Source organism: Coleofasciculus sp. FACHB-1120 (assembly GCF_014698845.1).
GTDB lineage: Bacteria > Cyanobacteriota > Cyanobacteriia > Cyanobacteriales > FACHB-T130 > FACHB-T130.
In genome coordinates this window covers 115,344-173,014 of the sequence record NZ_JACJTV010000009.1, presented here as the reverse complement: position 1 = coordinate 173,014, position 57,671 = coordinate 115,344, and the positions used below count along the sequence as shown (strand labels likewise).

General features: G+C 46.2%; 33 protein-coding genes, 1 tRNA gene and 2 pseudogenes (2 of these 36 cut by a window edge). 19 read left to right on the top strand and 17 right to left on the bottom strand.

The annotated features are described in order from the left end of the window. The 3 genes from H6H02_RS11435 to H6H02_RS11425 all read left to right on the top strand — a co-directional run. Positions 1–1,816 carry the 3' portion of a glycosyltransferase family 39 protein gene (locus tag H6H02_RS11435; RefSeq protein WP_190817650.1) on the top strand. 92 nt of this gene lie to the left of the window's left edge, so 1,816 of the gene's 1,908 nt are visible here — the last part of the coding sequence; its start codon lies off the left edge, out of view; it ends in the stop codon at positions 1,814–1,816. A 307-nt stretch (positions 1,817–2,123) separates the two neighbouring features. Continuing rightward, positions 2,124–3,269, top strand: a complete 1,146-nt coding sequence (locus H6H02_RS11430) for a peptidoglycan DD-metalloendopeptidase family protein (protein ID WP_347342604.1) — start codon at positions 2,124–2,126, stop codon at positions 3,267–3,269. Between the two features lie 127 nt (positions 3,270–3,396). Then, entirely contained in the window at positions 3,397–4,323 is a 927-nt protein-coding gene (locus H6H02_RS11425) for an acyl-CoA desaturase (protein WP_190817646.1), read from the top strand. A 172-nt stretch (positions 4,324–4,495) separates the two neighbouring features. On the opposite strand, the gene H6H02_RS26865 is transcribed toward H6H02_RS11425, so the two are convergent. Further along, entirely contained in the window at positions 4,496–4,717 is a 222-nt protein-coding gene (locus H6H02_RS26865) for a hypothetical protein (RefSeq protein ID WP_206757272.1), read from the bottom strand. A 218-nt stretch (positions 4,718–4,935) separates the two neighbouring features. On the opposite strand from H6H02_RS26865, the gene H6H02_RS11415 reads away from it, so the two are divergent. The 3 genes from H6H02_RS11415 to H6H02_RS11405 all read left to right on the top strand — a co-directional run bounded on the left by H6H02_RS11415 (position 4,936) and on the right by H6H02_RS11405 (position 13,904). Next, positions 4,936–6,216, top strand: a complete 1,281-nt coding sequence (locus tag H6H02_RS11415) for a class I SAM-dependent methyltransferase (protein WP_190817643.1) — start codon at positions 4,936–4,938, stop codon at positions 6,214–6,216. Between the two features lie 393 nt (positions 6,217–6,609). Further along, positions 6,610–13,665 carry an ATP-binding protein gene (locus H6H02_RS11410; RefSeq protein WP_190817641.1) on the top strand — a complete coding sequence of 2,352 codons (7,056 nt, stop codon included), beginning with the start codon at positions 6,610–6,612 and terminating at the stop codon, positions 13,663–13,665. A gap of 166 nt (positions 13,666–13,831) precedes the next feature. Continuing rightward, positions 13,832–13,904 (top strand) — tRNA-Arg (locus tag H6H02_RS11405). A 54-nt stretch (positions 13,905–13,958) separates the two neighbouring features. Here H6H02_RS11405 and H6H02_RS11400 read toward each other — a convergent pair. From H6H02_RS11400 to H6H02_RS11385, 4 genes are all read right to left on the bottom strand, one after another. Continuing rightward, a complete protein-coding gene (locus H6H02_RS11400; RefSeq protein ID WP_190817639.1) occupies positions 13,959–14,804 on the bottom strand; it encodes a class I SAM-dependent methyltransferase in 846 nt (281 codons plus the stop codon). A gap of 424 nt (positions 14,805–15,228) precedes the next feature. After that, positions 15,229–16,794, bottom strand: coding sequence for a circadian clock protein KaiC (kaiC, locus tag H6H02_RS11395; protein ID WP_190817637.1), 1,566 nt, complete (start codon positions 16,792–16,794; stop codon positions 15,229–15,231). Between the two features lie 93 nt (positions 16,795–16,887). After that, positions 16,888–17,202 (bottom strand): circadian clock protein KaiB, encoded by a 315-nt coding sequence (gene kaiB / locus H6H02_RS11390; RefSeq protein ID WP_190817635.1) that lies wholly within the window; start codon positions 17,200–17,202, stop codon positions 16,888–16,890. Positions 17,203–17,307: 105 nt separating this feature from the next. Further along, entirely contained in the window at positions 17,308–18,255 is a 948-nt protein-coding gene (locus tag H6H02_RS11385) for a circadian clock protein KaiA (RefSeq protein WP_190817633.1), read from the bottom strand. A 371-nt stretch (positions 18,256–18,626) separates the two neighbouring features. Here H6H02_RS11385 and H6H02_RS11380 point away from each other — a divergent pair, with 371 nt between their 5' ends. The 3 genes from H6H02_RS11380 to H6H02_RS11370 all read left to right on the top strand — a co-directional run bounded on the left by H6H02_RS11380 (position 18,627) and on the right by H6H02_RS11370 (position 24,597). Continuing rightward, positions 18,627–22,028: an ATP-binding protein gene (locus H6H02_RS11380; RefSeq protein ID WP_190817631.1), complete on the top strand. Its 3,402-nt coding sequence runs from the start codon at positions 18,627–18,629 to the stop codon at positions 22,026–22,028. Positions 22,029–22,453: 425 nt separating this feature from the next. Next, complete coding sequence (locus H6H02_RS11375) at positions 22,454–23,461, top strand: hypothetical protein (RefSeq protein WP_190817628.1); 1,008 nt, start codon at positions 22,454–22,456, stop codon at positions 23,459–23,461. 59 nt (positions 23,462–23,520) lie between these two features. After that, positions 23,521–24,597, top strand: a complete 1,077-nt coding sequence (locus H6H02_RS11370) for a hypothetical protein (RefSeq protein WP_190817626.1) — start codon at positions 23,521–23,523, stop codon at positions 24,595–24,597. Between the two features lie 42 nt (positions 24,598–24,639). Here H6H02_RS11370 and H6H02_RS11365 read toward each other — a convergent pair whose 3' ends face one another. The 3 genes from H6H02_RS11365 to H6H02_RS27625 all read right to left on the bottom strand — a co-directional run bounded on the left by H6H02_RS11365 (position 24,640) and on the right by H6H02_RS27625 (position 27,086). After that, positions 24,640–25,812, bottom strand: a complete 1,173-nt coding sequence (locus H6H02_RS11365; RefSeq protein ID WP_190817624.1) for an RNA-guided endonuclease TnpB family protein — start codon at positions 25,810–25,812, stop codon at positions 24,640–24,642. A 354-nt stretch (positions 25,813–26,166) separates the two neighbouring features. After that, entirely contained in the window at positions 26,167–26,697 is a 531-nt protein-coding gene (locus H6H02_RS11360; protein ID WP_190817622.1) for a cysteine hydrolase, read from the bottom strand. 266 nt (positions 26,698–26,963) lie between these two features. After that, positions 26,964–27,086: a hypothetical protein gene (locus H6H02_RS27625; protein WP_277922548.1), complete on the bottom strand. Its 123-nt coding sequence runs from the start codon at positions 27,084–27,086 to the stop codon at positions 26,964–26,966. On the opposite strand from H6H02_RS27625, the gene H6H02_RS11355 reads away from it, so the two are divergent. Next, positions 27,085–27,675 (top strand): Crp/Fnr family transcriptional regulator, encoded by a 591-nt coding sequence (locus H6H02_RS11355; RefSeq protein ID WP_190817620.1) that lies wholly within the window; start codon positions 27,085–27,087, stop codon positions 27,673–27,675. The genes H6H02_RS27625 and H6H02_RS11355 overlap by 2 nt on opposite strands. A gap of 50 nt (positions 27,676–27,725) precedes the next feature. Here H6H02_RS11355 and H6H02_RS11350 read toward each other — a convergent pair whose 3' ends face one another. Next, a complete protein-coding gene (locus H6H02_RS11350) occupies positions 27,726–28,415 on the bottom strand; it encodes an IS1 family transposase (RefSeq protein ID WP_190817618.1) in 690 nt (229 codons plus the stop codon). A 76-nt stretch (positions 28,416–28,491) separates the two neighbouring features. Between H6H02_RS11350 and H6H02_RS11345 the strand changes: the two genes are divergently transcribed. Beyond that, complete coding sequence (locus H6H02_RS11345) at positions 28,492–28,875, top strand: sulfite exporter TauE/SafE family protein (protein ID WP_190817616.1); 384 nt, start codon at positions 28,492–28,494, stop codon at positions 28,873–28,875. A gap of 29 nt (positions 28,876–28,904) precedes the next feature. Continuing rightward, positions 28,905–29,303 (top strand): DUF202 domain-containing protein, encoded by a 399-nt coding sequence (locus H6H02_RS11340; protein WP_190817614.1) that lies wholly within the window; start codon positions 28,905–28,907, stop codon positions 29,301–29,303. Between the two features lie 39 nt (positions 29,304–29,342). On the opposite strand, the gene H6H02_RS11335 is transcribed toward H6H02_RS11340, so the two are convergent. Then, positions 29,343–30,359 (bottom strand): sulfate/molybdate ABC transporter ATP-binding protein, encoded by a 1,017-nt coding sequence (locus H6H02_RS11335; protein ID WP_190817612.1) that lies wholly within the window; start codon positions 30,357–30,359, stop codon positions 29,343–29,345. 368 nt (positions 30,360–30,727) lie between these two features. Here H6H02_RS11335 and cysE point away from each other — a divergent pair, with 368 nt between their 5' ends. Next, complete coding sequence (gene cysE, locus H6H02_RS11330) at positions 30,728–31,462, top strand: serine O-acetyltransferase (protein ID WP_190817610.1); 735 nt, start codon at positions 30,728–30,730, stop codon at positions 31,460–31,462. An 81-nt stretch (positions 31,463–31,543) separates the two neighbouring features. On the opposite strand, the gene H6H02_RS11325 is transcribed toward cysE, so the two are convergent. From H6H02_RS11325 to H6H02_RS11315, 3 genes and pseudogenes are all read right to left on the bottom strand, one after another. Continuing rightward, positions 31,544–35,029, bottom strand: coding sequence for a GAF domain-containing protein (locus H6H02_RS11325; protein ID WP_190817608.1), 3,486 nt, complete (start codon positions 35,027–35,029; stop codon positions 31,544–31,546). A 138-nt stretch (positions 35,030–35,167) separates the two neighbouring features. Then, positions 35,168–35,347: pseudogene (locus tag H6H02_RS11320) on the bottom strand (DUF4058 family protein); the annotation flags it as partial. A 44-nt stretch (positions 35,348–35,391) separates the two neighbouring features. Continuing rightward, complete coding sequence (locus H6H02_RS11315; RefSeq protein WP_190817604.1) at positions 35,392–37,398, bottom strand: AAA-like domain-containing protein; 2,007 nt, start codon at positions 37,396–37,398, stop codon at positions 35,392–35,394. An 825-nt stretch (positions 37,399–38,223) separates the two neighbouring features. On the opposite strand from H6H02_RS11315, the gene H6H02_RS11310 reads away from it, so the two are divergent. From H6H02_RS11310 to H6H02_RS11290, 5 genes are all read left to right on the top strand, one after another. Next, on the top strand, positions 38,224–39,054 hold the full coding sequence (locus tag H6H02_RS11310; RefSeq protein ID WP_190817602.1) for an Npun_R2479 family HD domain-containing metalloprotein: 831 nt from the start codon (positions 38,224–38,226) through the stop codon (positions 39,052–39,054). A 483-nt stretch (positions 39,055–39,537) separates the two neighbouring features. Next, entirely contained in the window at positions 39,538–46,287 is a 6,750-nt protein-coding gene (locus H6H02_RS11305) for a HAMP domain-containing protein (protein WP_190817601.1), read from the top strand. Positions 46,288–46,380: 93 nt separating this feature from the next. Next, entirely contained in the window at positions 46,381–47,217 is an 837-nt protein-coding gene (locus H6H02_RS11300) for a protein-glutamate O-methyltransferase CheR (RefSeq protein WP_190817599.1), read from the top strand. A 163-nt stretch (positions 47,218–47,380) separates the two neighbouring features. Next, a complete protein-coding gene (locus H6H02_RS11295) occupies positions 47,381–47,995 on the top strand; it encodes a chemotaxis protein CheB (protein WP_190817597.1) in 615 nt (204 codons plus the stop codon). A 178-nt stretch (positions 47,996–48,173) separates the two neighbouring features. Continuing rightward, positions 48,174–50,222 (top strand): response regulator, encoded by a 2,049-nt coding sequence (locus tag H6H02_RS11290; RefSeq protein WP_190817689.1) that lies wholly within the window; start codon positions 48,174–48,176, stop codon positions 50,220–50,222. A 570-nt stretch (positions 50,223–50,792) separates the two neighbouring features. On the opposite strand, the gene gatB is transcribed toward H6H02_RS11290, so the two are convergent. The 4 genes and pseudogenes from gatB to H6H02_RS11270 all read right to left on the bottom strand — a co-directional run. Next, entirely contained in the window at positions 50,793–52,277 is a 1,485-nt protein-coding gene (gene gatB, locus H6H02_RS11285; RefSeq protein ID WP_190817595.1) for an Asp-tRNA(Asn)/Glu-tRNA(Gln) amidotransferase subunit GatB, read from the bottom strand. Positions 52,278–52,349: 72 nt separating this feature from the next. Then, positions 52,350–52,757, bottom strand: coding sequence for a hypothetical protein (locus tag H6H02_RS11280; RefSeq protein WP_190817593.1), 408 nt, complete (start codon positions 52,755–52,757; stop codon positions 52,350–52,352). A gap of 713 nt (positions 52,758–53,470) precedes the next feature. After that, positions 53,471–56,134: a M48 family metalloprotease gene (locus H6H02_RS11275; protein ID WP_190817591.1), complete on the bottom strand. Its 2,664-nt coding sequence runs from the start codon at positions 56,132–56,134 to the stop codon at positions 53,471–53,473. Between the two features lie 102 nt (positions 56,135–56,236). After that, positions 56,237–56,683, bottom strand: a pseudogene (locus H6H02_RS11270) (CHAT domain-containing protein); the annotation flags it as partial. Positions 56,684–56,997: 314 nt separating this feature from the next. Between H6H02_RS11270 and H6H02_RS11265 the strand changes: the two are divergent. After that, on the top strand, positions 56,998–57,671 hold the 5' portion of the coding sequence (locus tag H6H02_RS11265; RefSeq protein ID WP_190817589.1) for a prolyl oligopeptidase family serine peptidase. It continues 1,411 nt past the right edge of the window; the window shows 674 of its 2,085 coding nt (coding positions 1–674); it begins with the start codon at positions 56,998–57,000; its stop codon lies off the right edge, out of view.

Below are 57,671 nucleotides of genomic sequence, written 5' to 3'. Positions count from 1 at the left end.
GCTGGTGGTTTGCTTGGTGGCTTTTGTGTGGAATTTAGGGAATATCGGTCTGGTTGATGAAACTGAGCCGCTGTTTGCTGAAGCTGCCCGCCAGATGACGGTGACGGGAGATTGGATTACACCGTATTTTAATGGAGAGACGCGCTTTGATAAGCCGCCGTTAGTTTACTGGCTGATGGCGATCGCTTATAAACTGATTGGCGTCAATGAATGGGCGGTGCGATTGCCTTCGGCGCTGTCTGCGATCGCGGTGACAGGATTAGGCTTCTATACGTTGCGCTACTATGGGCTTCCTTCTCCTAGTGCGGTGACGGGGCAAGCCAGGGAGGGGACGCGGCGGCGTCAGTTGTGGCTATCGGCTTTGCTGGGTGCGGCTGCGATCGCGCTGAATCCAGAAATGATTGTCTGGGGACGCACAGGCGTCTCAGATATGCTGCTAACCGGCTGCGTGGGTTGTGCGCTACTTTCTTTTTTTCTTGGCTATGTCAACACCAACCAACCCGCGCTCCAAACTCGTTGGTATCTCGCTTTCTACGTGCTAGTTGCGTTGGCGATTTTGACAAAAGGGCCGGTCGGCATTGTCTTACCCGTTCTGATTATTGGGGCTTTTCTACTTTACCTGGGCAAGGCTCAGGAAGTGTTACGGGAGATGTTCCCGATTCGGGGCTTGGCACTGGTGTTGGTTTTGGCAGTGCCTTGGTATGTTTTGGTGATTTTACGGAACGGCGAAAACTACGTTAATAAGTTTTTTGGCTATCACAACTTGGAACGCTTCACAGGCGTTGTCAATCACCACTGGGCACCCTGGTATTTTTACTTCCTAGTGGTGCTGCTGGGTTTTGCGCCTTGGTCGATTTATTTGCCGGTCGCGATTGCCCGTCTCCGCTTTTGGCAGTGTGGCAAATGGCGGGACTCCCCCCGTTCCACTCATTTAGGTTTATTTGCTCTGTTTTGGTTTGCCGGGATCTTTGGCTTCTTCACCGTTGCAGTGACAAAACTCCCCAGCTATGTGCTGCCTTTAATGCCAGCCGCAGGAATTCTGGTGGCACTTTTGTTCAGCGATCAATTGAGGACTGGGGTGAAAGGACTGAGGACTGAGGAAGAAGAAGTCAGTACTCAAGAATTAGCAGTTAACCAGCCAGAAGGAGAATTCCCCACTCAGTCCTCATTCCTCCGTCCTTTCTTTTGGAGTGGCGTTGTCAATGTGGTGTTTTTATCAGTTTTGGCAGGTGCGATTCTATACAGCCCAAACTTCTTAGGGTATGACCCTGCTGTGCCCGATCTGCGCCAAATGGTTCAACGCTCCGGTTTGACGGTGCGGGGAGGCATCATCTGGGGGGCAACCGCTATTTGGGCAGGGCTGTTACTGCTGAAACGACGGCGGTGGCGTTGGCTGTGGAGTCCGAATCTAATCGGATTTATGGCTTTTATCATCTTTACGATCACACCTGCCTACTTCATGATGGATCAAGCCCGTCAGTTGCCGCTGCGGGAATTATCGGCACGAATCGCCCAAGTCCAGCAGCCAGGGGAAGCCATATTGATGATTGGTTTCAAAAAACCGAGTGTCGTATTTTACACGCAGCGCCCGGTGAATTACTTTGCCAAAGTTGCCTCGGCAATGGAATATATTGAAGCGATCGCGGCGACTCAGGCCAAGCCACCTTCGGTACTGATTTTGACCGAGCCTAAATATTTAGAGAAATCCAAACTACAGCCCAATCAATACCAAAATTTAGGCGCATCCGGTGCTTATCAGCTGATTCGGTTGTCAAAACAAATCGTTGCCAGTGTCCAACATCGATCCTCTAGCTAAATGCTAAATTGTTAAACTGCCGCAGCTTGCAGTCCTATCAAGCCCGGATAATTGTTCATGGTGAGAACACCTCACGCCCAACCCCTCTGTGCTTTTCGGTGAGGGTTGGGCGTGGAGAGGGGTGGAAAGGGGCACTGAAATATTAGGTGAATAAAATTTCTGGTGGCATCATGATGAAATTCGGCGTTTTGGCACGACTGAGTTTGAAAGGATGAAAGCACCATTTTCAGCAAAAAGGAAAAATATTTGGCATCAGTGCCGGTTGCCGGTTGTTTGTTGCCTAATTTTCCTTTGGTTTTTGCTAGTGATGCCGGTGCTAGCTGAAGATTTACCTTCGCCGTCACCCGTCACAGTAGAAACGCTGCGACAGATGCAGCAACAACTGGATCGGCAGCGGTCTAATTATTCTAAAGAACGCGATCGCTTATCAAAACTCCAGAAAGCCGCTCAGGGAACACTCAGTGGCTTGCAGCAAAACCTGGAACTAACGGGCACCCAGCTGAATGACTATCAGTACCAATTACAACGAGCCACTCAGGGCTTAAAGGCGTTGCAAGAGGATCTAGCGATCGCAGAACGCTCTTATCAACAAAAGCAAGCCGCTACCGTCGCCCGTTTGCGTTTCCTGCAACGCCAGCAGCTCTCTCACCAAGGATGGGGAATGCTGCTTTCCAGCCAAAATCTCAGTCAATTTTCCGACCGGCGTCGCCAGATCAAATTGGTGTTTCAAGCCGACCAGCAAATTTTGAAAAACTTAAAGGCGGAAGCCGACCAAATCAACCGCCAAAAAGCTGAGATCGAACAGCAGAAAAACCAAATTGCCCTGATTACCCAACAATTACTGGCACAAAAAGCCGAATTTGAAGCTCAGTCACAGGGGCAGCAGCAGCTCATTCAACGCTTGAATACCAACCGGCAAGCCTTAGAAGCAGCCGAGAACGTTTTAGCAGAGGATTCCGAAGGGATTAGCACTCTTATTCAAAAACGAGTTGCCGAAGCGAAAGCAAAAAGAGAAAGAGAAGCGGCAGCAAGCAAAGCCATTCTTCGTGGTCGGGACATTATTCGCGGCACGGGTATTTTCAGCTACCCTAGCGATGCGGGAATTACGAGCAACTTTGGTTGGCGAGTTCACCCGATTCTGGGCTATCGCCGTTTCCACTCTGGTCTCGACTTTGGGGGAAGTCATGGCAGCACGATCCGCGCCGCCAACGGCGGAGAGGTAATTTTTGCCGGATGGTATGGAGGTTACGGGAAGGCGGTAATCATTGACCACGGCAATGGCATCACGACCTTATATGGTCACGCCAGCGAAATCTATGTTTCGGAAGGACAATCTGTAAACCGAGCCGATGCGATCGCGGCGGTTGGTTCTACTGGCTTTTCTACGGGACCCCATCTCCACTTTGAAGTCCGTAAAAATGGTACACCCGTAGACCCGATTACCTTCCTTTAGACCTTCCTTTAGGCTTATGGAAACAGACTCGTATCAGCCCTAAAATGGACAATTATTCGGGAATTTAACGGCAAACAATCAGATATTCTTAGTTTTATTGCGCGAGTAGTCTATTTCAACCAAACAAGTGTCAATCTCTTTCTCCAATCCTTCTAAAATCAACAATTTTCAGAAAACACTGAATGTCATCGTCGTCGCCATGCCTGTGGTGGGATTTATTGCTGCGACCCTGGCTATCATCTTCTGGGAACGCGGGGTCCAGCCGCTGGATCTGAGCCTACTCGTAGGAATGTATGCCCTGACTTTCTTTGGCATCACTGTGGGCTATCACAGGTTTTTCACCCATCGTGCCTTTCAGGCGGGGGCATTTGTGCGGGCCTTTTTAGCGATCGCTGGCTGCATGGCAGGTCAAGGCCCAGTCGCCAGCTGGGTGAGCCACCATCGCTGTCATCACCTCTACTCAGATACTCAACAAGACTTCCACTCACCAAATATCCACGGAGAAGGGTTTTGGGGAGTTGTTCAAGGCTTTTGGCACGCCCATACTGGCTGGCTGCTAAACGTCGATTGGACGCCCCCATACCCCTATGTCTCGGATCTCAATCGTGACAAAGTTGTCCAAAAAATCGACCAGCTCTACATCCTCTGGGTGCTACTTTCCCTCTTAATCCCGACGCTTCTGGGTGGAGTCTTAACCGGGTCGTGGTCAGGAGCATTAAGAGGCTTAATCTGGGGAGGAGGTATCCGGATTTTCCTCTTGCATCAATTTACTTTTAGCGTCAACTCAGTTTGCCACCTTTGGGGGAAACGCCAATTTCCCACAGACGATCTAAGTAAGAACAACCTTTTCGTCGCCATCATGACCCTCGGTGAAGGATGGCACAATAACCACCATGCCTTCCAGCACTCAGCAAAGTTTGGACTTAGATGGTGGCAACTTGATTTCGGTTGGCTGGGTATCCTCGCCCTCAATCGCCTAGGGCTTGTCTGGAATGTCAAAGTTCCATCCTCAAGCGAAATCGAACTGAAAAGCATCACTTCTTCAGTTGGATAGTGGGTGAATTTGATCCATTAGCTGCTGAAAGCATATCATTTTGATATAAAACGCCTGGACTAACTCAAAAATGTTGTTAGGCGTTGTTAGAAAGCGTTACACCCTGATATCCGAAAATTTCCTAGGGGCACGGCAATGCCGTGCCCCTACTTTTAGTGGGGATTACCCGCCTCTACAAATTAGGTTTATAGGGGTTTTCACTTCTTAGTGCAATCTCAAGAATCTCACCCCCAACCCGTCTCCGTTCACGGAGACGGGTATATTGAATCCCTCCCGGACAAGCGGAGAGGAGTTGGAGTGGGGTTAAACCATACTCTATCCAATAGAGAATTGCTATATTTTCTACCGCCATATTTATGGATTTGGCGAGTCTGCGATCGCGCAGTCGTTTCACCTCCGATTAGACAGGTGTAGAAAAATTTGCACGCAGTCTTAGTGATTATTGGTTATTTGTCTGTAGATATGAATGGGTGAGTTGTCAACTCATCATTAGTACCATTTCGGCGTTGTTGCGATACATCGTCAGGATAAAGTTGCCTCACCGTTGGGTGAGAGTAAATCCCAAATTCCCAATTGCTACTGATACATAACCATTAACACGCTAAATCAACTATGTCATATTCTTGTGTTCCTACCAGCATCCGAGATATCTTGAGCGAACGGTTTTCTCTACTGCCTCTGAAATTCTGCATCGATTGCTGGGGGACAGACAAGATACTGACTAATGAAACAATTGATGACTCGCTTCCTCAACTCACTTTACAGATTCATCATCCCGGAGTCATCCGGACTCTAATTCTGAGTCAAGATCCTTTGGTTCTAGCGGAAGCTTATCTTCAGGGTTTTTTGGACTTTACAGGTAACATCGACGATCTGATGCTCTTAGAAGCGCTTTCTTTTTCCCAATGCGATCGCACAAAAGCAATCAAAGCTTGGATGGAAGCGTTGAGTCTACCCCAATTACCTTTCTCGCAGCCAGAGAAATCACCTTGGCAGAAATTTATCACTCATAGTCGCGATCGCGACTTAGCAGTTGTTCAATATCACTATGATGTCGGCAATGATTTTTACCGTCTTTGGCTCGATCCTTTACTCGTCTATTCTTGTGCCTATTTTGAACATCCCCAGATAAGCCTGCAAGAAGCTCAGCAGGCAAAGCTTGATTTGATCTGCCGTAAACTCCAATTAAAACCAGGGGAATATTTATTAGATATTGGCTGTGGCTGGGGAGCTTTGCTACGTTGGGCTGTAACTCATTACGGAGTGAAGGGATATGGCATTACTCTGAGTAAAGAACAGCTGGCTTTTAACCAACAAGCGATCGCGAAAGAAGGTTTGGAAACCCAGCTAAAAGTCGAGCTTCTCGACTATCGCAACTTACCCCAAACGCCAACTTTTGACAAAATTGTTTCGATTGGGATGGTTGAACACGTGGGAATTAAAAACTACCCGATTTATTTTCAGAGTGCCTTATCTACCTTGAAGCCTGGGGGTTTGTTTCTCAATCACGGCATCACCGCGTCCGAAAAATGGGACGGTTCCAGCCTCAACGAGCGCTTTGTTCAACGTTATATCTTCCCAGACGGAGAGCTGTCCAGGCTGTCCGATTCTTTAGCTGTCGCTGAAGAGACGGGATGGGAAATTGTCGATGTTGATGCTTGGCGAATACACTACGCCAAAACAATGCGGTGTTGGGCGGCTAATCTGGATGCAGTAATGGAGAAAGCGATCGCCCTCAGCAGCGAACGTAAAGTCCGATTATGGCGACTCTATCTCATTGGTTTCGCTCTTGCCTTTGAACAGAACCACATGGGCATTTATCAAGTCCTATTGCGGCGACGAGCAGATAAAGCGTGGAAATTGCCATTCACCCGTAAAGATTGGTTATATTAAGAGGTTTAATATTGCTTCTCCTAGTATAGAGTGATGCCACAGCCGTCACTCTGTACAATCAAAATACTCACCGCCTTAGTAGACCACTATGCCCAGAAAACAGCAAAGCTGGATTGTTTTTCAGGCATCAATAGCAGAATCAGCGATTCTGATGCTGGATTGCCGGCAGATTGAACATTTAAATCCGGAAGTTCTTACACTGATTCCCCCTTTAAATTTAGTCTGTTCCATTATTTCGTTGACTAAACTTAGACTAATAGCAGGCTAACAGCAACATTTGTATCCAGCTTATCAACCTCGCAGTTTGACGAAAGATTACTGTATAAATACCCTGCACATTCCTGCTGAGCGAAACACTGTAATTAACTGTAGTTGCCAGTTTAAAAAAAAATTATGCTAAAAATTCCCGGTTATACAATCACATCAAAAATCTATGAAGGAACAAAAACAGTTGTTTTCCGAGGGTATCGCCATCAAGGAAATCAACCTGTTATTGTTAAGGCTCTTTGGCAAGAGTATCCAGCTCTCACCGAAATTGCCAAGCTTAAACATCAATACGACATAGCTTATAACTTACCTATCTCAGGAATCGTTAAACCTTTAGAGTTAGAAAAATATAATCAATATTGGTTCTTAATTTTGGAAGATTGTGGTGGGGATTCACTATATAATTTTCTTTTAAAAAATAAAATTAATTTAAAGAGAAAGCTCCAAATAATTATCAATATTTCAGAAACAATTAGTCAGTTACATCAAAACAACATTATCCACAAGGATATTAAACCTCAAAATATTATTATCAATCCAGAAACAGGATTGGTAAAAATTACCGATTTTAGCATTGCCTCGCGTCTGTCCAGAGAAAACCAGATGATTGGCAATCCCAATTTGCTAGAAGGCACCCTTGCCTACATATCGCCAGAGCAAACGGGGAGGATGAATCGCTCAATTGATTATCGTACTGACTTTTATTCCTTGGGCATCACCTTTTACGAAATGCTAACTGGAAGGGTGCCTTTTCAATCTAACGATCCGATGGAGTTAGTTCACTGTCATATTGCCAGCCTTCCAATTCCACCCCAACATCTAAATCCAAGCATTCCACAAGCGGTGTCTGACATCGTAATGAAGTTATTATCTAAAAATGCTGAAGATCGCTATCAAAGCGCCTTTGGACTCAAGGCTGATCTAGATATTTGTTTAACTCATCTGGAAAGTACTGGAAAGATTAACAACTTCCCGCTCGGTAAACACGATATCTCCGATAAATTTCAAATCCCCCAAAAACTTTATGGTCGAGACTCCGAAATTGCTTCTCTAATGGCAGCTTTTGAAAGAGTTAGCTGCGGCTCGACTGAAATGATGCTAGTTTCTGGCTTTTCGGGAATTGGTAAATCAGCTTTAGTCAATGAAATTCATAAACCAATTGTGCGGCAAAGAGGTTATTTCATTTCGGGCAAATTTGACCAGTTCAAACGGAATATTCCCTATGTTTCCCTAATTCAAGCTTTTCAAGAATTAGTTCGGCAACTTTTAACGGAAAGTGAAGAAAAAATAGACTTTTGGAAAACCCAACTATTAGAATCTCTGGGTTGCAACGGTCAAGTCATTATTGATGTAATTCCTGAAGTGGAATTCATTCTCGGCAAACAACCGCAAGTTCCAGAACTTGCTCCAGCAGAAGCCCAAAATCGATTGAATTTAGTTTTTCAAAAGTTCCTTAGTGTTTTTACGACAAAAGACCATCCCCTAGTCTTATTCCTGGATGACTTGCAATGGGCAGATTCAGCCTCATTGAAATTAATTTGTCTATTGATGACCGATCCGGATAGTCAATACTTACTCATGATTGGGGCTTACCGAAATAACGAAGTGAGTGCAACTCATCCTTTGATGCTGACCTTGGAGGAAATTAAAAAGAGCGAGATTACAGTGAATACTATATCTCTGAACTCTTTAGTTCTTAACAATGTAAATTCCCTAATTGTCGATACGCTTAAATCCGATTCAAAAAATTCAAATCATTTAGCAGAATTAGTTTTTAAGAAAACGAATGGCAATCCCTTCTTTTTAACCCAGTTTTTAAAATCTCTTTACGAAGAGAATCTGGTTAATTTTAACTTGAAACGGGGTTCTTGGCAGTGGGATATTGAACAAATTCGAGGAGTGGAGATCACTGATAATGTAGTTGAGTTAATGGTAAAAAAAGTTAAAAAACTTTCCGAATCTACTCAGAAAGCCCTAAAACTTGCAGCTTGCATCGGCAATGAATTTAATTTAAAAGTTTTATCGATTGTTAATGAAAAGTCTCAGATAGAAACATCTATTGAACTTCGGGAAGCCCTTAAGGAAGGACTTATTCTACCCATTGGTAATGCATATAAATATGTTGAATCTTATATAGAAGATACTTTAAAGGCTTCTAATGATGATTTAGCAGTTTTCTACAAATTTCTACATGACCGAGTACAGCAAGCCGTTTATTCCTTAATCCCAGAAACTGATAAACAACAGGTTCATCTCAAAGTAGGTCAACTATTACTTAGAAATACAGATCGAGAAGAACTAGAAGACAAAATTTTTGATGTTGTTAATCAACTTAATTGTGGCAAAGACATTATAAATAACCTAGAGGAAAGATATGAGCTAGCAAATTTAAATCTAACCGCTGGTAAAAAAGCCAAGCTATCTACGGCTTTTGAACCCGCCTTAAAATATATAACTACCGGAATGGAACTGCTTTCGCATAATAAATGGGAATTGCAGTATCCGTTAACATTATCTCTTTATAAAGAACGTGCAGAATGCGAATATCTAAATGGAAATATTGGTGAATGCGAAAGATTTTTTGACATTATTTTGAATAAGGCCTCATCAAACTTGGAAAAAGCAAGCGTATATATCCTAAAAATCATTATATATACGACCAACTTGATGAAAACTAAAGAAGCAATTGAAATCGGTAAAACAGGATTGAGATTATTTGGTATCGACCTCCCCGATGGTGAAGAGGAACTAACAAAAGTAATAGAAGCTGAGGCTCAAAAGGTTAAAGAAAATCTGGCAGGGCGAGCAGTTAAAGATTTAATTGATGCACCGGATATGACCGATCTGGAGAAAGTAGCTGCTACAAAGATTCTTATAAATATGACTCCGCCTGCCCGATTTATCGGCAAGCACATATTTGATTCAATAATGTTAAAAATGGTTAACATATCCTTGAAATATGGCAATTCAAATGTCACTTCTTTTGCCTATATGTCTTATGGGTGGACTCTGGCAGGAAGAGATGAATTTGAAGCAGCTTATCAATATGGTGAATTAGCCTTAAAAGTGAATAAAAAATTTAATAATATAACCCTTAAATGTAAACTTAACATGATTTTTGGCTCATACATTAGTCACTGGAAAAATCATTTGAGGACAGAGTGCGAGGGATATTTAAAAAATGGTTTTCAGGACGGAATTGAAATTGGCGATTTTCAATGGGCTACTTATTCAGCTTACTACAGAGCTGTTAAATTAGCATTCAAAGGAGATAATTTGGATGAAGTTTATCAAGAAGCACAAAAATATTTAGAATTTACATTAAAAAAGAAGATTCGCTCTTTTATTGATATGTTTTTAGTCATCCAAAAGTTTGCTTTAAGTTTAAAAGGAGAAACAGAAGAAAAAACGAGTTTCAACGATAATAATTTTAAAGAAGAAGAGCATCGGGATGAATTGAAAAAGGTTCCAGCTCTTTATGTTACTTATTGTATTTTGAAGGCTCAAATACTTTATTTGTACGGAGAATATGATGACGCGATGAAAGCGATCGCAGATGGGGAAACCCTTATCTCGATTCCCTTTGCGACTATCATGATCCCGGAACATTATTTTTATTCTACTTTAATCCAAGCAGCTCTTTACCCTAATTTGCGGGAAGCCGAGAAAGAGCCGGTCATGGAAAATCTATTAATAAATGTAGAAAAGATGAGGAAGTGGTCTGAAGCTTGCCCGGACAACTTTTTACACAAATATTTATTAATGTCCGCTGAAATAGCACGGATTAACGGCAAAGATGAGGAGGCTCTGGATTTATATGAAAAGTCAATTAACTCAGCGAGAGAAAACGATTATATCCAGAACGAAGCGATAGCCAATGAACTAGCTGCAAAGTTCTTTCTGGGTAAAGGATACACCGTGCTGGCAAAAGCCCATATTATGGAAGCTCACTATGGCTATCTTAAATGGGGCGCGATCGCTAAAGTGAATGATGTAGAAGAAAAATATCCGCAGTTCTTTTCCGGGGTATCTGCAACCGCCAAAACGGGGAGTCTGAGCAACATAAATTCTTCTAGTACTGGGAGCGATTCGGGATTGTTGGATGTAACGACAGTCGTGAAAGCCAGCCAAACCTTAGCGAGTGAAATCGTTTTAGGCAAATTGCTAGAAAAGTTGATGAAAATTGTGATTGAGAATGCTGGAGCGCAGAAAGGCTTTCTCATTCTCGAAGAATCGGGGAACTTAGCGATCGCTGCTGAGGGAGAAGTCGATCGTGCTGAGGTAACAGTTCTCCAATCTATTCCCGTAGAATCCAGTCAAAAGGTCTCTCCTGCTATTGTCAATTATGTAAAAAGAACGAAGGAAAATTTAGTTTTAAACGACGCCACAAACCAAGGCTTATTTAAATCAGATTCTTACGTTTTACAATACCAGCCAAAATCTATATTATGTCTTCCAATTATTAAGCAAACGCATCTAATTGGTCTGCTTTATCTCGAAAATAATCTAACTACTAATGCTTTCACACCTGACCGGCTGAAAATTTTAGAAATGCTGTCTTCTCAAATTGCTATCTCTCTAGAAAATGCCAAACTCTATGATGAAATGACAGTCTTAAATGCTGACCTCAAGCAAGAAATTGATGACCGCAAGCAAGCAGAAGATCGCTTACGCGAAAGCGAAGAGCGATTTCGATTAATTGCCGAAACCACTCCCGTTCCTCTACTGATTAGCCGTCTTTCTGATAGCAAGATTTTGTATGCAAACATGGCGTGTAGCTCAATGTTGGGTTTGCCCACTCAGGACTTGATAGGTCGTCATGCACAAGAGTTTCATTACGATTCTGAGGCTCGAAAAGAGTTGCTAAAGATAATGGCTAAAAATGGGTACGTCCGTAACTACGAATTTCAGGCAAAAAAGGTTGATGGAACGCCATTTTGGATCAACTTATCCATTCAGCCGATTGCGTTCAATGGCGAGCAAGCAATGCTGAGCGGTTTCCAAGACATCACCGAACGCAAACGGATGGAGGAGTTAAAAGATGAGTTTCTGGCAAATACCTCCCACGAACTCCGCACTCCACTTAATGGCATCATTGGCATCACCGAATCTCTGATAGATGGTGTAACGGGACACCTGCCTGAGAAGACAGTTTTTAATTTATCGATGGTAGTATCGAGCGCTCATCGATTATCCAATTTGATCAATGACATCCTTGATTTTTCCAAACTGAAACATGGAAATTTAGGGCTTAAATTTAAGCCGGTGGCAATGAGAGAAATTACCAATGTGGTGCTAACTCTCAACCAGCCTCTAATTGGTAAAAAATCTTTGCAGCTGATCAATAAAATTCCTCCAAATACACCGTTTGTTAATGCTGATGAAGATCGGGTGCAACAAATTCTCTACAACCTGGTCGGCAATGCTATTAAATTTACAGACTCTGGTGTGGTAGAAGTGTCGGCGTCTGTGGTCGAGGAGGGACAGAAGGAAGATTCTGTTGAGGCTGCGTATGTACCTTATCTAGCGATTACTGTTGCCGATACGGGAATTGGTATCCCCCCTGAAAAGTTTGGCAAAATCTTTGAATCTTTTGAACAAGCTGATGGCTCAACAGCCAGAATTTATGGGGGGACTGGTCTTGGTCTTGCGATTACTAGAAAGCTCGTGGAATTGCACAATGGGGAAATTTGCGTAGAATCTCAAATGGGTGTTGGTTCACGATTTACGTTTACCCTACCCCTCTCCAAAGAGGTCAAGGTTGAAGAATTGAAGGTTGAAAAATTGAAACCTAAACTTGCCAACTTGCAACTGGCTAATTTGCAACCGGCTAAACAGCAATTTGCAGCCCAAAGTGGCGACATCAAGATTTTGATAGTGGATGATGAGCCAGTTAACGTGCAGGTGCTGGTCAACTATCTATCGGAACAGAACTATTCTTTAACCCAAGCCTTCAATGGCATAGAAGCATTGGCAGCGATCACGCAGGGGTTAAGACCTGACATCATTTTATTGGATGTAATGATGCCGCGCATGACCGGCTATGAAGTTTGCAAGAAAATCCGCGAACAGTATTCGCTTACCGAACTTCCCATTTTGATGTTAACTGCTAAAAATCAAGTATCAGACCTAGTAGAAGGATTTAAGTCTGGTGCTAACGATTATCTAATTAAACCAATCTCGAAAAATGAACTTCTGGCTCGAATTAATCTCCATCTTCAGCTATCTAATCTGGAGGCATTGCGGCAAGCCGAAGCGCGAGAACGCGAGAAAGCCCAACAGCTAGAACTCACTTTAAGCGCATTACAACGCACTCAAGCTCAGCTGATTCAGGCAGAAAAAATGTCTAGTATTGGGCAACTGGTGGCGGGAGTAGCTCATGAAATTAACAATCCAGTCAATTTTATTTACGGCAATCTTGCCCCTACAAATGAATATGCGCGAGACTTGCTCAATCTTATACAGATGTATGAGCAGTTTTATCCCAATCCAGTTCCAGAAATTCAGCGAGAGATGGAGACAATTGAATTGGAATATTTGAAAGAAGACTTCCCGAAAATCTTATCTTCTATGCAGGTAGGAGCCGAACGCATCCAATCTATTGTGCTGTCATTGAGAAACTTCTCGCGATTGGATGAAGCAGAAATGAAGCCAGTAGATATTCATTCAGGCATTGAATCCACCTTGTTAATTTTGCAGCATCGGCTCAAACCTCAGCAAAAACGATTGGGGATTGAGGTGATTAAAGAATTTGCTCACCTGCCTAAAGTGACCTGTTATGCAGGTCAGTTGAATCAGGTATTTATGAATATTCTCAGTAATGCAATTGATGCCTTAGAAGAGGTTTGTGGTTTATCGTTCACAGACAATGGCAATGAGTCATCAACAATGAATCATCAACAATCACCTACAATTTGGATTCGTACCTCTGTTGTAGAGAAGGATCGGGTTGCAATCCGGATTAAGAATAATGGGCCTAGCATGAGAGAGGAAGTACAAAAGAAGATATTTGACCCTTTCTTTACGACGAAGCCGGTGGGGGCTGGCACTGGCTTAGGATTGTCTATCAGCTACTCTATTGTGGTGGAGCGTCACCGGGGACAGATTCGTTGTATTTCATTACCCTTACAGGGCGTAGAGTTTATTATTGAGATTCCGATTCAGCAGCAAAAAAAGGGCTGATATAGACTAGGGGCAATCAAAATGAAGGCTTCTGGCATCAGGTGCAAAGCGAATCATTTTCTTTGAGAGGCATCGCCCAGCCGCTGACCAATTTACCGGAAAGTAACAGCATCCGGAATGCCTGAATTGCTAAATCCCGAAAAATGTTATACTATTCAAGTTATTAGGGCATGTAGCTCAGTGGATAGAGCATCAGATTCCGGTTCTGAGGGTCGGGGGTTCGAATCCCTCCATGCTCGTTGAAAGCCCTAAAAAGGAGAGACGCGATCGCGTCTCTCCTCTAATCTTTACCTTTAGCCTTTCGAGTAAACGCAATAACCACTTGCCAAAAGTCCTTTCAAAAATTTGGAAGGATTCATTTCCCGATCAATATCTGGCGTAGCCGAAATCTCAACTCCCCTTAGTTGTTCTGCTAGCATGACAGATTTATGGGGTTTTATCGTATATTCAGGGCATTTTTGCGATAGTTGGGAATTTTTCAGTAGCCAGTTGATTTCCCGCAAGGAGTATTGCTTGAGATCGGCTAAAGTGGCTCCAGATTTCCTCACTTTTCTCAGAACGTTATCTCGGATATTTGCCGGACAGTAGCGGTTGTAAAATAAATCCTCGAAAATAAAAACTCCCCCTGGCTTGATGACACGAGCAATTTCTGCCAGGTTCTTAGTGAGCTGTTGCTTTTCTAGGTGAAGAAAAACACTACTTGAGATTATAAATTCTATTGAATTGTCCTCAAAGGGCAACTCACCCATTTGCATACAAATTAAAGCAAAATTCGGTGAAGAGAATAAATTGTATGCCTTATTAAAGGTCAGCATCCGACGTAGCATATTTTCAGAAATATCTATTCCGTAATACTGATTGCAGGTGATTTCTTTTTGTTTTGAAAGATAGGCAGCATGCCTGCCATATCCACATCCTAGATCCAGAATCGAATCGAAGTGTTTCCCTGTCGGAATATTGTCCCAAATTTCTCTAGGAGTTTCTATAGAAGCAGCAGTTTGTTCCCATTGCAGTGCAACTTTCTCCCAGATTTGCTTAAGATTCAATCTGGCATCAGTTTGATGGTTTGTGGGGAAAAATATCTCATCAAGCAGTTGAAAATTGTTTAACTGAAGTTGAGATTTCTCGAAGGTCGGCATTTGACTCAATCTCCTCCCCTGGGCTGTGGTCAGATGAAAACGACTAGACTACTTTATATTCTTCAGTCTCCCAGCCTTAAAGATCGGGTAACTCCGTAAATATGCGGATTGACGTTTTTTATATTTAATCTTTCCTTCAAAAATATTGCTACGGATTCCAGCTTATCTTTACCTAAACTTTAAAAAAGTAGCAAAAGGATCGCCAAATTATGAAGATTGTGTAAAGAAGCCGGGAATTTTCAAGAAAATCAATCCCAGGATTTTCGCGTAAAAGCAAGGCTCTCAGGGGATTTCACCATTTTTAAGATTAGGAAAAATGACCGCACTCCGTCTTTGGGGAGAGCGAATGCTTGTACCCGTATATCTTCGGATATAAGCCTAAAGATAGAAGCTTTACAGATTCCAGATGCTCCTACTAGAGCTGTTAGATTTCGGTATCGTCGCCGTTTTCCCTCATGCCTCTGACAATTCGGGAGAGTTCGCTCTTTTCGTCAACCGCAATCCGAGTCGGAGAACCACTGATAATTCGTTCGTAATTGCGGAACGAATCCTTAATTTCAGCTCCCGCGTCACTAATCGTGTACTCGCGGATACCTTTTTCATGCCATGAACCCCGCATCTTAAAGACATTGATAGCGCGGGACATTTCACCGCGAATTTCCACATATTGCAGCATCAAAATCGTGTCTGTAATCGTGGAAATATGGGAATCCGTAATCGAGTGGGAACCCATGAAGTGATCTGTAGTATTGGTAAAAAAGCCAGTGATTTCCTCTTGCTTGGCATAACCTGTGACACCAATTACAAACTGTCGGAAGGCGTTATTGCTGATGCCTCGGGCTAATGCCGAAAGCGAATCAATGGCAATGCGAGACGGCTTGAATTCAGCAATTTCTGACTTAATCATCTGCAAGTGGTCTTCTAATCCAGCCGACTCTGGATAGGTGCAAAGGATTCGCAGCAATCCTTTTTGTTCCATCTCCTCAAAATCTATGCCCCAAGAGTAGGCGTTACGAGATAGTTGGGCACGAGATTCTTCGTAAGCAAATAAAATTGCACGTTCGTTGTTTGTGCAGGCAACTTGCAAAAATTTGCTAACTAAAAGCGTTTTGCCGGTACCTGTGGCACCTGTTGCTAGAATGATAGAATCTTTAAAATATCCACCCCCACACATTTCGTCAAGGGTTTTGACACCCGAAGAAACGCGGATATTGGAAGAACGCTGAGTGAGCCGCATCGCTCCGAGTGGGAAAATATTGATGCCATTATTGGTCATCGTGAAAGGATATTCCCCCTTCATGTGAGTAGTGCCACGAAGTTTGAGAATTTCAATCGTGCGGCGACGGCGTTCTCCTTCTAAAACGTTGCGGACAATTGCCACGTTATCGGAAACAAACTCTTCTACCCCAAACCGCGCTACCGGGCCATATTCTTCTAGCCGTTCCGTTGTCATCACTGTAGTAACGCCAATTTGCTTGAGGCGGGCTACCAAGCGAAAAATCTCTCTCCGCACCACGGAAGCGGCATCATATTGCTGAAAAACAGCGGTAACAGAATCGATAGAAACTCGCTTAGCTTTATATTTACGAATGGCGTACTGTATGCGCTCAATTAGAGCAGAAAGGTCAAAATTTCCGACCACTTCCTGCCCTTCTGGATCGGGGGAAGCGTCCAGAATAAACAACTTCCCTTCATCAATTAATCGTTGCAAATTCCATCCAAAACTAGAGGCATTTTTGATGATATCAGTAGGCGATTCTTCAAAAGTTACAAATACCCCAGGCTCATCAAAATAAGCAATTCCATTGTAAAGAAATTGAACGGCAAATAATGTCTTGCCAGTTCCAGAAGTACCACTGAACAAGGTGGTTCTCCCTAGAGGTAAGCCTCCATGACTAATATCATCGAAGCCTTCAATCATCGTCCGGATTTTTTGTACTCCCAGTGGAGCCAACTCGGTTTGTTGCTCAATCGGATTAGTTTTAGTCATCGCTTCAGTCGCAAAAAATTGGCTCTATTTGCAGCAACGGGTTAGGAAACATACAAGAGTTTAAAGTCTAAAGCCTCCAGTCCGAGTTAAAGTTTATAAATCCGCTTCGGCTTCAGTGAGTTCTTCGTAGAGAATATCTAGCCCTACCAAGACCTTTTCCCGATCTGAAAGATCCCCGATAATTTTGCGGACTGGAGGTGGTAATACTTTCGCTAAGGTCGGCGTAGCTAAAATTTTATCTTCCTCTGCCAGTTGCGGATTTTTGAGAACATCGATCACTTTGAGAGCGTAGACACCTTGAAATTCGTGTTCAAGGATATTTTTGAGTGTTGTCAAAGCTCGTACAGAATTGCTAGTATTTCCAGCAACGTAGAGCTTGAGAACATAAGTTTTCTTTAGCGCACTCATAGCGTAGGGATTAGGGTAAGAGTGTTGGAGTGGGAAATCGGAATTGTCTAAAGTCTAGGTTTTTTTTTCGGAGTCTGCTTTAAATGAATTGTTTAAAGCGTAGGCTCATGACTCTCTAGGGATGGAACGGCGATACATTTCGCACAGGTGAGCGATGACATCAATCAAAGTTAAGCGATAGTCCAGTAAGACTTCTTCACTCCGCCCCTCTACTTTCAGTTTTTTGGAAAAATCATCCATTAATTCCATATGAATTTCGACAATTTGAGAAACAGAGATGTCGGCAAAAAAAGCCGTTGTCACAAATTGGTCGATTATTTGATTCAGTGTACTCTCTTTGGAAAAGTAACTGAGAACGATTTTGCGGTATTCTGCGCGGAGTTGCTGTAAAAGCTCTTGTTTTTCCGTTCGGGATAGATAGCGGAAAAAAGACTGCGGATTTCGCTTATAGTACACACCCAAGTATCCTAATCGCTCCTTAAGTTTTTCAGACAGCCGTCGCTGCTGTAGCATGAGAAAATTTTGAGTGTGCAACTCGGTGATGGCATCAACGGTGATGGAGCAATCGGGCAGGAGACAGGTGGGAGCAAGGGTCAGAAACTGAGCGATCGCACGTTCAATCAACCGTACAATCTTGTCCGCTTCGGTTGCAGCTACATAAACTTCCCCTGGGTGGTAGATATAAGTCTCCAAGGCTTGGGTAGAATTCGGGGCACTACGGGTGGGATTTTGCCCCTCTAGGGTGGTTGCTCCCTGACTGGCTTCATCCGTTACCCCGGAGAAAATCACAACTGGCAGCAGTATGCCTTGTTCATACAAGTGATTGACGAGGGGACGCAGCGACGAGTCTTCTTGTAAAACCAAACAATCAATTTGCTGCTTGTGCTGCTCAACCCAGTCAAACAACTCAGGTAAGGATGATATCTGGTTCAGAGTATAGCGATGTTCTACGGCGATCGCTTCTTTCGGGGATTCGCTGCACAATGAATCGCGTAAGGACTGTGCCAACGACTCAGAGCGCACAAAAGTACAAATAGACAGCGGCTGATGCAAAACTTTAAGTAATGTAAAGTAAAAATTAAATTAGTGTTTGTCTGGAGACAGCGCTCAGGAGGAGGATCTCTCACCGGCATTCTTCATTAACTATTTAATATTAATTTAATCATTAATCCAATTGTTATTAATTGTAATTAGTAGCCTCAAGAAGCCCCCTCGACCGAGGCATAATTGAGCAGTACCTTGTTTTTGCTTTTTAAAAACTAGCCGTACGAAATCCAAATTTTGTCAACTCCTTTTTAAATACCGATAGGCTGTAGGCAGGGAAAAACCCAAGCGCTCTCCGCACCTACTGAGCCTCAGCGATGAATTCGAGCGGCGACGTACTGCGTGCGTTCTTGTTGCACTTTCCCCTAGCCAGGTTGGTCATGTCCATATCCACTCCCAGTTTAAAGGAATTTATTGAGCCAGTTCCCGTTTGCGAACAAACAGTGGCATTGGTAAGGGTGCTAGAGATTTTTAGCTCTGGTCGTTGCGATCGCCTGGTTGTAGTCAGCGAACAGCAACATCCACTGGGAGTCATCAATCTGCGGGCAATAATGCCTCATCTTCGATTAACAAATTCGTTCAACCAAGAAAATTATTTAGTTGCTCCTTTGACGCTGGATTTACAGCAACCCCTGTGTCACCTGGATTTCCCTCTGATTGAACGGTTGACAACCTTGCCGAGCCAGCTTTCTTTGAAAGAATTTCGGGGGTATTTACGCTCTTGCAATTCCCAAATACCGCAACACTGGGCTGTAGTCGATCCCACTCATCAATTCTTGGGTTTGTTAGATAGCCAGCGTATCTTAAAATTCATGGCAACCGCCGAAGGCAGCGAGGAATGGGCCATCGGTAGTAGTCAGAAGCGGGCTTCCCAAGCGTATACCTGTGGAGAACTCCAAGAAGATGCGATCGCCTTGCAGGAAGCAACTCCGCTCCGAGAAGCCGCCCTCCAAGCATCCGGACATCTACGCAAACCGTCTTTCCCTCGGTCAGTCGCAACAAACACCGCGCAACTCCCCGCTGCGGTGAAGCCGACAGGGACACAAACGGGGCAATCGCACGGCGGACACCGAACCTTAGTGCAACTGCTAGAACAACTGCCATTGCCTTTAAGATTGCAAACAAGTTCTGGACACGCGATCGCTCAGAACCTAACTTGGCGTCAGCAGATTGGGGAAAGCTTTCACCCACCCGTAGTACAGCAAGAGGCACCTGCCAGATTAGATTCCTTGCCCTCAGCGTGGAGCGAGATATTCGCCGGAAGTTCTAGCGCCCAGTCTAGCGCCCAGGAAATTCAGTCGGCTCGGCGATGGGAGCCTTCAAAGCCAAGCAACCGATCCGATTTGGGTGCAGATGAAGCCTCTGTCAGCGGTGATTCTGCCAGCGTGATGTCAGCCACAGAAGCCACCCTGACTCTAAATAACCCTCTCGATAATTCCTCAGCAACCCAGTCCTCTAGAACCTGGAAAAAGGGCAACGAGCGCATTTGGCAGTTTGTCAAAATTCCCCTGTGGCAGAACGGGGCTGAGTTAGAACTTCTCGGAACCTTTGGCGAAACCCCAGAACAGGAGTTCCGAGGAAATTCGTATATTCCCGCTTCTTCCTCTTCACTGAGTCCTGACCAGCAATCTTCAGCACTCAGCACTGACTTATGGCTAGTGATGGCGACGGATATCACCGAACAGCAGCAGGTTGCCAAGGAACTAACGGCTAAAAATGCGGATTTAGTGCAGCTCAACCGGATGAAGGATGAGTTTTTAGCCTGTATCAGCCACGAATTGAAGACTCCCCTAACTTCCGTGCTGGGTTTATCCAGCTTGCTAAAGGATCGGGTATTGGGACAGCTCAACGAGCGTCAGGAACGCTATGCAAAGCTGATTCATCAGAGTGGGCGTCAGTTGATGACGGTGGTCAACGATATTTTAGATTTGACCCGGATGGAGACGGGTCAGATGGAACTATCGCCGGAACCCGTCAATATTTTGACAGTGTGCGATCGCGCTTTATCTCAAGCGAGACAACTCCAAACCTTAAAAGACCAACCGGCGACGGGGCAAGAACCCGCTAGCAACGCCCAAGAGGAACTGGGTTTTACGCTCAGTATCGAACCTGGATTAGAAACGATTGTGGCGGACGATTTGCGTCTGCGGCAGATGCTCACACACCTGCTTTCCAACGCCCTCAAATTTACCGAAGCGGGCGGCGAGACTGGACTGAAAGTTAGTCGGTGGGAAGGCTGGATTGCTTTTACTGTTTGGGACACCGGCATTGGCATCCCAGAGGCAAAACAACATCTAATCTTTCAGAAATTCCAACAACTAGAAGACCCCATGACCCGCCGCTTTGACGGGACGGGGTTGGGACTGGTTTTAACCCAAGGTTTGGCTCGTCTGCACGGTGGGGATGTTTCCTTTCTCTCCAAACCCGGTGAAGGAAGCCAGTTTACCCTGCTACTTCCTCCGATTCCGCCGACGCGCAAGGAGGAAGGAAGCAGGATGAAGGCTCAAAAAAATCGGGATGCATCCTTCGCTCCTCATCGTTCATCCTTGAACCGCAATCGGTTGATTTTGATTGTCGAAGCTGCACCCCACTACATCGACCATTTAACCCAGCAACTCAGCAGTTTAGGCTATCGAGCCGCGATCGCTCGTTCCGGGACAGAAGCCCTCGAAAAAGCACGGCGATTTCAGCCACAAGCCATACTGCTCAACCCGTGCTTGCCCCTGCTTTCCGGCTGGGACGTGCTGACTCTGCTCAAATCAGACGACCAAACCTGCCACATTCCAGTCATCGTGACAGCCGCTAACGCCGAAAAAGAGCAAGCCGCCTCCAACCGAGCAGATGGCTTTTTAACACTGCCAGTCCAGGCGGAAACTTTACGCCACAGCCTGACTTGTTTAACCAAGCCAAAGCAATGCACCAACGTTAGCCTGACGATTTTACATCTCACTTCTCTTGAGCAAGCCGCGATAGAATTTTCGCCCACGGCATTGGGACTCTCGCCAAATCACCGGGTTCTAGAAGCCGACGATCTAGAACAGGCAGAACTTTTGGCTCGCGTTTGGCAGCCGGATGTCGTCATCCTCGATGGTGGGGGTCTAGAAGATCCGCTTGCCTATCTCAAACAGCTTGCCTCACGGACGAGCCTTGCTTCCTTACCATTAGTAACGCTAGATCGCCCAACCACTGAGGCTGCAAATCAAGTGAGCAGTCTTTGTGTCTTTCCCTGTTTGGCAGGAGAGGGGAACGACCATACCGCAGCCTTGTTGCAGGTGATTCAGATAGCCGTCGGGATGAGCTGTAAGCCCAGCATTTTAGTCGTCGATGCGCGATCGCTAATGGATTTATCTGCAAGCGTCAATCGCTACCCGACAAGCGAAGCCTTCGACCCTCGATTGTTCGCGAAACCCCAGGGGGGCGGCTCGAAGGCATCTCCTCTAATTCACTACCTACAAAAAGCCGGGTTTAGAAGTATACTTTCGCGCTCTTGGACTGAAGTGTTGCGGCAACTTCAACACCAAAACGTTGATTTATTGCTGATCGATCTGGCAGACATGGAGCTAAATCCAGCCTTGATGGAGGCGCTGACTTCCTTGAGACAGATGCCTTTTCTGCCGCCGATTTTGGTGCTGGAGCATCAAGGGGATGGGGTCGATGAACCTACCTCAGAGTTGCCGGAAATCCTCAGCGCGATCGCTACCAAAATTCTGCGCGTGCCCGCCCTATCGATGGCAGAAGTGTTAGACCAAATTCACCAAACCCTTACCCAAGCGACTTACTAGCCTCATCCCCACCTCCCTTTCTCGTTCCCTAGCGCAGGGGAACGGCATTGCCGTGCCTACTAAAAGGTTCGTAGGGGCTACTACCTGCTCAGGTTGTTTACAAGCAGTATTTTTTTATACACCTATTTCTTGGCGTATTTTCCCTTGACAATGCCATAATTCCTTGAGTATATTGCACTAGAACATATGTTCTATAAAGGGCTGTGTTCCCGGTTAGATTGCACCACTTTTTGGTTAGTGCAATTTCATATGAAGATCCCCCAATGAATTGGGAAGCTTAAAAAAGCGCGTTTTTGCCTGATTTTCCCTGTTTAAGGAGGAGTTAGGGGGGATCGAGCCTTAACCAAAAAATATTGGGTTAGATTGCAACACTCTGCTGTAGGAAATTTACCTGCAACCGAGCAACTTTTTTATGGAGAAAAAGCATGAATAAAGTGGCATCCAAAGACAGCAAAGAACAGATTCTAGAAGCCTTCAAACAACTGATTGCAGACAAGAAAAAAATCGAGTCAAAAATCGCAACTAAAGAACAAGAAGCAGAAAAAGAAAAGAACAAAGAAGTTCTTCAAGTGGCTTCCACTTATACCATCGATAGTATTGTCAAAGGTTTAGCCGATCTGCAATTAGAGTTTGGCAGTATTGTCTCTGGATTGTCCTCAAAATTAACGGGTGAAACTTCAAAGTTAGACGAATTAAAACGGGCGCTAGACATTGAAACGCAGCATTTGCAAGAACTTCAGCAAATCAGAGTAGTAGCAGATGCGCTGCACATCTTAACGCAAGAACATCAAGAAAACCTAAAATCCCTTGAACAAAAAACAGCCAGCGAACGGGAAGCACTGGAAAAACAACAGTCTACCATCCGCAAATCTTGGCAAAAAGAGCAGGAAGAATTTGAAATAACACTCCAAGAACAAAATGCTCTATTAACTGCCGAACGTCAACGGGAAGTTGAAGAGTATCAATACGATTTAGAACGTACTCGGAAAATAGAGACAGATGAGTACGAAGAAATTAAGCGAAACCTGGAACGGGAATTGCAACAATCTGAAAAAGAGAAAGAAAAACAGTGGTCAGAGCGAGAAAACAATCTGACAAAGCGTCAACCAGAATTTACGGAGCATCAAAAGAAAATAGAAGGATTTCCTAAAGAATTGGAGGACGCTGTTAAAAAAGCTAGAGAAGAGGCAATTAAAGACGTTCACCAAGATGCTAAAGTGCAAGCTGATTTGTATGAAAAAGAGTGGGAAGCGACTAAACAGGCGAATGAATTTAAAATTCAATCCTTAGAGCAGACAATTCAAAAACAATCTGAACAAATAACAGAAATGACTGCTCAACTTCAAGCTGCCTTGAAGCAAGCACAAGATATTGCCATGAGAGCCTTTGACAATTCCTCCGCTAAATTGACAAATACCGAAAAGAGAAATTAGAAATTCGCTTCTAGCTAGCTCCCGAGTAAATAGCGGTTCTCAAAAATAGGAGATTATCAATGGCAAGAAAACCCAACGACAAAAACACCAAGGCTGAAATCTTAGCGGCGTATGAGGAATTAAGTAAAGAGAAAGCAGCCTTAGACTCGCAACTGAAGCAACTGAATCAAAGTAAACCACCAGCGATTAAAGACAAACAACCATTGGAATCGAGGATAACAATGAATCAGGCTGCTGCGGATCAACAAAAAATGGAGCGGGTAATTGAAAGTCTGGCAAAGCTGCAATTAGGATTCGGGAGTGCTGTCAGCGAGTTGTCAGAGAAACTGACGTTAGAAGCTTCTAAGCTACAAGAACTCAGGGGTTCAGTCGCCACAGAGGTTAAACAATTAGAAGAACTACATAATTTAGAAATCGCAGAAGGAATGTTGGATACGCTCATTCAACAGTATGAAGAAAGTTCCAAAACTTTTGAAGAGGAACTTAGCCAGAGACGGGAAAATTTAGAACAAGAAACACTAGAGCAAAAAGGCGCTTGGTTCAAAGAGCAAGAAGAGCGTAAACGCTCCATTAAGGAGCGCAATGAGACGCAAGCTAAAACGCGCCAGCGGGATGTGCAAGAGTATGAGTACGATCTAGAACTCCAGCGCAAAATTAACCAAGACGAGTACGAGCAAACCAAGAAAGGTTTGTATAAGCAACTGGAAGAATTCCAGCAAGAAGAAGAGAAACGATGGGATGAGCGGGAGAAAGCGATCGCTGAACGAGAAAAACAATATGATGAGGCGAAAGCTAAGGTAGAAGTATTTCCCAAGGAACTGGAAGCGGCTATCAAAAAAGCCAAGGAAGAAGGTAAAGGCATTGCCCATTACCAAACTAAAATTAAGTCAGATTTATATGCTAAAGATGTGGAAATGCAAAAGCGTTTGCACGAACAGCGAATTCAGTCTTTAGAGGAAACGATTCGCAATCAGGACTCGCGGATTCTCAACCTCTCGAAACAACTCGATTCTGCGCTCAAGCAGGTTCAGGATCTAGCTGTGAAAGCGATTGAAGGGGCATCAAATGCTAGTTCCTATCAGTCACTGAAAGAAATCACGCTGGAGCAAGCGAAAACTCTCCAGAAAAACAAATAAGTTGACATCCTGCCCAGCCTGAAGGCGTGGGGATTCCAAAAATCACTTCTTGGATCTTTCTGCTTCATAGCAACTGCCATCAGGCTTATGCCTATCCGGTCTTACGTTCGCTCCACAGACTTTCACCGCAAGCCCTGCGGCGAGTATGTTGTGTGCCGCATTGATATCCCGGTCATGGTGAGAGCTGCACTTAGGACAGTCCCATTCCCGGATATTCAACGGCAACTTTTCAACGATGTGTCCACAATTGCCACACCGCTTAGAACTCGGAAACCAACGGTCAATCTTAACCAAGGTGCGACTATACCAATCACACTTGTACTCAAGTTGTCTGACCAATTCGCCCCAACTTGCATCACTGATAGAGAGGGCGAGTTTTCGATTCTTTACCATATTCTTCACAGCCAAGTCTTCTACGGCGATGGTTTGGTTCTCTCTCACCAACCGAATCGTCAACTTGTGAAGAAAATCAAGTCTAGCGTCACTAATTTCCGCATGGACTTTAGCAACTTTGAGGCAAGCTTTGTAGCGATTGTTAGACCCCTTTTGTTTACGACTCAACGATTTCTGAGCTTTCTTCAGCTTGGCTCGTTTAGCTTTAAAACCTTTGGGGTTTGCAATCTTTTCGCCCGTACTCAGAGCAATCAAGCTCGTGATACCCAAGTCAATCCCAACGACGTTAGGAGACTCAGGCAATGGTTTAATCTCTATATCTACCAACAACGAAACCATCCAACGTCCAGAAGGCGAGAGCTTTACCGTGACGGTGGAAGGTTCTGCTCCTTCGGGAATGGTTCGACTCCAGCGGATGTTCAAGGGTTCAAGACTTTTAGCCAAGAACAACTTACCATCCCGCCATTTGAAAGCAGACTTGGTGAATTCTGCACTACCGCCATTACGCTTCTTCTTAAAGTTGGGGTATTGCGCCCGTCCTGCAAAGAAGTTAGTGAAAGCAGTTTGCAGATGTCTCAAGCCTTGCTGCAACGGCACACAACTGACCTCGTTAAGAAAATCAAGTTCGTCTTGTTTTTTCCATTCAGTCAGCAGACTAGAAGTTTGGGTATAACCCACTCGCTCTTGCCGTTCGTACCATGCCTCAGTCCTTGCGGCGAGAGCGCGGTTATAGACCAATCGAGTACAGCCCAACGTTCTCCGAAGCAAGGTTTCTTGCGACTGTGTTGGATAGAAGCGGTACTTGAAAGCTTTTTGTGTCATTCTCACATTCTAGTATTTATTTTGTGAGAGTGCCGCAAAGCATTGTAAAGCCGTCGTAAAACAACGGGGTTTCCACCCACATTTTCTGATGATTCGTTGAATTCCATAGATTTTAGAGATGGGAAGTGGTGCTGCTTCCCGTCTCTACAGCTATCGTGTACACACAAGTCGGCAGACCTCTCCCCAAACCCATCTCCGACACCCAGAGGGGCTTTGAATATGGCTCCCGGCTGTTCTTGTTAGGGCTGAGAAGGCTTTGAGCAAAATAAGTTACTTGTGTGTACACGGCAGGTCTCTACAGAGGGAAAATTCTGGCATCTTTTTACTAACCGAACCGTTTATCATCTGCTGCTTCTACGGCGCAGCTAGCATCCCTCCTCCAAGACCCGCATCGTGCAACCGTTGGGCACCAATATTGCGGCTGAGTACCGCTAGTCCCGCCAAATGCGCTTGCAAACCTGCTGTACTGGCACAGCAATCAGTCAGTACAAGTGGTTCAATGCCGATATCGAACAGATCCATTGCAATCTTCAATACGCACATATCGGTATCGATACCGACGACAGAAATCCGCTCAATCGAATTTTCGCGCAGGTAGTTCACCAGTTTGTCTGGCATTCCGCACAGTCCCGACTTTGAGAACACAAGTTCTGGTTTGGCAAAGGGTTCGAGTTCCGAGACAAGGTTTGTTTCTGCGTCGCTGTCGCAGCCGTGCCAGTTCAAAAAGCGATAGTACGGGCCGTCGGACACATTGATAAAGCGTGTAAACAGAACTGGCGCGTACTCGTGACGCTGGAGAAGGCGGACAACACGCTCCGGAATATGATGCGTGAAGTCGTTGATAAAACCAGATTGCACATCGACGATGAGTAATGGCTCGGACATCTAAACGCTTTCCTTCAACAGCCTTGCTTTCTACTATGAGCCGATTATCTCGTAACCGCCCCCTGTAGCCGCATCGTACATTAGAGCGATCGCGTCATCATCTTTTGACTACACAGCTTTTGACTGCACAGAGAGAATCAATACAATTGCACCCAAATGATCGGGCAATTCCAGCCAGTCAAGCAATTCTTGTTCTCATACCGTGCTATCGATTGCCGCCCAGTTTCGGGAATGCGACAATTTTATTTCTTTAATCTACAGTTTTCCTAGCGGAATATAGTATATTTGGGTGAAACCTCTTCAACGCCTCCCCGCAACCAGCGTTCGGCAAGCGTAATTGCGATCGCTCTGGATTTTCGTAGCTGTTTTAAAATTGGATGACTATCCATGACTGCTTCCCCGTTTTTATTACTTAGTGCTGCTCACCTGAAGCGACGGACATTTTCACGCCGCTCTCTATTACCCTTAGAGCAGAATTATCTATGGAGAATCGAGACTGGGGTCGTTCGCACCTTGACCTGGCTCGAAGACGGCACAACCATTACGCTCGGTTTATGGGGGCCAGGAGATATTGTTGGCAGAGTTCTATCCAAGGCTGACCCGTATCAAATTGAATGCCTAACCCTGGTAGAGGCAAAAATTCTGCCGGTGAGCAAGTGTCAAGAAGCCACCGAGTCGATGATTCTGCATATTCAGCAATTTCAAGAATTCATAGAGATTCTGCATTGCAAATCGGTGGACGCTTCGCTCCTGCGACTGTTGACTTGGCTGGCAAAAAGGTTTGGTCGTGAAATCGAGCAAGGAAAACAGATTGATTTGCGTTTGACGCATCAGGAAATTGCCGAACTCATTGGTGCCACCAGAGTCACGGTGACGCGACTGCTCAATGAATTTGAGAAGCGGGGAATCATTCAGCGCCTGCCTCACCGCTTCATTGTTCTGCAAGAGCAACAGCCGTTCTGGCACTACGAAATTTAACTGGAGCGAAAGAGAAAAAGATAAGTAGGCGTTGCTGAAAAGGTAATGTTTTAGGCAGGCAGAGGAACCGTTCGATACTTCAAATAGTGCAGCAGTAACCGCAGCGAACACTTCAACATCTCAACCGACTTGGAGTAGCACAAGGTTTTGCGATGTAGTCGAGCTAAATAATGGCGCAGCCTTGTGTTTTCGCCTTCGACCCTGGTCATATATATCTTGCTAACGATATGGTCTCCATCCTGAATAAACATCGGGTACACCGACCAACCATCGGTGACATAAAAGAAGGATTGCCAACCTTTGACAATCCACCATAAAGGCTTGAAGGTCTCTGCACTGCGATCTCCGATTCTCCAAGCCAAGATACCTGTCTGCTTGTGATTAACAGCAGTCCAAATCCATAGCTTGTTTTGCTTGTTGCCCACAAAGGTTTGTAGTTCGTCAAGAGCGGTGACTTCGGGAATCTCCTCCGGCTCTGGGGCTTCCGGTAGTGACAATCCGGCTTCTCGAACCCAATGCAGGATGGTTGTGTGGTGAATCTCTGTTACTCGCTCAATTCCTCGTAGCCCCATGCCATTGAGGTACATTTTCAGACACAGTTGCTTGACATCGTTGGAATACTGCCAAGGCCGGTAATGGTCGAGGAACTGGCGACCACAGTGCTTGCATTTGTAGCACTGCCTACCTTTACGGTGACCGTTCTTAGATATCTCAGTTGCGTTACACTTTGGGCACTTCATCTTAGACAAGGGTGAGACAGGTCAATTCTTTTAGTCTATAAATAGCATTACCTTTTCAGCAGCACCGATAAGTATTATGTCTACGCTACTGCTTCTGCTCCTGTTAATTGGGTTGATTGCCGGACTCGCTGGGGGTCTATTTGGCATCGGCGGTGGGTCAATTATGGTTCCAGCGATGGTCTGGTTATTGGGATTGGATCAAAAGATTGCCACGGGTACATCGATTGCGGCTCAGATATTGCCGATTGGCATCCTAGGGGCGATCGTCTACTATCGCAACAACAACCTGAGTATTCAATATGCTTTGATTATTGCGATTGGTCTGGTGGTGGGCAATCTCCTGGGAGCATTGTTGGTGAATCAGCCGTTTATGTTCTTATTCACCAGTGGCGACACAATGAAGAAGCTCTACGGCTTGTTGCTATTGGTCATCGGGTTGCAGTATTTGCTGCGTCGCTAACTCTACCGTGCTTGTATGGAGGGTCAGAGATGAGCAATACACAGAGTAAAGGGCGGCAGAACTCCTCACGGGTGCGAGATCACTTGGCGAACGAGCGCACCTATCTGGCTTGGATGCGGACAGCGATCGCTTTGATGGGTTTTGGCGTCGTCATCGTCCGTCTTCGCAACTTCTTTCCGCCCCAGGTACACCGTCCAGGCAATGGCTGGAAGTTAGGTTTACTGTTCTCTTTGGTGGGTCTAGTGACGGTGTTACTGTCTTCTTGGCATTACTTCGCTATCCGCGACGCCATCGATGAGGACACTTACGAACCAACAGACCGTTGGGTGATAGTTTTCAGCCTCGCCGTTACACTGCTGGGAGCTGGAGTGATTTATTTCGTCTTTACGACGCCTCTCAACCCCATGAGTTCTATGGTGCCTGAGTAATTGCAGCACCCAGCAGTAACGTTGTTACTACCTAATTGCTCAAGTTAATGAGTATGCGGGGAAGGTCTTGGCGTGTTGGGGTTTGACATAAACTCGCTGCTGTGGTTTCAGCTGCAACTGGTTCAGGCGATCGCGCGTTAGATAGGCTGTCACTTCCTGACCATCCTTAAAACGCAACTCAACTTGAACTTCCCAACCTAGATGCACAATGCGGTTGATCTTGGCTGGGGCAGCATTTTCTTCAGGCAGAGTTTGGATCGCGACATCGTGGGGACGCAAAAACACATCAGAAGTTGGTGGCTCCAAGTTTGATGAGCGAAAAATGCCAGCATTACTCGGTAGAACATTCACCGGGCCAACGAAACTCATCACAAACGGGGTTGCTGGTTGGTCATAAATCTCTGCGGCTGTTCCGACCTGTTCCACCCGACCTTTGTTAAACACCACAATTTGATCGGCAAGTTCCATTGCTTCTTCTTGGTCGTGGGTAACAAACACAGTAGTGACATTTACCCGTTCGTGTAACTGTCGCAACGAAGCTCGCAGTTCTTTCCGTACTTTCGCATCCAACGCTCCAAACGGCTCATCCAACAGCAAGACTTCAGGATCGACAGCCAAGGTTCTCGCCAAAGCCACTCGTTGCCGCTGTCCCCCAGAAAGCTGAGAGGGGTAGCGATCGCCAAAGCCATTGAGCTGCACTAAGTCTAAAAGTTCCTCTACCCGGTGTCGAAGCCTGACTTTGGGCACTTTGCGTAACTCTAGGCTAAAGGCAATGTTTTGGCGGACAGTCATGTGCTTAAACAGCGCATAGTGCTGAAACACAAAGCCGATGCCGCGCGATCGCACGCTTTGCTGAGTCACGTCCCGATCGGCAATTGTGATTCTGCCACTGTCTGGAGCCTCTAAACCTGCAATCAGCCGCAATAAAGTGGATTTCCCCGATCCAGAAGGCCCCAAAAGCGCCACTAAAGAGCCGCTTTTAATGCCTAAATTTACCTCTGAAACCGCCTGAAAGGAGCCAAATCGTTTCGATACGTCTTGAATCAAAATACTCATAGCGACTCTTTCCCAATTTTCCTTAAGTGCTGGTTCCCTTGATAAAAACCGAATTAGGTTAAATGAAGGTCTTTAATCTACGGTTTATCGCTCAAGTTACTGTACATTAAATACCATAAAACGAAGAACACTTCTATCCGAGGTATGAGGCTAGGTCGATGGGGAACTCGCCTGGGATTATCTAAAGTCAACATAGTTTGCCGGTATACTACGGTTTACCGATAGGATTTATAGGGTTTAACGGGTTGTTTTTGCAGGTAGGCTATGGCATACTCCTAGTTAGGGCAAGAATTACGGTATTCCTACCGGATTACAGGTGATTCAATCGCGCCTGCTGTCGATCTCACACTTGAAGGTATAAGCGACCCTTGCTGAAGACTGCGATCGCTGATTTCCAAATAATTTTCGAGCGCGACCCAGCGGCACGCAATTGGCTGGAAGTGCTGTTCTGCTATCCAGGCTTACAGGCACTTTTCTTTCATCGGGTGGCGCACTGGCTTTATTGCCTTGGGTTTCCCTTCATTCCTCGCTTGATTTCCCACTTAGCTCGCTTCTTCACCGGAGTTGAAATTCACCCAGGAGCCAAAATTGGCAAAGGCGTTTTCATCGATCACGGCATTGGCGTTGTGATTGGAGAAACTGCAATTGTGGGAGACAATGCCCTGATTTACCAAGGCGTAACGCTCGGTGGTACTGGCAAAGAAATAGGCAAACGCCACCCAACATTAGGGGAAAATGTCGTAGTGGGAGCAGGAGCAAAGGTGTTAGGGAATATCCAAATTGGGAATAGTGCCCGCATCGGTGCCGGTTCCGTTGTTTTGCGGGATATTCCCTCTCATTGCACGGTAGTCGGGATTCCGGGTCGGGTTGTCCGCTGCAAAGATAATTTGAATAGTTCCCTCAATAATGAAAGCCTACAAGATCCAGAAGCAGAAGTGATACGGGCTTTGTTTGACCGGATTCAATTTTTAGAGGAAGAAATTGAAGCGTTAAAAACTCACAGAAATGTACCCGTTGCCATGCACTCTAGCCTTCAGAAAGCTGTTATATCAAATGCTTCTAATCGGCTCATTTCAGAGTTCCTTGACGGGGCGGGAATTTAGATAATTTAAAATTCTAACCCTTCACGTTAGTGAGAAGAGGTGAAGTATGGTTTTTACAAAATTCTGAACCAACGCTTTAATCTACGATTCACTCAAGTTTTCTCGAAGCGATCGCTCTTGTTTTTTAACTGCGGCTAAAAGTTCTGCATTCTGGAGGATGACGCCAGCTTGATTATTAAAAATTTGCATATATTTTTGGTCGCTGTCATCAAAACTAGCCCTGAAAGATTCCGGAGCTTCCTCTTGTAAAAACGCTAATTGCTCAAGTGTTTCATATTCTGTAAAGTCTCCTTGCTTCCTTTTATTCACTAATTGAGTCACCCCAATCAAATCACCATCGGGGCTAAAAACTGGCATACATAGTAAGCTACAAGTGCGATAACCCGTCTTAAGATCGGTTTTTTTTGCTGTCTCCGAATCTGGGCGAGAATATAAATCAAAAGGAATATTCAAAGGCTCTCCTGATTCGGCAACTTTGCCAGCATAACCTTGTCCTACTTTCACCCGCAATTCCTTTACCGAACCATTGTCAAAGGGAATCTGCGTCCACAATTCACCAGCCTTTTGATCTAAAATCCACAAAGTACTGCGGTCGGCGTTCATCAGTTTCTTGGCTGCTTCCATCACCCGCTTGAGAATTTCTTCAAGATCCAAACTGCTTTGATTCACTGAACGAGCTGCTGCCATTAGTGCGGCTGCCACTCGTTGCCCCCTAGCCGTTTTATGATAAGAGCGGAAGCTTTCTAAAATCATTTGAATCATCGGGGCATTCTCCGCAAATCGTTCTTCATCTGCTTTTGTAAAACCCTGTTGATCGATTCTTTCGGCTAAGGATGCAGTCCGGTTTCCAAACCGCTTTAATTTGTTGAGTAACTGAATAACCGCGACTAAATTGCCGCGTTCATTTAAGAGTGGCAACGCCAACATTGTATAAGTACGGTAGCCATTTTTTTTGTCTTGCTCTTTTGCTGCACCAGAACGAGGATCGTCATAGAAATCAAAGGGAATATTAATAACTTCTTTACGGGCTGCTACCTCGCCTACAATTCCTTTATTGGCAGGTATCCGAATTTCTAAAGAACCATCTTCATCTGCTTCGGCAATAATTGACCAGAATTCATGTTTATCTTCATCTAATAAAAAGATACTTGTGCGATCGGCACTCAAAGATTTACCCGTTTTGAGAGTAATCGAACGCAAGGTGCTATCCAAAATATCATCAAAACCCTGGTTATCCATGACACTATTGAGCATCGCCAGAGTTTGACTAACGACATTTTTTTGCTGAGATTCTGCCTCTTGTTTAACGCTGGCAAATTTCTGGGCATTTTGCAGAGCAACCCCCGCTTGAGAGTTAAAAATCTGCATATATTTTTCACTATTTCCATCAAAACTAGCCTTGAAGCATTCGGGAGCTTCGGGCCAACTATCTGGGTTATATTCTGGAAAAACACCCGGTTTCTTTTTATTCACTAATTGGGTAACACCCAGTAATTCACCATCAGGACTAAAAACGGGCATACAGAGCAAACTACAAGTGCGATAACCCGTCTTTTGATCCGTTGTCTTGGCTGTCCCCGAATCAGGGCGATCGTACAGATCGAAGGGAAGATTTAAAGTTTCTCCCGATTCGGCAACTTTGCCAGCAAAACCTTGCCCTACTTTGACTCGCAATTCTTGAACAGAACCGTCCTCAAAAGGAATTTTTGTCCATAGTTCATTTGCCTCTCGATCGATTAGCCAAAGCGTGCTGCGGTCGGCATTCATCAGTTTTTTTGCCGCATCCATGACGCGACCCAAGACTTCTTCAGAATCAAGGCTGCTTTGAGAGAGCGATCGCGTTGCTTCTGTAAGTGCCTCTGAGGCTTGTAGTCTTTGGGTTAATTTGTAACAATACTGGCATCTTTCTAGAATTCGTCGAATTGCCGGAGCATAGTCAGCAAACTGTTTTTGATCGGCTTCTGTGAAACCGTATTTATCAATTCTTTCTGTTAAGCGAGCTTGTGGATTATTCGGCTGCTTTAATTTATTTAGTAATTGAACAACAGCAACTAAATCTCCCTGCTCATTTAATATTGGTAAAATTAACTCGTTGTAGGTGCGATATCCCTTATTTGTATCTGATTCGTCCGCTTCCAACTCAGCGGGATCGTCGCAAAAACTAAAGGGAGTGCTGACAAATTTTTTAAAATATGTTAATCGTCCTTTAGTTTCTTTATTTGACAAAATTTGAAGTTCGGGATGATTTCCGTCTTCATGCCTAGCGATAATTGACCAAAGTTCACTTTTTTCTTCATCTATAAAGAAAATTGTCGTGCGATCTACACTCAGTAATTCGCCTATTTTTAAAGTAATAGAACCTAGTATTTCTGAAAGAATATCATCAAATGTTTTACCTTCCATCACGCTAAGCATCGATAGAAGTTTTTGTTCTTGGGTAGCAACAACTTGCATGAAGTCGGCGTGCATATCCCCTAACGCCTTGTTCACCCATCTTTCGTTAAATACAGAAGCATAAATACGGTTGCAAACCTTTAATTTCCCTTGCTGCTTGACAATTGCTCCTGATAGTAGTAAATCAATTTGTTCTGGACTTTCATCAAATGCTAATTCATCTCGTTGCAAAATTAACTGATAGAGATCCAGTAGCGCCCGACTTCGCTGTCCAATTCGGAGAATGCGATCGCGTATCGTCTTTAGATGTGGTGGTTCATCCATTGCTTCCCAGCTCTCGATGATCCGCGATCGCACTAATTTCTCAACCCATTCTGGGATTTCGTTAATAGGTAATAAGTTTTTCTCTGCTTTTTGAAGGACTAATTTGCAAAGTTTTTGGGTAAGAAACGGCTGTCCTCCCGTCCAATCTAATACCGCTTTTAGCACTTCTTGAGGATTGCTAATTTTCCCGGCTAATCCGCCTGCTAAAAGCTGCGCTTCGTGTAATTGAAAACCATATAATTCAATCGCCCGACCAATATTAAAAGGAGTCCGATTTTTGTCTTTCATCAAATCAGAGGGACTCGCCACCCCTAGCAAGGCAAAAGTCAGACGTTCGTATTCATTGCAGGCGCGGATAAACGCAAAAAAGTCATCGGTCTTAAAATTTAAGCTGAGGACGTTATCAATTTCGTCAATAAAAATAACAATTTTCTGGCTGATTGATGTTAGCAGCACTTGTTCGATAAATTCGCTTAAGCGCTGTACCGGAGGCAAAAAAGCGCGATCGCGCAACCAACTCTGTAAGTTAATCTGGTCTGAAAGCTGGAAACTCGTCACCAGACGCCTGATCACGCCTGCATACCACTGATCCGGCGTAATGTCCTGGCTACCAATTTTCGTCAAGTCTATCGCTGCACAGGCAAATCCTTCCGCTTGCAACTTGTGCATTGTTTGCACCCGCAAGCTAGTTTTCCCCATCTGCCGAGAATTCAACACATAACAAAACTCCCCCGCCTTCAACCCTTCATAAAGGTCAAAATCTGCCTGTCGCACTACATAAGTGGGGGCATCAAGCGGTAAATGTCCACCGACTTTATAGTTATAGCCTGGGTTTGGCTGTTGACTCATACGGGGTTCTGATTGGGTAGAAAACACCATGTTTCTGATAAGTGAGTTATTGTGAGTCGTTAATAACTGAATCGATACTTTTAGCTACCAGTGCGATAGCGAAGCGCCGACCTATCGGTTCGCTCACAATCTCCTCATCACCGCAACCCGATCTTCTACATCACTTAAATAAATCCGCTTTCCAATTGCTACTCGATATCTAGGGCGAATAGAGGGGGCTATGGCATCAGCGATCGCAGTAATTAATCGATGATGTACCTCAGCCCACAATTCAGGATTTTCTAAGTATGGATCTACCCCTGGAAATGGAGAAGGCATTTTCTCACCTCTAGCAACAATTCTGCCAAACTCGCTATAATTATCTAAATTTTGCCCAAGCGATCGCTAAAATATTGCCGATATAAATTGAAGCGCGGCGTGACATAATTTCCCTGCAACTGTACCAGCCCCATACTATGCAATTTAAATGCTGGCACCGACTCTAACTCTACGGGTGTGTCCGCCGTCACTACTTTAGCGAAAGCATCTGCTAACTCTGGATGTTGTTGCAGATTCCATAAATGTCTTCGCAAATGGTCATCGTAAAGTCCCGCCTCTGTGGGTGCAGTTTCTAACAGTTGATCCAGCGTAATCCTCTGTTGAGCGATATGATAAAGTGCCAATCGGACTAAATAAGGATGTCCACCAACTAACCTCATTAATTGCTCAACCTGCCTTGCATTCCAATTCAGTCCATGCCGCCGAGTTAAATCTTGCACCTGTTCCGGGCTAAAGTCCGGTAACTCAATCGGCAACCCTACATTAAACGGGGACTGATTGACATTGAGGGGGATATAAACTTCCGTTGAGTGTACCACCACCAGTCGGAGTTGTTGCCAGCGATCGCTATCTCCATTCCCATAGCCAGCCTCCTCATACCAAGCCCGCAACAACCCAAAAAAATCGTCGGCAATTTTGGGATATTGAAAAACCCGATCCACCTCATCCAACCCTAACACCAACGGACTATCGGATGCTGACAGCAAACAATCCTCAAAATAAATCGTGCAATTATCTTTACTGCCAAAAGTATCCGTCCAATAATCATCTAATTGATGAGGAAGGCGTAGCTTTCGAGAAATCCGGGCACAAAACCACCGCAAAAGTTGATTTAAATCTGTAAAAACTGCCGTATCCGCGTGTTGAAAGCTCAAGGGCACCGTGCGATAACCCTGCTCATTTGCTCGATAAAGAATCCTCGCCATCAACGAAGTTTTCCCCATCTGTCTCGGTGCCTTGATCCGAATCAAAGCTCCTGGTTGCAAAATCTCCTTGTAACACTGAGCTTCATAAGGAACTCGCTCCACATAAAACGCAGAAGCCAGACGCACCTGACCATTCGGTAACTCTGGTTCTGCAACTGGCAGGGGTGCATCTGAAGAATGCAGGATGACGGATGTCCCCTCATCCTCCTGGGAAAGTAAACGAGTCAGGCTTTCAGACTTCCCTAGAGATGAATCGATGGATTCCTCTGACATCCCCACCGATATCTTAGTCAAATCCGCCTCTACAATGCCGGATTCCACACTTCCTGCCAGTAAACTCAGGATTTTTTGTAGAATATTCGGAGTGTCAGCAGGCGAGTTCCACTCAAGTTGTTCATTTCCATCGAGATAGCTGCGTAAATCGTGATTTAACGGTGTATTTTTGGGACAATTAACGCGAATCGTTAGCACCACTGGCTTATTCTGGATAGAGCGCAATTCCTTTGCTCTTCGCAACTCTTCGATCGCCATTTCACTGCCCGCCGCTTGGGGAGAAAGTAGCAACAAAAAGTAGTCGCATTGCTGCAATTCTGTATCAATTTGAGAAAGGAGAGGCGGCTCTGACCATCCACTTTTTTCGGAGGGATGTCCCTGGCACTCGTCTTTCTGGATATCTCTTGTCGGTGCCCCTACACTCGCCATAAAGGCTATGTATCCAGAAGCATTTAAGGTTTCGTAAAATTGAGTTGCCAGTCCCCGATCTGGCTCCTGTGCGCGGTGCGAGATAAAGATTCTCTTAGTAAATATCTCGGTTCCTTTGGGGAAAGAATTCTGATTGATGATCTGTGGCACGTCGGCTAAGTGTAATGCCTGCTTCTGGGCGCGTTCTATGGCTCCTTTGAAGTTCTTTTTGCTAACTCTTTCCCCCAAAACTGCCGAAAGCTTCTTCCATAATTTATAGCCCACATCTTTTTCTACATATTGAGGATTCAAAGGATAAATATCTTCATAAGTTTTCCCTGCCCAAGATCCTATAAACACTTCTCTTTCCAAATCGTTTAAGTGTTTTCCTGTATTACCAAAAATTAAATCATCTATAAATCTTAAGGCTTCGTTGATTTCCATGTTTACTTAAAAGGGCTGTTTGATATATGACAATCCTAAGTAATTGCTAAACTTTTTACCCACTCATAGAGCGAAGAAAACGCATAGCTCTATTAACGCTAATGCGTTTTAACGGCCTGCTAAAAGAATTCAAATCAAATAGGATTACTGTATCTAACATTTAGTAAATTTTACAAGCTGAATCCACATAGCAAGTGACCTTCTTTTTGGGTTGTCTTGACGATTGAGGGAGGTAGCCGTTTCGCAAAAAGAGCGTCATCCTCTCCTGCTCCCAATCTTCTTACACCCATTAGCTTTACTGGCGCTACACTGGCAAATTTCTCTTTGTCCTCCTTCTGGTTAGAGTAGCGGCGCTCCCATTGCAGGGATTTGTCGGCTCTGTTGCAGGTAATTAGTGCAATGGTATTACATTACATTGAGAAACGCTGAGAATGTGCAAGTAAAAACAATCTCTAGTAGTAGATAACAGAAGAAAAACTGGAGATTTCTGAACTTTCCTGTGGTTTTCTGAGCTAATCAGGTCTGATGGGTAACAGGGGTGAGTGAAACTGAATTCTCTAGCTTCTTTAGTTTTGCTGTAGCCTGAAAAATTACCCAAAAATTCTGAGCTTTCCTGGTTGCACTCTGCGGAAATGTAAGTAAAACTACGGATATAAGTAGCAAGTAGGCGTGTTTTAATTTAGGAGATAAATCAAAAATAAACCCCCTCAAAGAGTAGGGTTAGACCAACAAGTGAATCTATCAAAATTTTAATCAATTTATAACAATTCGTTTTCGTTAATTGAATGTTATGACTGCGCTCGCAATTTTATCAGGGGACTAGAGATGTTTAATCCCACAATGGTGATGATTGATACCTTCGTTGAACGCCTGCGGGCTGCCTACTGCCGCACTTACGGCGGTCTTAAACCAGACTACCCCGATATCATCGTCTGGGCTGGAAACATGGCTCTGGAAAATATTGCTAACAGCGACGCCCTTTATCACAACGTCGAACATACCATCTTTGTTACCTTAGTGGGACAGGCAATTCTGCGGGGAAAACATATCCGCTTGGGCGGAGTTTGTTGTGAAGATTGGTTGCACTGCATCATTTCTTTATTGTGTCATGATATCGGCTACGTGAAGGGAGTTTGTCTGCAAGATCGACCCAGTGAAAGGGTGTATGCCACAGGCATCGAAAACTTGCTCATTTCGTTGCCAACCGGCTTAACCGATGCCAGCCTTACACCTTATCATGTAGATCGCGGAAAACTGTTTATAGAGGAACGTTTTGGCGGTCACAAACTAATAGATACAGAAACGATCAAGAAGAATATTGAGTTAACTCGTTTTCCTGTGCCAGCAGATGCAGATCATCAAGATACTAATAATTATCCGGGCTTAATTCGTGCCGCAGATTTAATTGGTCAACTTAGCGATCCGCGTTACTTGCAAAAAATTAGTGGATTGTTCTATGAATTTGAAGAAACCGGGGTAAATAAAACCTTGGGTTACAAAAATCCTGGAGATTTGCGGAAAAACTACCCGAAGTTTTACTGGAATGTCGTTTATCCTTACATCCAGGATGGATTGCGCTACTTAGAGCTGACGCAAGAGGGAAAGCAGATATTGGCAAACCTCTACGCCAATATATTCGTGGTAGAACACGAATAGATTTCATGCTCAAAATTCATGCTCAAAGTTTAGTCTTGCTGACAATTGAATGACAATTAAAATCGTGTAGTAGCACCCACAAGAGGTGCTACTACACGATTTGCTTTGTTTTTGGGCTACTCTGCTTGGAGAGAGGATGCGATCGCATCCTTTCTTCTCTCCTCAGTGCGTCTATCTCTCAACCCAAGTGATTCTTGATATATTTAGGACTAACACAGCCATCCTGTACTCCTAAGCTCTTGCAAGTCTCTGAAAACGCAAGCGGAATCGTTGAGTATTTCTACTGGTTAGCAAAAATGCGGCTGCTGTAACGATAAGTAGCAATGCTCAGTCTGCGTCTTGTAACAAGAAATTAACACGTTTGAGTCCCCCAAAAGTATTCAACAAGGGTCTCAGTGCGTCAGAATCGTCATTGATATGACAGAATTTTGAACCAGTTACTCAGGCTGCGACAAAAAGTAACCATCCTCGAAGGCTAAAGCTATGCCCACTGCACAGGCAACCCCCGATACTGACAATCTCGATGCCAAACAGCTCCTGAGAACGCTCGTAGCTGTTAAAAAAGGTGACTTTTCTGTCCGGATGCCGATTGATCAGACTGGCATGGCGGGGAAAATTGCCGATACGCTCAACGACATCATTGAGATGAATCAGAGGATGGCGAATGAGCTAGAACGGATCAGCACGGTGGTTGGGAAAGAAGGCAAAATCGCCCAGCGTGCTTCGATTGGAACAGCAGGGGGTTCTTGGTCAGCTAGTGTAGATTCTGTCAATACCCTAATTACAGATTTAGTTCAACCGACCGCTGAAACTGCTCGCGTGATCCGGGCGGTTGCCAATGGCGATTTATCTCAGAGAATCGCGCCGGAGATTGAAGGTAGAGCCTTACAAGGGGAATTTCTCCAAACCGCACAGGTCGTCAACACGATGGTGGATCAGCTTTCCTCCTTCGCCTCAGAAGTCACGCGGGTTGCCCGTGAAGTGGGTACGGAAGGCAAGTTGGGCGTGCAAGCAGAAGTGAAGGGCGTCGCAGGCACCTGGAAGGATTTGACCGATAACGTCAACTTAATGGCAGGAAATTTGACTGCCCAAGTTCGGAACATCGCCGAAGTGACCACAGCGGTTGCCAATGGCGACCTTTCTAAGAAAATCACTGTCGATGTCAAAGGCGAAATTTTAGAGCTAAAAAACACCGTCAACGTCATGGTGGATCAGCTCAACTCCTTTGCCTCAGAAGTCACGCGGGTTGCCCGCGAAGTGGGTACGGAAGGTAAACTGGGCGGTCAAGCAGAAGTACGCGGCGTTGCCGGAACCTGGAAGGATCTCACCGACAGCGTAAACTTGATGGCGGGGAACTTGACAGCGCAGGTGCGGAACATTGCAGAAGTAACGACGGCAGTAGCAAATGGCGACCTATCCAAGAAAATCACGGTTGATGTTAAAGGCGAAATTTTAGATTTGAAGGACACCATCAACGTGATGGTGGATCAGCTGAACTCGTTTGCCTCGGAAGTGACGCGGGTGGCGCGTGAGGTGGGTGCAGATGGGAAGTTGGGCGGTCAGGCAGAAGTGAAGGGAGTTGCCGGAACTTGGAAGGATCTCACTGATTCGGTGAACTTCATGGCGGGAAGTTTAACCTCCCAGGTGAGGAACATCGCAGAAGTGACGACGGCGGTGGCAAATGGCGACCTTTCTAAGAAAATTACTGTCGATGTGCGTGGGGAAATTTTAGAACTAAAAAACACCGTCAACACGATGGTGGATCAGTTGAATTCGTTCGCCTCGGAAGTGACGCGGGTGGCGCGTGAGGTGGGTACGGAAGGGAAACTGGGCGTACAAGCAGAAGTCGGTGGAGTTGCCGGAACCTGGAAGGATTTGACGGATTCGGTGAACTTGATGGCGGGGAATCTAACCGCGCAGGTGCGGAACATCGCGGAAGTGACGACGGCAGTTGCTAATGGCGACCTTTCTAAGAAAATTACCGTCGATGTTAAGGGCGAAATTTTCGAGCTGAAAAACACCGTCAATATCATGGTGGATCAGCTTTCCTCCTTCGCCTCGGAAGTAACACGGGTGGCGCGGGAGGTCGGGGCAGATGGGAAGCTGGGCGGTCAGGCGGAGGTGCGGGGCGTTGCCGGAACCTGGAAGGATCTCACCGATTCGGTGAACTTCATGGCGGGTTCTTTGACGGCGCAGGTGCGGAACATCGCGGAAGTGACGACGGCGGTGGCGAATGGCGACCTTTCTAAGAAAATTACCGTCGATGTCAAAGGCGAAATTTTAGAGCTGAAAAACACCGTTAACACGATGGTGGATCAGCTCAACTCCTTCGCCTCGGAGGTGACGCGGGTAGCGCGAGAGGTGGGAACGGAAGGGAAACTGGGCGTACAAGCGGAGGTGCGAGGCGTCGCGGGTACGTGGAAGGATTTGACCGATTCGGTGAACTCGATGGCGGGGAATCTAACCGCACAGGTGCGAAACATCGCAGAAGTGACGACGGCAGTTGCAAACGGCGACCTTTCTAAGAAAATTACCGTTGATGTTAAGGGCGAAATTTTAGAGCTGAAAAAGACGATCAACACGATGGTGGATCAGCTTTCGTCCTTCGCCTCAGAAGTGACGCGGGTGGCGCGAGAGGTGGGTTCGGAAGGGAAACTCGGCGTACAGGCAGAAGTGCGAGGCGTCGCGGGTACGTGGAAGGATCTCACCGACTCGGTGAACTCGATGGCGGGGAACCTCACCGAACAAGTGCGAAATATTGCGGAAGTGGCAACTGCGATCGCAAATGGCGACTTATCTAAGAAAATTACCGTCCAAGTTAAAGGCGAAATTTTAGAGCTGAAAAACACGATCAATATCATGGTCGATCAGCTTTCGTCCTTTGCCTCAGAAGTCACGCGGGTGGCGCGAGAGGTGGGTTCGGAAGGGAAACTCGGCGTGCAAGCAGATGTGCGAGGGGTCGCCGGAACCTGGAAGGATCTCACCGATTCGGTGAACTTCATGGCAGGTTCTTTGACGGCACAGGTGCGAAACATTGCCGCCGTGACGACGGCGGTGGCGAATGGTGATCTTTCTAAGAAAATTACCGTCGATGTCAAAGGGGAAATTTTAGAGCTGAAAAACACCGTCAATACGATGGTGGATCAGCTCAACTCCTTCGCCTCGGAGGTGACGCGGGTGGCGCGAGAGGTGGGGACGGAAGGGAAACTCGGCGTACAAGCGGAGGTGCGAGGGGTTGCTGGAACCTGGAAGGATCTCACCGATTCGGTGAACTTCATGGCAGGTTCTTTGACTGCACAGGTGCGAAACATCGCGGAAGTGACGACGGCGGTAGCGAATGGCGACTTATCCAAGAAAATTACCGTCGATGTTAAAGGCGAGATTTTAGAGCTGAAGAACACGATCAATACGATGGTGGATCAGCTCAACTCCTTTGCCTCGGAGGTGACGCGGGTAGCGCGAGAGGTGGGAACGGAAGGAAAACTGGGCGTACAAGCGTATGTCCGAGGGGTTGCCGGAACCTGGAAAGATTTGACCGATAACGTCAACTTGATGGCAGGGAATCTAACTGCACAAGTGCGGAACATCGCCGAAGTGACGAAGGCGGTGGCAAATGGCGACCTTTCCAAGAAAATCACGGTTGATGTCAAAGGCGAGATTTTGGATCTCAAAGACACGATCAACGTGATGGTGGATCAGCTTTCCTCCTTCGCCTCAGAAGTAACGCGGGTGGCGCGAGAGGTGGGAACAGAAGGCAAATTGGGCGGTCAAGCGGAGGTGCGCGGCGTTGCCGGAACCTGGAAGGATTTGACCGACAACGTGAACTCAATGGCAGGGAATTTAACCGCGCAAGTGCGAGGCATCGCCAAAGTGGTAACGGCAGTTGCTAATGGGGACTTGAAGCGAAAACTCATGCTAGAGGCGAAGGGAGAAATTGAAACCTTAGCCGATACGATCAACGAGATGATCGACACGCTGGCAACGTTTGCCGATCAAGTCACGACAGTGGCGCGAGAGGTGGGGATTGAAGGGAAGCTAGGGGGACAGGCGAAGGTGCCGGGAGCTGCCGGAACCTGGAGAGCGCTGACCGACAACGTGAACGAACTGGCAGCGAATTTAACGACGCAGGTACGAGCGATTGCAGAAGTCGCGATCGCTGTAACCAAAGGCGACCTGACCCGATCGATTTCCGTCGCCGCACAAGGGGAAGTCGCCATCCTCAAAGACAACATCAACCAGATGATTGCCAACCTGCGGGAAACAACACAGAAAAATACCGAGCAAGACTGGTTAAAAACCAACCTCGCCAAATTTACCCGGATGCTTCAGGGACAGCGAGATTTGGAAACCGTCTCCAAACTCATTCTCTCGGAACTCGCTCCTCTGGTTTCCGCCCAACATGGTGTGTTTTACCTGATGGAAAGTGGCGAGCAACATCGGGCATTCCTGAAACTCCTGAGTACCTATGCTTACCGCGAGCGCAAGCATCTCGCCAACCACTTCCATTTAGGGGAAGGCTTGGTAGGACAATGCGCTCTGGAAAAAGAACGGATTCTGCTCAGCGAGGTGCCGGACAACTATATCAAGATCAGTTCTGGCTTAGGGGAATCCACCCCGCTGAATGTCGTCGTGTTGCCCGTCCTTTTTGAAGGGCAAGTAACAGCAGTGATTGAACTGGCTTCTTTCCGGCGATTTAGCGAGATTCACCTCACCTTCTTCGATCAACTCACAGAAAGCATTGCCATCGTTCTGAACACGATCGCGGCTTCGATGCGTACCGAAGAATTACTCAAGCAGTCCACCGCCCTGGCAGAAGAACTCCAAGCCCAGCAGAAAGAACTCACAGAAACGAATAAGCGACTGGAACAACAAGCCAAATCACTCCAGGCATCCGAGGAACTGCTCAAGAATCAACAAGAACAATTGCAGCAAACCAACGAAGAACTGGAAGAGCGATCGCGCTTACTCGCGATGCAAAACCGCGAAGTCGAGCGCAAGAATCGGGAAATCGAACAGGCAAGGCAGTCGGTGGAGGAGAAAGCCGAGCAACTGGCACTCACCTCGAAGTACAAGTCGGAATTCTTGGCGAATATGTCCCATGAACTGCGGACACCGCTAAATAGCTTGTTGATTTTGGCTCGTCTACTTTCTGATAATCCAGATGGCAACCTGACGCCGAAGCAAGTCGAATACACCCGCACGATTCATTCCGCAGGCACCGATTTGTTAGGACTGATTAACGACATCTTGGATCTGGCAAAGATTGAATCGGGAACGATGTCGGTTGACATCGATCAGATGTTATTTACCGATTTGCGGAGCCAGATGGAGCGAACGTTCCAGCAAGTGGCGCACGACAAAGGACTCGCCTTTACCGTGGAATCTGACGAAAGACTGCCCAAGGGAATGTATACCGACTCGAAACGGTTACAACAAGTCCTCAAGAATCTGCTCTCGAATGCCTTTAAATTTACGGATCAGGGTGCAGTTCGATTACGAGTTGAGTTAGCAACAGGCGGCTGGAGTTCCGATCAGGCGAGTTTAAATCGCGCCCAAAATGTGATTGCGTTTGCTGTCAGCGACACAGGCATTGGGATTGCACCGGATAAGCAGAGAATTATTTTTGAGGCTTTTCAACAGGCGGATGGGACAACCAGCCGTAAATACGGCGGGACGGGTTTGGGCTTGTCAATCAGTCGAGAAATTGCCCGACTGCTGGGCGGAGAAATTCGCCTGGTGAGCAGTCCGGGACAGGGAAGCACGTTTACCCTCTATTTGCCGCAAGCTTATCAAGATGGGGCAGCAGGAACAAGCAGTCCGGAAGTGCGAACTATCCTTCCCGGCGCGAGGAATTACGTCGCACCCAGTACCCTCGCACCCAGTACCCTCGCACCCAGTACCCCTCAGACCGTTGAGGCTCCACCGGCGGCTCCACCGGCGAATCGAAATGACGGCGTTCGCGCCTCCACTCCCGGAGAGGCAAGTGTCGCCGCAAGTCCCTACCCACGCTCCGCCCAGATGGCTGACATTAGCGATGACCGGGACGACATCCAAGCGGGCGATCGCGTGTTGTTAATTGTGGAGGACGATATCAATTTCGCTCGGATCTTATTAGATATGGCACGACAACAGGGCTTCAAAGCGCTGGTGGCGTTGCGAAGCGATACAGCTCTGGCAATGGTGCGAGAATTTCAGCCGGATGCGATTACCCTAGATATTCGGTTGCCAATAATGGATGGCTGGACGGTGTTAGACCGTTTGAAGCACGACCCAGGCACTCGTCACATCCCCGTGCATATCATCTCCGTCGAAGAAGTCCAGCAGCGCAGCTTGCAACAAGGAGCGATCGCTTATCTGCAAAAACCTGTCAGCGGTGAAGCTTTGGGGCAAGCGCTGTCTGACATTAAGGGGTTCGTCGAGCGTCCCGTGAAGAACTTGCTGGTCGTAGAAGATGATGAAACTCAACGCCACAGCATTGTCGAGCTAATCGGTAATAGCGACGTGCAGACAACGGCTGTCGGCACTGGGGCAGAGGCACTCGAAGAACTGACAACCGGACACTATGATTGCCTAGTTCTGGATTTGGGACTGCCGGATATGACCGGATTTGAGCTGATGGAGCAAATTAAACAGGAGCCGAGCCTGACGACACTCCCAATCATTGTTTATACCGGCAGGGAATTAACCAAGCAACAAGAAACCGAACTCAAACGCATTGCCGAGACGATTATCATCAAAGACGTGCGATCGCCAGAACGTCTTCTGGATGAAACCGCCTTGTTCCTCCACCGAGTGCAGGCAAATTTACCCCGCCCGAAACAACAAATGCTGGAACAACTGCATCAAACCGATCCGGTTCTGACTGGCAAGAAAGTCTTGATTGTGGATGACGATGTGCGGAATATCTTTGCCCTCACCAGTATGCTGGAACTTCATCAAATGGAAGTGTTGTATGCCGAAAATGGCAGAGATGGCATTACTAAGTTGCAAGAACGCCCCGACATTGATATTGTCCTGATGGACGTAATGATGCCGGAAATGGACGGCTACGAAACCATGCAAGCCATTCGCCAGCTCGATTCATTCGCAACACTGCCCATGATCGCGCTCACCGCCAAAGCCATGAAAGGCGATCGCGAAAAGTGTATCGAAGCCGGTGCCTCCGACTACATTACCAAACCTGTTGATACCGAGCAATTGCTCTCCCTGCTGCGCGTCTGGCTCTATCGATAAGGCAAAAGAAAAAGAGGCAAAGAAGACGGCAAAAGTTCTTTCTGTCTCTTTGTCTCTGTTTCTTTTACCTTTCTACTTTTTACTTTTTACTGTATGAATACGCCCAAAAATAGCAGCGAACTTGAAGATATTGAAATTCAGTTGCTATTGGAGGGCGTATATCGTTACTACGGCTTTGATTTCCGAAATTATGCTCCTGCTTCACTTAAGCGCCGCATTTGGAACGCGATTCGTGCGGAAAATTTAGGCAGTGTATCTGCGCTTCAGGAAAAAGTTCTCCACGATGCAAACGCGATGGAGCGATTTTTGCTCGGTCTCTCCGTCAACGTGACCGCTATGTTCCGCGATCCCACCTTTTATTTAACTTTTAGAAACAAAGTTGTTCCCTTATTGCGAACTTATCCATTTATTCGGATCTGGTGTGCTGGTTGTTCAACCGGCGAGGAAGTTTATTCCCTCGCAATTTTGTTGCAAGAAGAAGAGCTTTATCACCGTTGCCGTATCTATGCAACCGACATGAATGAAATGGTATTAAGAAAAGCCAAAAGTGGCATTTTCCCCCTTCATTTAATGCAGGAATATACTCAGCATTATCTAAAAGCAGGCGGGATTAAGTCTTTTTCAGAGTATTATACGGCTGCTTATGACAGCGCTATTTTCCGCGCATCCCTGAAAGAAAATATTGTTTTTTCTCAACATAACCTAGCGATTGATGGTTCTTTTAATGAATTCAATGTCATCTTATGTCGCAACGTCCTGATCTATTTCAATCCATTTCTTCAGGAACGGGTTCACAATCTTTTGTACGATAGCCTTTGTAGATTTGGGATTTTAGGATTAGGTCGTCAGGAATCTCTGAAAACCACGCTATACGAAAAACACTATGAGGAGTTAGAAAATCATGAAAAGATTTACCGAAAATTGGGTTAAATAAAAATTTTTTCTTAAAAATGCCATATAAATGCCATATTTTCCAAATAAATGGAATAAAACGGAGGGGATGAGCTTTTTTAGGTCGGGAATCGGTAATCGCAAATCCTTCACGACCCACCTGTTTCATTGAGTTTTACCCATCTACTGATTCATTGGTAATATGGCTTTTGATATTGTTGTTGTCGGCACATCATTAGGTGGGTTACAAGCTTTAACCGTAATGCTTGCAGGTCTACCTAATACTTTCCCCGCGGCTGTGATTGTCGTACAACACCGTCACAAAGCCTCTGACAGTACACTGAGCTTTTTTCTCCAGCAGTACAGCACTTTGCCAGTGGCGGAGGCGGAAGATAAAGAAGAAATTCTGCCTCGGCGGGTATACTTGGCTCCCGCTGATTATCACTTACTGGTGGAACCCCGGCAGGCATGGGGACACCGCCAAGGTCGGTACGGAGGCATCGCCACCTTAGCACTCTCTACCGAGGCTCCTGTCTGCAATGCCCGACCATCGATTGATGTGCTGTTTGAATCAGCGGCTGATGCTTATGCACAGAGAGTGATCGGGGTAATTTTAACCGGAGCAAGTCAGGATGGTGCCAAAGGATTGGCAAAAATTAAAGCCCGCGGCGGACGGGCTATAGTACAAGAGCCAGCAACAGCAGAAAGCCGGATTATGCCAGAAGCTGCGATCGCATCTGTAACGGTAGACTGGATTGTGCAGCTCCAAGAAATTGCTCCTCTTTTAGTCAACCTTTGTCAATCGGCTGTAAGGTGAAAAATAAGCTAGGTTGCACCAAAGCCCCGGTAGCTCAATAAAATGAGGAAACATCAAATCTTCATCTAAAAACCCTGGATTCTGGTTCCTAAAATTTGTAACTTTGGATAGTGGTATCAATCGCTAAACAGTGACAGGCTCGACAAAGCCGCTCAAACAAATCCCGACCTTCCAGAAAATGCAGCCCGAAGAAATAGTTAACGTCCTCCTTGTGGACGATCACCCAGAAAATTTACTGGCTTTGGAGGCAATCCTGGGCAGCCTCGGTCAAAATTTGGTCAGAGCTACATCGGGCGAACAAGCCTTGCGATGTCTGCTTGAGCGCGATTTTGCCGTGATTTTACTTGATGTCCAGATGCCCGGTCTAGATGGATTTGAGACGGCAAAGCTGATTCGACAACGACAGCGATCGCGTCACACGCCGATTATTTTCCTGACCGCATTTAGCAGCAGCGACTCTCTGGTTTTCAAAGGTTATTCCCTGGGTGCAGTAGATTACCTGCTTAAACCTCTGGAGCCGGAAATATTAACCTCCAAGGTGGGGGTGTTTGTTGACTTGTTCAAGAAAACCGCAGAGGTGAAACGACAAGCGGCACAACTGAGTGCTGTTAACTCAGAACTTAAGCAAAGTGAAGAGCGTTTTCGCTCGTTAAGTGCCTGCTCGCCCTTGGGCATTTTTATGACCGATATTGAAGGGCGCTGTACCTACGCGAATCCGCGCTGCGAAGCGATTTGTGGTTTGACACCCGATCCCAAAACGGGAGTTTTAGCCTCGCTCTATGAAGAAGGCTGGTTGCAGTCGGTACATCCAGAAGATCGCGATCGCGTCTTAACACATTGGTCTACTTGCATGAGCATCGGTCAGGAATACTCCAACGAGTTTCGCTGCCAAGTTCCGGAGGACATGGTGCGTTGGGTTTACCTCCGCTCCTCCCCGATGCTGACTGATACAGGCGAACTCATTGGTCATGTCGGCACCCTAGAAGACATCACCGAGCGCAAAGCCGCAGAGGAAGCCCGCGCTCAGATGATCCGCGAACAGGTGGCACGACAGGAAGCCGAGGCGGCAAACCGGATTAAAGATGAGTTCCTGGCAACCTTGTCTCACGAACTCCGCACTCCCCTTAACTCAATGCTGGGTTGGACTCAACTGCTCCGCAGTCGCAAGTATGATGAAAAGACGACAGCCCGTGCCCTGGAAACGATTGAGCGTAACGCCAAGTTGCAGGCGCAACTGATTGAGGATATTCTCGATGTCTCGCGGATTATTCGCGGGAAGCTGCGCTTAAATATCTGTCAAGTTAATCTTGTACCCGTGATTGAGGCGGCGCTGGATGCGGTTCGTCCGGCGGCTGAGGATAAAGGAATTCAATTGGAAAGCGTACTCGATCGCTCCGTGGACCTAGTTCCTGGCGATCCTAACCGCTTGCAGCAAGTTGTTTGGAATCTACTCTCTAATTCGATCAAATTCACGTCTTCAGGCGGAAAGGTGCAGGTGCGCCTTTTCAAGGATGGCGATCGCGCTCAAATTAGCATCAGCGACACCGGCGTGGGCATCAGCCCAGATTTTCTCCCCTATATTTTTGATCGCTTTCGTCAAGCAGATAGCACCACCACCAGGCGCTATGGTGGCTTGGGACTCGGTTTAGCAATTGTCCACAACTTAGTGGAACTGCAAGGCGGCACGATTGAGGCAAGAAGTGAGGGAGAAGGGAAAGGGTCAACATTTACCGTGAAGCTGCCAGTGGTATCTGACCAGCTCAAGACTTGCGATTTGGAGTCTGTCTCCTCAGGTAACAAAGTCGCGATCGCGCCTCCCCCCTCTTTAGAAACGTTGCAGGTGCTGGTGGTGGATGACGATACCGATACCCGCGATTTTTTGAGGGCAGCGCTAGAACAATATCACGCTCAAGTGACGGCTGTGGGATCGGTTCAGGAAGCGATGCAAGCTCTGGAACACTTAAAACCCGATGTACTGGTGAGCGACATCGGAATGCCGAATGAGGACGGTTATGGTTTGATTCGCAAAGTGAGAGCTTTGGAATCTCAGCGAGGAGAAACAAGCATTCCCGCGATCGCGCTGACTGCTTATGCCAGAGGTGAAGAGCGATCGCAGGCACTCGAAGCAGGTTTCCAGGTACACCTGCCTAAACCCGTTGAGGCAATCAAATTAATTGCCTCTGTGGCAAACTTAGCGGGGCTGAGTACAAATCTCGCAGACGTGTAGCAATCTCTAAACCAATCGTTACTTTCAACAAGGCAATTTCTATCACGATATTGCTTGCTAGCCGCACGGCTGCAAGCGTTGGTTAGGCGATAGATATCCCGCGATGGAAGCAGAACTATCTGTTCGCGCCGATCGTCTTGTCGAAGAAGACAAACGTCCGGTACAGCGCCTTGAGCGACGCTTCGCGTGTCTGCTTGTAGCTAGATCAGATGAAGCTGTGACCAATCCCCATACAAAAAAAGCCATAAAAAAAAGGAGAGCCACTTGGGCGACTCTCCCGATCATCAGGGTGCATCTACTAAACAAAATATATCACTTGGGGATGAGGGGTGTCACCCCCTATTTTGTCTTTATCGTAAAGTTTCCTCGCTTTTATGTGAAGTAAAGACGAAGATAATTTTCAACAGAAATTAAGCAAAGGGTGGTGCAGCGAATGTAGCGGATGCGTATTTCTGCGAGCGATCGCCTGCACATCTGCTACATTTTCTACCGACACCCGTTGCCTGGACTTCAGCCTTGCGGAGTAGCCAAAACCTACTCCGCAAGGCGGTATGTTTTAGGCTGGTCTAACTAACTGTTCAACTTCTGAGCCATCATTTGGTTCGTGAGTTTCGGGTCAGCTTGACCTCCGGTTTGCTTCATCACCTGCCCCACAAAGAAACCCAGCAGCTTGGTTTTACCGCTACGATACTGTTCCAGCTCTTTAGGATTTGCCGCTAGAACTTCATTGATGATTTTTTCCAGCTCACCCTTGTCAGAGATTTGCTTGACACCTTTGCTCTCCACCAGTTCTTTTGCAGAACCCCCTTTAGACAGCAACTCTGGCAGAATCTCTTTAGCAATTTTGCCGCTGATAGTGCCGTCTTCAATTAAGGAAATCAATTCCGCGAGAATCTGGGGTTTGAGGGCAATTTCCGCGATATTTAGTTTCGCGGTGTTGAGATAGGCAGAAATATCACCCATCACCCAGTTAGCCGCCTGCTTGGCATTCGCCTTGGCAGCAACCGCCGCTTCAAAATACTCCGACACCGATTTATCGTCGGTTAGGATGCGGGCATCGTAGGCAGACAAACCCAATTCGCTTTCGTAGCGATGACGTTTCTGCGCTGGCAGTTCCGGCAGTTCCGACTTCCACTTAGACAATTGCTCGGCGGAAACTTGCATAGGAGTCAGGTCGGGTTCTGGGAAGTAGCGATAATCGCTAGAGCCTTCCTTCGTCCGCATACTCACTGTGCGTTGGCTACCTTCCTCCCACAGCCTCGTTTCTTGAATAATTCGCTCGCCGGATTGGATGGCTTCAATTTGCCGCTCGATTTCGTATTCAATCGCCCGTTGGATGGCGTTGAAGGAGTTCATATTTTTGATTTCGACCTTCGTGCCAAACTCCTTCTGACCAACCGGACGCACGGAGATATTCACGTCGCAGCGCAGCGAACCTTCTTGCATATTGCCGTCACTGACGCCCAGATAGCGGACAATCCGGCGCAGTTCTTCGGCATATTCAGCAGCTTCAACCCCCGAACGGATATCCGGTTCGGAGACAATTTCTACCAAGGGGATGCCAGTGCGGTTGTAGTCTACTAAAGAATAGGTAGAACCGGAGAGTCTTTCACTCCCTGCATGAACCAATTTCCCAGCATCTTCTTCCATGTGCAGGCGAGTGATGCCAATCTTTTTGCGGATGGGGTTGCCATCTGCATCAGTTAGCTCAATCTCCAGCCAACCATGTTCGGCAATGGGTAAATCGTACTGAGAAACTTGATAATTTTTGGGCAGATCGGGATAAAAATATTGCTTACGATCAAATTTGCTATCAGGAGCGATCGCGCAGTTGAGAGCCAAACCGGCTTTAACCGCGTACTCCAGCACCTTTTGATTCAGCACTGGCAATACTCCAGGCATTCCCATACACACTGGACAGACATTCTGATTGGGCGTCGCACCAAATTCGGTGGAGCAATTACAGAAAATCTTGGTTTCGGTACTGAGTTGACAGTGAGTTTCCAGACCGATAACGGCTTCGTACTGAGTTTTAACCGGAGCAGCAGTCGTCATGAGCTTACAGAGTGCAGATAATTGCAACACTTCGGCTCTATTTTAGCTTTGTCTTAACCTCGCAGCCCTCAATTAATCAAAAACGACTTCTGGATTCATTTCTGCTGGGGATTTCCAATCGATTCCGTACTCTGCTTTTAAAATACGTTTCTTCTCAGCCCAGAATCGCTCGGCAAAGGCTGCGTCTCTTGGTTCGTTCGCCAGGTTTTCGTCTGCTTTTCGACCGGCGTCTGCAATCACTTGTTCATATTTTGGAGCAAATTCTTTTAAATCGTGCTTAATTTCCCCTGGATTATTTACCAGGTTCAGCCTTATTTGAACTTCCCGAACTAGCTTAGGAAGAACAAAGGCAACATAGCGATCGCGATACTTCTCACCTTGACTGACATCATCTGGCGTTTTTTGGAGTCCTAGTCTCGCCCCGACTCCTAATAAGGTTAGGCTTAATAAAATTCCTAGAATAACCTTTGAGGATTTCATCAACCAACTTTCCTAAATTAGGGGATGCCTCACATCTTAGCATCAGAGTTAAAGATGTCTATCCGCTCATTTTAATTTGGGTAAACTAGAGGATACACGCTTGCGATCGCGCGGTTATAGTCCGGTTTAAATCTTGCAGCGAGAGATTAAAAATTGCGAACTGCCCCAATGCGGCGCTATCGGGATTACTCTCTAGGAATTTAGCTTCCGTTAGATAGTCAGAAGCCGAGTTGACTTCCAAAATGGGTCTATATAAGCGAAATGATTTAACAATATAAATGTTGATAAATATTGAAATTATTACTAATCTAATGATTGTCTATTTTATTTTTAGGAATATAAAATCAGTCGTTGCTTAGCAAGCGACGCAGAGAAAACAAAGGAACAGAAATAGATGAATTCACGACGGATCTAAATCTTTTGACGATTGAGGTTAAAGAAGCGCGATCGCTTAAATTCTCTCTTTTTGTATACGCCTTTTAGCGAGTGAGGACGCTAAAAAAAACCAGCCACTCGCGGCGACTGGTCAAGCTTGCTGTGTTGGGAGGAGGAAAACCTGATGCCAAGACGAAAAAGCTATGCAAATATCCCGTAGATAGCCAACCTGCGTCTCGATACACTAAGTCGTCCTTGTTAAGGAATGTAACACATTTCTCTCAAAAGCTGCAATATTTGTTTACAAACAGCTATTTGTGCGTGTGCCAACTTGTGCATTAAATGCCGAACAAGATAATGTAAGTTCCCCAAGCCGCAGCTAAACAGGCAATAATCGTTGACCAGATAGGGTGCCGACTGAGACTGGTCATGCCGCCTTGGGTTCGCAGGGTTTCTAAGTCAATCCAGGGGGTCGCACCTCGCCGAAACCATCCAGTTGCGGTGACTTGCCGATTTACGAAGTCGCTGGGACGAGTGGACAAGGGTAAAAGATTACCAATAGAACCCAGCCCAGAGCAATAATGTAACTTAACCAAACCAGTGTCAGTTTGCAGAATTAAATCCTGTCCCAGCCAGTTGCTAATGCCTTGACGTCCCAAGAGTTTTCCTTGCAGACGCACCGGCTGACTATCGACAGGTAAAGCATCGATCCGAGTCGATAAATCGGATAGGTTGGGGTTCGTTTGCAGAGTGGAAGCTTTGATGTCTGGAAAGAAGGGATTGATCCGCAAAAAGGTGCCAATGCTGAAACCTATTGGCAGACAACCGACGAGGATCGTCCAGTAATCGTCGAGTATCCAAGAAAGTTGCCGGATTCCCAGCCAGCTGCCAATCCACCCCAACAGCCAGAACAAGCACCCCAAGGCTAAACCAGACAAAATGCCAAAGAAGGGGGCACCTTGTAACCAAAGTTTTGACTTTTTAGTTTTGAGCGAAGATGCTCGAATTCGCTGTTCGGACATTTGAGTGAAGTCAAGTTCTGTCTCTAGCTTCCAGTGGCGGGCGTAGAGGCATAACAAGTACAGGCGATCGCCCATTAACGGATGGCTATTGTTGATGACCATCCACTGGCGATGGGGGTTGAGGTAGCCCCATTGCAACACGGATTCCCAAGGCGTCTGGGAGGGAAGGCTACCCAAGCTGATGGCTTGCCGATACCCCACTGGCGTCAGTAAATCAAAGCCTTCCAAAAGCCAGCGAGTAGACTGGTGTTTTTGGATATCAGCAGCAATGCCACGGGTAACTTTCAATAAAGCGCGGGTGAAGGCATTTGGGTTGCCAGTGATATCTGCCGCTGTGCGATCGCTATAGATAATTCGCAGCCGCGACAGCCACAAACTGATAAAGCAAACTAGCCAAAATAAGCCGTAACTCAAAGCCGAAACAACCACCGCCGGAATCTTTAGCAGGGGGTTGGCTAAGCGGTCTCCCAACTGCGCTACTTGTCGGTACAAGAGGTAAGGAATCTGGGCGACTAGCATGACGAGGGACATCACTGCCAAATTCAATCCCAACGGTAAAAAAGCCAGGGCAATCCACCAACAAGTCCAAGCCCAGTCTGAGTTCCTCAACAGGCTAAAAAAGCCTCCAATCAGGAACATTATGGTTGCCATCACCAAACCGACCAACTTGTTTTGGACAATGTGCCCCAACTCGCTGGCATAGATTGTGGCGATTTCATCCTCTGCCAGTTGATCTAAGAGTCCTTGACTGACCACAATTCGGGCAGTGCGAGGCAGATTTCCATAAGTGAATGCGACTGGGGCACTGATGGGTAAGATCCGCAAAGTCGGCACGGGCAAACGGCGCTGTCCGCAATAGCGGGGTAACATCTTGGCGGCTTCTGGGCTGGATTTAGATAGCGCTGACAGTGACAGTGGTTGCATGCCCTCAAATTGCTTGAGGAGGAAGTCTAGTATCCAGGGAGATAGGCACGTTAGCAGCACCAACACGGTCACAATAGGCCAAGTTGGGTCTTCGTAAAAAGCTGAGATAGGCTGCAAAAATGGCAGGTTGATGAGGAAGTTGTTCGTCGTCGCCATCGCGAACTGCACTAAAACGCGAATCATCCAGAAAAGCGCGATCGCAGTCCCTGCTTGAAGCACCCACAGACGTTCTGGTTTCACTGCTGGCATTGCTCGCCATCCTTTGGCGCGTCCTGCTTGACGCCAGCCAATAATACTGGTCGATTCTAGAATTTTCTCATCTGTTGGTGTCTCAGATGGCGTTTCAGATGACGTCTCAGAAATGACCTCTGTGTCTGCTGCTGTCTCTGGCGCAATCAGTGCTTCTGTGGGGGCGGCTACTTCTGCCTCTAGGTTACTTTCCGCTTCAGTTTTCCCTTTGTCTTGTACTAGGGGTGAGGTGGAGGGCGTTGCCTTTTGTACCGGCTGACTGCTCGCCCTGACGTTTTCAGAGACAGGTTGAGCGGCTTTTGCCCCCTGTGCGGGTGAAGTGGCAGGCGTTTGCAAGGGGACAAACCCGGTCGCGTCTAGAGCAGGCGACACGGATAGCTGAGGCTTTTGGGGCGGTTGGTCTAAGGGAATAAATCCGGTGACATCTGACGCAGGCGCAGACCCTTTGGCGGGTGAAGTGGCAGGTGTTTGTAAGGGGACAAACCCGGTCGCCTCCGACGTTGGTGAGGGGGAAGGCGTTTTTTGAAGTTGAGGATAACGATTGACCAAATTAGCCAAATTCCGCTCTCCCCAGTCCTTCACCTTGGGGTATTTGCTTTGACTGAGGGTTTGGCAAAGCGATCGCGCTTTCTCGATCTCGCTAGTGCGTTCATAGGCAACCACCAGCCCCATCTCAGCGCGTAGGACTGTCTTTTGACTCAACTCAAACTCGCAAACGCCTTCTAGGTGAGCGATCGCATCTGGATAATTTCCCTGTTTCAGGGCTGCTAGACCAGCTTCCAGAGAGGGATTGGGAACAGAAGCCATAAAAATTCAACAGCACTCGGCTTCCTTCCAAGATACCCCTACTTCAGCGATCGCCTATCATTCAGCCAATTTTCAATTTTCAACCGTCCAGAGCGACTTGTTTCAGTCGGATTCACCAATTAAAGTAAAAGCCGCCCAGTCTCTGGGGTCGGGGTGTTGTTTCATGGTTGTTAGCATCGCTTGCCGCAATGCTTGAGAGCGATCGGGATTGAGCTGGAGATTTTTGTAAAACTCGGTCATTAGAGAGGCTGTTGGTGCATCGGGAACCGACCACAAAGAGACAATGACGCTGGAGACACCCGCACTAATAAATGAACGTGATAAGCCAATCACACCATCCCCGGTAATTTTGCCTCGTCCGGTGTCGCAAGCACTCAAAACGACTAATTCTGCATTGAGCTTCAGGTCGAGGATTTCAGAAGCCGTGAGTAAACCCTCATCTGAACCGGATGGAGCCAAAGCGATCGCACTGTTCAATCCCTGGATATCATCAAATATCCCATGTGTTGCCAGATGGATAATTCGGGCAGAAGGCAATGCTTGCGCGATCGCCTTCATAGCCAATATTGCTGGAAAATAAACAGGCAAGGGGGTTGAGATACCGAAGGCGAACCAAGGTAGAAAAAATAGACTAACTCTTGGGAGACGCATAAATTCTCAATTAGGGCAGCGCGATCGCAATTATCTACTGGAATACTTATCTCTCACAATTTGGCACTTATGTAATTTGATCTTTAGTTTTTTCCCAGAAACTGGGTTTCTTAAAGAATTGCCCTTGTAAACTGGATTGAGAAGGGAGCGCTCGCCCTCTTCTCAACCAAATCTGGCGCTAGACTGGACAGTGTTACCAAGAGTCCAACCCTATGCAGTATCCAGATAAAGCCCTTACTTATCCAACTAGCCAAAAAGTCGATCAAGTTGATGACTATCACGGGACAAAGGTAGCTGACCCTTACCGTTGGCTGGAAGATCCGGACTCGGATGAAACCAAGGCTTGGGTTGAGGCTCAAAATCAAGTTACTTTTAGCTATTTAAATGAAATTCCGGTTCGGGAAAAAATTAAGCAACGACTAACCGAACTATGGGACTACGAAAAATACAGTCTTCCGTTTAAAGAAGGCGATCGCTACTTCTATTTCAAAAACGACGGCTTGCAAAATCAAAGCGTTCTTTATACATTAACGTCCTTGGATGCCGAGCCAAAAGTTTTGCTAGATCCCAACAAACTTTCAGAAGATGGCACTATTGCGCTGTCGGGGATTGCGATTAGCGAAGATGGGAATTTGATGGCGTATGGTTTATCCACCTCTGGTTCAGATTGGCAAGAATGGAAGGTACGCGATGTTAAGACGGGCGAAGACCTTTCCGATCATCTCAAGTGGATTAAATTCTCTGGCGCGTCTTGGACTAACGACAACCAAGGCTTTTTCTATAGCCGCTACGATGAACCGAACGAAACAACCAAATTAGAAGAGATTAATTACTGTCAAAAACTCTTTTACCACCAACTGGGTAAGCCACAATCTGAGGATGTTCT

Bases quoted from the DNA above. Each gene is read 5' to 3' on its own strand.
- H6H02_RS11430 (WP_347342604.1), top strand. From the start codon at position 2,124: ATGCCGGTGCTAGCTGAAGATTTACCTTCGCCGTCACCCGTCACAGTA.
- H6H02_RS11415 (WP_190817643.1), top strand. From the start codon at position 4,936: ATGTCATATTCTTGTGTTCCTACCAGCATCCGAGATATCTTGAGCGAA.
- H6H02_RS11410 (WP_190817641.1), top strand. From the start codon at position 6,610: ATGCTAAAAATTCCCGGTTATACAATCACATCAAAAATCTATGAAGGA.
- H6H02_RS11400 (WP_190817639.1), bottom strand. From the start codon at position 14,804: ATGCCGACCTTCGAGAAATCTCAACTTCAGTTAAACAATTTTCAACTG.
- kaiC (WP_190817637.1), bottom strand. From the start codon at position 16,794: ATGACTAAAACTAATCCGATTGAGCAACAAACCGAGTTGGCTCCACTG.
- kaiB (WP_190817635.1), bottom strand. From the start codon at position 17,202: ATGAGTGCGCTAAAGAAAACTTATGTTCTCAAGCTCTACGTTGCTGGA.
- H6H02_RS11380 (WP_190817631.1), top strand. From the start codon at position 18,627: ATGTCCATATCCACTCCCAGTTTAAAGGAATTTATTGAGCCAGTTCCC.
- H6H02_RS11375 (WP_190817628.1), top strand. From the start codon at position 22,454: ATGAATAAAGTGGCATCCAAAGACAGCAAAGAACAGATTCTAGAAGCC.
- H6H02_RS11370 (WP_190817626.1), top strand. From the start codon at position 23,521: ATGGCAAGAAAACCCAACGACAAAAACACCAAGGCTGAAATCTTAGCG.
- H6H02_RS11365 (WP_190817624.1), bottom strand. From the start codon at position 25,812: ATGACACAAAAAGCTTTCAAGTACCGCTTCTATCCAACACAGTCGCAA.
- H6H02_RS11360 (WP_190817622.1), bottom strand. From the start codon at position 26,697: ATGTCCGAGCCATTACTCATCGTCGATGTGCAATCTGGTTTTATCAAC.
- H6H02_RS11355 (WP_190817620.1), top strand. From the start codon at position 27,085: ATGACTGCTTCCCCGTTTTTATTACTTAGTGCTGCTCACCTGAAGCGA.
- H6H02_RS27625 (WP_277922548.1), bottom strand. From the start codon at position 27,086: ATGGATAGTCATCCAATTTTAAAACAGCTACGAAAATCCAGAGCGATC.
- H6H02_RS11350 (WP_190817618.1), bottom strand. From the start codon at position 28,415: ATGAAGTGCCCAAAGTGTAACGCAACTGAGATATCTAAGAACGGTCAC.
- H6H02_RS11345 (WP_190817616.1), top strand. From the start codon at position 28,492: ATGTCTACGCTACTGCTTCTGCTCCTGTTAATTGGGTTGATTGCCGGA.
- H6H02_RS11340 (WP_190817614.1), top strand. From the start codon at position 28,905: ATGAGCAATACACAGAGTAAAGGGCGGCAGAACTCCTCACGGGTGCGA.
- H6H02_RS11335 (WP_190817612.1), bottom strand. From the start codon at position 30,359: ATGAGTATTTTGATTCAAGACGTATCGAAACGATTTGGCTCCTTTCAG.
- H6H02_RS11325 (WP_190817608.1), bottom strand. From the start codon at position 35,029: ATGAGTCAACAGCCAAACCCAGGCTATAACTATAAAGTCGGTGGACAT.
- H6H02_RS11315 (WP_190817604.1), bottom strand. From the start codon at position 37,398: ATGGAAATCAACGAAGCCTTAAGATTTATAGATGATTTAATTTTTGGT.
- H6H02_RS11310 (WP_190817602.1), top strand. From the start codon at position 38,224: ATGTTTAATCCCACAATGGTGATGATTGATACCTTCGTTGAACGCCTG.
- H6H02_RS11305 (WP_190817601.1), top strand. From the start codon at position 39,538: ATGCCCACTGCACAGGCAACCCCCGATACTGACAATCTCGATGCCAAA.
- H6H02_RS11300 (WP_190817599.1), top strand. From the start codon at position 46,381: ATGAATACGCCCAAAAATAGCAGCGAACTTGAAGATATTGAAATTCAG.
- H6H02_RS11295 (WP_190817597.1), top strand. From the start codon at position 47,381: ATGGCTTTTGATATTGTTGTTGTCGGCACATCATTAGGTGGGTTACAA.
- H6H02_RS11290 (WP_190817689.1), top strand. From the start codon at position 48,174: ATGCAGCCCGAAGAAATAGTTAACGTCCTCCTTGTGGACGATCACCCA.
- gatB (WP_190817595.1), bottom strand. From the start codon at position 52,277: ATGACGACTGCTGCTCCGGTTAAAACTCAGTACGAAGCCGTTATCGGT.
- H6H02_RS11280 (WP_190817593.1), bottom strand. From the start codon at position 52,757: ATGAAATCCTCAAAGGTTATTCTAGGAATTTTATTAAGCCTAACCTTA.
- H6H02_RS11275 (WP_190817591.1), bottom strand. From the start codon at position 56,134: ATGGCTTCTGTTCCCAATCCCTCTCTGGAAGCTGGTCTAGCAGCCCTG.